This window comes from Kitasatospora sp. NPDC032150 (assembly GCF_055579945.1).
On record NZ_JBVIMH010000025.1, the window covers coordinates 30,051 to 87,721 of the forward strand.

The 57,671-nt window shown below is 70.9% G+C and carries 44 protein-coding genes and 2 pseudogenes (1 of these 46 only partly in view); 24 read left to right on the top strand and 22 right to left on the bottom strand.

The genetic code is table 11. From position 1 onward, the window contains the following. The 9 genes from ACZ5ON_RS25790 to ACZ5ON_RS25830 all read left to right on the top strand — a co-directional run. Positions 1–362, top strand: a 362-nt coding sequence (locus ACZ5ON_RS25790; protein ID WP_465597238.1) for an acyl carrier protein, incomplete at its 5' end; no start/stop codon positions are given. Beyond that, on the top strand, positions 359–1,132 hold the full coding sequence (locus ACZ5ON_RS25795; RefSeq protein WP_465597241.1) for a thioesterase II family protein: 774 nt from the start codon (positions 359–361) through the stop codon (positions 1,130–1,132). The genes ACZ5ON_RS25790 and ACZ5ON_RS25795, both read left to right, overlap by 4 nt. Before the next feature lie 10 nt (positions 1,133–1,142). Continuing rightward, a complete protein-coding gene (locus ACZ5ON_RS25800; protein ID WP_465597244.1) occupies positions 1,143–2,198 on the top strand; it encodes an aldo/keto reductase in 1,056 nt (351 codons plus the stop codon). 45 nt (positions 2,199–2,243) lie between these two features. Next, on the top strand, positions 2,244–4,586 hold the full coding sequence (locus ACZ5ON_RS25805; protein WP_465597247.1) for an acyltransferase domain-containing protein: 2,343 nt from the start codon (positions 2,244–2,246) through the stop codon (positions 4,584–4,586). A gap of 69 nt (positions 4,587–4,655) precedes the next feature. Continuing rightward, positions 4,656–5,897 carry a crotonyl-CoA carboxylase/reductase gene (gene ccrA / locus ACZ5ON_RS25810; RefSeq protein ID WP_465597250.1) on the top strand — a complete coding sequence of 414 codons (1,242 nt, stop codon included), beginning with the start codon at positions 4,656–4,658 and terminating at the stop codon, positions 5,895–5,897. A gap of 57 nt (positions 5,898–5,954) precedes the next feature. Beyond that, entirely contained in the window at positions 5,955–7,718 is a 1,764-nt protein-coding gene (locus ACZ5ON_RS25815) for a fatty acyl-AMP ligase (RefSeq protein ID WP_465597253.1), read from the top strand. Between the two features lie 133 nt (positions 7,719–7,851). Further along, entirely contained in the window at positions 7,852–8,733 is an 882-nt protein-coding gene (locus ACZ5ON_RS25820; RefSeq protein ID WP_465597256.1) for a LysR family transcriptional regulator, read from the top strand. A gap of 100 nt (positions 8,734–8,833) precedes the next feature. Continuing rightward, complete coding sequence (locus tag ACZ5ON_RS25825) at positions 8,834–10,165, top strand: cytochrome ubiquinol oxidase subunit I (RefSeq protein ID WP_465597259.1); 1,332 nt, start codon at positions 8,834–8,836, stop codon at positions 10,163–10,165. Positions 10,166–10,201: 36 nt separating this feature from the next. Then, on the top strand, positions 10,202–11,206 hold the full coding sequence (locus tag ACZ5ON_RS25830) for a cytochrome d ubiquinol oxidase subunit II (RefSeq protein WP_465597262.1): 1,005 nt from the start codon (positions 10,202–10,204) through the stop codon (positions 11,204–11,206). 179 nt (positions 11,207–11,385) lie between these two features. Here the strand turns inward: ACZ5ON_RS25830 and ACZ5ON_RS25835 are convergent, their stop codons facing one another. Both ACZ5ON_RS25835 and ACZ5ON_RS25840 read right to left on the bottom strand, forming a co-directional pair. Further along, positions 11,386–12,003 carry a maleylpyruvate isomerase family mycothiol-dependent enzyme gene (locus tag ACZ5ON_RS25835; RefSeq protein ID WP_465597265.1) on the bottom strand — a complete coding sequence of 206 codons (618 nt, stop codon included), beginning with the start codon at positions 12,001–12,003 and terminating at the stop codon, positions 11,386–11,388. A gap of 64 nt (positions 12,004–12,067) precedes the next feature. Beyond that, the gene (locus ACZ5ON_RS25840) at positions 12,068–13,486 is read right to left on the bottom strand and encodes an FAD-binding oxidoreductase (protein WP_465597268.1); all 1,419 of its coding nucleotides are present in this window, start codon (positions 13,484–13,486) and stop codon (positions 12,068–12,070) included. Positions 13,487–13,557: 71 nt separating this feature from the next. Here ACZ5ON_RS25840 and ACZ5ON_RS25845 point away from each other — a divergent pair, with 71 nt between their 5' ends. Continuing rightward, positions 13,558–14,490: a LysR family transcriptional regulator gene (locus ACZ5ON_RS25845; RefSeq protein WP_465597271.1), complete on the top strand. Its 933-nt coding sequence runs from the start codon at positions 13,558–13,560 to the stop codon at positions 14,488–14,490. A 62-nt stretch (positions 14,491–14,552) separates the two neighbouring features. On the opposite strand, the pseudogene ACZ5ON_RS25850 reads toward ACZ5ON_RS25845, so the two are convergent. From ACZ5ON_RS25850 to ACZ5ON_RS25880, 7 genes and pseudogenes are all read right to left on the bottom strand, one after another. Beyond that, a pseudogene (locus ACZ5ON_RS25850) lies at positions 14,553–14,876 on the bottom strand (rhodanese-like domain-containing protein); the annotation flags it as partial. Positions 14,877–15,089: 213 nt separating this feature from the next. After that, complete coding sequence (locus ACZ5ON_RS25855; RefSeq protein ID WP_465597274.1) at positions 15,090–15,647, bottom strand: DUF3291 domain-containing protein; 558 nt, start codon at positions 15,645–15,647, stop codon at positions 15,090–15,092. Between the two features lie 584 nt (positions 15,648–16,231). Then, positions 16,232–17,143: an SDR family oxidoreductase gene (locus ACZ5ON_RS25860; RefSeq protein ID WP_465597277.1), complete on the bottom strand. Its 912-nt coding sequence runs from the start codon at positions 17,141–17,143 to the stop codon at positions 16,232–16,234. Next, a complete protein-coding gene (locus tag ACZ5ON_RS25865; RefSeq protein ID WP_465597415.1) occupies positions 17,140–17,724 on the bottom strand; it encodes a TetR/AcrR family transcriptional regulator in 585 nt (194 codons plus the stop codon). Before ACZ5ON_RS25865 ends, ACZ5ON_RS25860 begins: the two co-directional genes overlap by 4 nt. Positions 17,725–18,220: 496 nt before the next feature. Next, positions 18,221–21,559 (bottom strand): AfsR/SARP family transcriptional regulator, encoded by a 3,339-nt coding sequence (locus ACZ5ON_RS25870; RefSeq protein WP_465597280.1) that lies wholly within the window; start codon positions 21,557–21,559, stop codon positions 18,221–18,223. Between the two features lie 265 nt (positions 21,560–21,824). Then, positions 21,825–24,575 carry an ATP-binding protein gene (locus ACZ5ON_RS25875; RefSeq protein WP_465597283.1) on the bottom strand — a complete coding sequence of 917 codons (2,751 nt, stop codon included), beginning with the start codon at positions 24,573–24,575 and terminating at the stop codon, positions 21,825–21,827. Between the two features lie 353 nt (positions 24,576–24,928). Then, entirely contained in the window at positions 24,929–25,351 is a 423-nt protein-coding gene (locus ACZ5ON_RS25880; protein ID WP_465597286.1) for an endonuclease/exonuclease/phosphatase family protein, read from the bottom strand. Positions 25,352–25,447: 96 nt separating this feature from the next. Between ACZ5ON_RS25880 and ACZ5ON_RS25885 the strand changes: the two genes are divergently transcribed. The 3 genes from ACZ5ON_RS25885 (at position 25,448) to ACZ5ON_RS25895 (ending at position 29,059) form a co-directional block, all read left to right on the top strand. Continuing rightward, positions 25,448–25,909: an SRPBCC family protein gene (locus ACZ5ON_RS25885; RefSeq protein WP_465597289.1), complete on the top strand. Its 462-nt coding sequence runs from the start codon at positions 25,448–25,450 to the stop codon at positions 25,907–25,909. 280 nt (positions 25,910–26,189) lie between these two features. Then, the gene (locus ACZ5ON_RS25890; protein WP_465597292.1) at positions 26,190–27,413 is read left to right on the top strand and encodes a cytochrome P450; all 1,224 of its coding nucleotides are present in this window, start codon (positions 26,190–26,192) and stop codon (positions 27,411–27,413) included. Positions 27,414–28,036: 623 nt separating this feature from the next. Next, positions 28,037–29,059 (top strand): lytic polysaccharide monooxygenase auxiliary activity family 9 protein, encoded by a 1,023-nt coding sequence (locus tag ACZ5ON_RS25895; protein ID WP_465597295.1) that lies wholly within the window; start codon positions 28,037–28,039, stop codon positions 29,057–29,059. A 110-nt stretch (positions 29,060–29,169) separates the two neighbouring features. Here ACZ5ON_RS25895 and ACZ5ON_RS25900 read toward each other — a convergent pair whose 3' ends face one another. Beyond that, positions 29,170–30,573, bottom strand: coding sequence for a sensor histidine kinase (locus ACZ5ON_RS25900; RefSeq protein ID WP_465597298.1), 1,404 nt, complete (start codon positions 30,571–30,573; stop codon positions 29,170–29,172). Continuing rightward, positions 30,570–31,271 carry a response regulator transcription factor gene (locus ACZ5ON_RS25905; protein ID WP_465597302.1) on the bottom strand — a complete coding sequence of 234 codons (702 nt, stop codon included), beginning with the start codon at positions 31,269–31,271 and terminating at the stop codon, positions 30,570–30,572. Before ACZ5ON_RS25905 ends, ACZ5ON_RS25900 begins: the two co-directional genes overlap by 4 nt. Position 31,272: 1 nt before the next feature. Between ACZ5ON_RS25905 and ACZ5ON_RS25910 the strand changes: the two genes are divergently transcribed. The 3 genes from ACZ5ON_RS25910 (at position 31,273) to ACZ5ON_RS25920 (ending at position 34,775) form a co-directional block, all read left to right on the top strand. After that, positions 31,273–31,905 (top strand): hypothetical protein, encoded by a 633-nt coding sequence (locus ACZ5ON_RS25910; RefSeq protein WP_465597305.1) that lies wholly within the window; start codon positions 31,273–31,275, stop codon positions 31,903–31,905. Between the two features lie 302 nt (positions 31,906–32,207). Beyond that, positions 32,208–33,110, top strand: coding sequence for a hypothetical protein (locus ACZ5ON_RS25915; RefSeq protein ID WP_465597308.1), 903 nt, complete (start codon positions 32,208–32,210; stop codon positions 33,108–33,110). Between the two features lie 249 nt (positions 33,111–33,359). Further along, positions 33,360–34,775 (top strand): ferredoxin reductase family protein, encoded by a 1,416-nt coding sequence (locus ACZ5ON_RS25920; protein WP_465597311.1) that lies wholly within the window; start codon positions 33,360–33,362, stop codon positions 34,773–34,775. 497 nt (positions 34,776–35,272) lie between these two features. On the opposite strand, the gene ACZ5ON_RS25925 is transcribed toward ACZ5ON_RS25920, so the two are convergent. After that, positions 35,273–35,476 (bottom strand): DUF397 domain-containing protein, encoded by a 204-nt coding sequence (locus ACZ5ON_RS25925; RefSeq protein WP_465597314.1) that lies wholly within the window; start codon positions 35,474–35,476, stop codon positions 35,273–35,275. Next, positions 35,469–36,257 carry a DUF5753 domain-containing protein gene (locus ACZ5ON_RS25930; RefSeq protein WP_465597317.1) on the bottom strand — a complete coding sequence of 263 codons (789 nt, stop codon included), beginning with the start codon at positions 36,255–36,257 and terminating at the stop codon, positions 35,469–35,471. The genes ACZ5ON_RS25925 and ACZ5ON_RS25930 overlap by 8 nt, the downstream gene beginning before the upstream one ends. On the opposite strand from ACZ5ON_RS25930, the gene ACZ5ON_RS25935 reads away from it, so the two are divergent. Further along, positions 36,159–37,226 (top strand): serine hydrolase domain-containing protein, encoded by a 1,068-nt coding sequence (locus tag ACZ5ON_RS25935; protein WP_465597320.1) that lies wholly within the window; start codon positions 36,159–36,161, stop codon positions 37,224–37,226. The genes ACZ5ON_RS25930 and ACZ5ON_RS25935 overlap by 99 nt on opposite strands. Positions 37,227–37,584: 358 nt before the next feature. Further along, positions 37,585–38,187 (top strand): TlpA family protein disulfide reductase, encoded by a 603-nt coding sequence (locus tag ACZ5ON_RS25940; protein ID WP_465597323.1) that lies wholly within the window; start codon positions 37,585–37,587, stop codon positions 38,185–38,187. A gap of 141 nt (positions 38,188–38,328) precedes the next feature. On the opposite strand, the gene ACZ5ON_RS25945 is transcribed toward ACZ5ON_RS25940, so the two are convergent. Next, on the bottom strand, positions 38,329–39,402 hold the full coding sequence (locus ACZ5ON_RS25945) for a hypothetical protein (protein ID WP_465597326.1): 1,074 nt from the start codon (positions 39,400–39,402) through the stop codon (positions 38,329–38,331). 211 nt (positions 39,403–39,613) lie between these two features. Further along, a pseudogene (locus ACZ5ON_RS25950) lies at positions 39,614–40,126 on the bottom strand (endo alpha-1,4 polygalactosaminidase); the annotation flags it as partial. A 166-nt stretch (positions 40,127–40,292) separates the two neighbouring features. Between ACZ5ON_RS25950 and ACZ5ON_RS25955 the strand changes: the two are divergent. The 5 genes from ACZ5ON_RS25955 (at position 40,293) to ACZ5ON_RS25975 (ending at position 46,715) form a co-directional block, all read left to right on the top strand. Next, on the top strand, positions 40,293–41,396 hold the full coding sequence (locus ACZ5ON_RS25955) for a transposase domain-containing protein (RefSeq protein WP_465597329.1): 1,104 nt from the start codon (positions 40,293–40,295) through the stop codon (positions 41,394–41,396). A 158-nt stretch (positions 41,397–41,554) separates the two neighbouring features. Continuing rightward, the gene (locus ACZ5ON_RS25960; protein ID WP_465597332.1) at positions 41,555–41,716 is read left to right on the top strand and encodes a hypothetical protein; all 162 of its coding nucleotides are present in this window, start codon (positions 41,555–41,557) and stop codon (positions 41,714–41,716) included. A gap of 226 nt (positions 41,717–41,942) precedes the next feature. Further along, positions 41,943–43,103 (top strand): cupin domain-containing protein, encoded by a 1,161-nt coding sequence (locus ACZ5ON_RS25965; RefSeq protein ID WP_465597335.1) that lies wholly within the window; start codon positions 41,943–41,945, stop codon positions 43,101–43,103. Positions 43,104–43,216: 113 nt separating this feature from the next. Next, positions 43,217–44,992, top strand: a complete 1,776-nt coding sequence (locus ACZ5ON_RS25970) for an ABC transporter ATP-binding protein (protein ID WP_465597338.1) — start codon at positions 43,217–43,219, stop codon at positions 44,990–44,992. A 277-nt stretch (positions 44,993–45,269) separates the two neighbouring features. Beyond that, on the top strand, positions 45,270–46,715 hold the full coding sequence (locus ACZ5ON_RS25975; protein ID WP_465597341.1) for a glyceraldehyde-3-phosphate dehydrogenase: 1,446 nt from the start codon (positions 45,270–45,272) through the stop codon (positions 46,713–46,715). Positions 46,716–46,790: 75 nt separating this feature from the next. Here the strand turns inward: ACZ5ON_RS25975 and ACZ5ON_RS25980 are convergent, their stop codons facing one another. From ACZ5ON_RS25980 to ACZ5ON_RS25995, 4 genes are read right to left on the bottom strand one after another with little or no spacing between them, the layout of a single operon-like run. Further along, positions 46,791–47,579, bottom strand: a complete 789-nt coding sequence (locus ACZ5ON_RS25980; RefSeq protein WP_465597344.1) for a DUF2785 domain-containing protein — start codon at positions 47,577–47,579, stop codon at positions 46,791–46,793. A gap of 50 nt (positions 47,580–47,629) precedes the next feature. Next, positions 47,630–48,250, bottom strand: a complete 621-nt coding sequence (locus ACZ5ON_RS25985) for a hypothetical protein (protein ID WP_465597347.1) — start codon at positions 48,248–48,250, stop codon at positions 47,630–47,632. A 34-nt stretch (positions 48,251–48,284) separates the two neighbouring features. Beyond that, complete coding sequence (locus tag ACZ5ON_RS25990) at positions 48,285–52,457, bottom strand: RHS repeat-associated core domain-containing protein (RefSeq protein WP_465597350.1); 4,173 nt, start codon at positions 52,455–52,457, stop codon at positions 48,285–48,287. Further along, on the bottom strand, positions 52,454–53,179 hold the full coding sequence (locus ACZ5ON_RS25995; RefSeq protein WP_465597353.1) for a WXG100 family type VII secretion target: 726 nt from the start codon (positions 53,177–53,179) through the stop codon (positions 52,454–52,456). Before ACZ5ON_RS25995 ends, ACZ5ON_RS25990 begins: the two co-directional genes overlap by 4 nt. Positions 53,180–53,588: 409 nt before the next feature. Between ACZ5ON_RS25995 and ACZ5ON_RS26000 the strand changes: the two genes are divergently transcribed. Beyond that, entirely contained in the window at positions 53,589–54,191 is a 603-nt protein-coding gene (locus ACZ5ON_RS26000) for a DUF4291 domain-containing protein (protein WP_465597356.1), read from the top strand. Positions 54,192–54,200: 9 nt separating this feature from the next. Here the strand turns inward: ACZ5ON_RS26000 and ACZ5ON_RS26005 are convergent, their stop codons facing one another. From ACZ5ON_RS26005 to ACZ5ON_RS26015, 3 genes are all read right to left on the bottom strand, one after another. Then, on the bottom strand, positions 54,201–54,680 hold the full coding sequence (locus ACZ5ON_RS26005; protein ID WP_465597359.1) for a hypothetical protein: 480 nt from the start codon (positions 54,678–54,680) through the stop codon (positions 54,201–54,203). Between the two features lie 135 nt (positions 54,681–54,815). Next, complete coding sequence (locus tag ACZ5ON_RS26010; RefSeq protein ID WP_465597362.1) at positions 54,816–55,688, bottom strand: carbon-nitrogen hydrolase family protein; 873 nt, start codon at positions 55,686–55,688, stop codon at positions 54,816–54,818. A gap of 253 nt (positions 55,689–55,941) precedes the next feature. Then, positions 55,942–57,671, bottom strand: partial view of a TIR domain-containing protein gene (locus tag ACZ5ON_RS26015; protein ID WP_465597365.1) — the 3' portion only. 1,153 nt of this gene lie beyond the right edge of the window; the window shows 1,730 of its 2,883 coding nt (coding positions 1,154–2,883); its start codon lies off the right edge, out of view; its stop codon occupies positions 55,942–55,944.

A 57,671-nucleotide genomic window follows, 5' to 3' on the forward strand; every position in this document is an offset into this window, starting at 1 on the left:
GCCGCGAGGCGTACCCGGTCGACATCAAGGCCCGCTCGCTCTTCCTGACCCCCACCGCCGCGGGCATCGCCGACCTCATCGAGCGTCAGCTGGCCGAGGGGACCCCGCTCGCCTTCGTCCTGCGCCTGTTCGGGCAGGCCCTCGGTCTGGATGACATCGAGCCCGATGAGAGCTTCTTCGACCTGGGCGGCGACTCGCTGATCGGCGCCAAGCTGCTCGCCGAGATCCGCGAGGCGTACCCGGTCGACATCAAGGCCCGCTCGCTCTTCCTGACCCCCACCGCCGCGGGCATCGCCGACCTCATCGAGCGTCAGCTGGCCGCCGGGGGCGACCAGCACAGCACAGACAAGGAGTCCCGATGACGGGCGGCGCGGACGTGACGTCCCCAGTGCTGACGGCAGCCGAGAGCCGCTGGCTGTCCAGCCGGAGGTCCAGGCAGGAGACCTTCATGGACCTCTACTGCTTCGCGCACGCGGGCGGCTCGGCCGGCGAGTTCATGCGCTGGTCCGACGGCCTGCCCGGGGTCAAGCTCTGGGCGGTGCGGATGCCGGGCCGGGCGCCGCGCGAGAGCGAGCCGCCGTACACCCGGATGACCGAATTGGTGGCCGACCTGGTCGAGCAGATCGACTTCAGCCGACGGGACTTCGCCTTCTTCGGCCACAGTCTCGGCGGCCTGGTGGCCTTCGAGGTCACCCGGGCGCTGCGCAAGGCCGGACGCAAGCTGCCGAGCCGGCTCCTGATCTCCTCGATGCAGCCGCCGCCGATCACCACGAAGAAGGGCGCGAGCCGGCTGTCCTCCGAGGGGTTGTTGGCCGAGATCGAGGGCCGCTGGGGCGCGCTGCCGCAGGAGATCCACGACGACCCGGAGCTCAAGGAGATCGTCCTCGGCTACCTGCGCTCCGACGCCGAGATCGCGGACACCTACGAGTACGCGGCCGAAGAGCCGCTGCCCGTTCCGATCACCGCGTTCGTCGGCTCCGAGGAGAACCGTGCGCAGCTGGACTGGCAGACGCACACCACGGCTGGACTCGACGCGCACGTCCTCGAGGGCGGCCACTTCTACTTCCGCGACGGGGAACAGCAGCGAGAACTGATCCGGCTCATCGGCCGGGCGACGAGCGCGGACGCGTAAGGGGACCGACATGCGTTACACAACCTTCGGCCGCAGGACCGGCCTGCGGGTGTCCGAGGTCGCGCTCGGCACCGCCAACTTCGGCACCCTCTGGGGCGGCGGTGCCACCAAGAGCGAGGCCCGCAAGGTGTTCGACAGGTTCGCCGACGCCGGCGGCACCCTGATCGACACCGCCGACAACTACCAGATCGGCGAGTCCGAGAAGCTGCTCGGCGAGTTCCTGGCGGCCGACCGCGACCACTACGTGGTGACGAGCAAGTTCTCCCTCGGCGCGGGCCGGGCCCGGATCTCCAGCACCGGCAACAGCCGCAAGAACATCCGCGTTTCGGTCGAGGCGAGCCTCAAGCGGCTGCGCACCGACCACCTGGACCTGTACTGGGCCCACCTGCCGGACGAGGTCACGCCGGTGGAGGAGGTTCTGACGGCGCTGGACGACCTGGTCCGCGACGGCAAGATCCTCCATGCCGGGCTGTCCAACTTCCCCGCGTGGCGGGTCAGTCGCGCTGCCACCATCGCCGAACTGCGCGGCTGGGCGCCACTGGTGGGTGTCCAGTTCGAGTACAGCCTGGCCGAGCGCGGCGCCGACCGCGAACTGCTGCCGATGGCCGAGGCCCTGGGCCTGGGCACCGCGCTGTGGTCCCCGCTCGGCGGTGGCCTGCTCACCGGCAAGTACCGGCACAGCCGTGAGGGTCGACTCAGTGACTGGGACGGCCTGGCCATCCGCCAGGAGGACAGCGAGCAGCGCACCGCCGTCCTCGACGCGGTCCTCGCCGTCGCCGAGGAGACCGGCCGCTCCGCGGTCCAGGTCGCCATCGGCTGGCTGCGCGCCAAGGCCGCCCGCTCGACGACGGCGATGGTGCCGGTGATCGGGCCCCGCACGGCCGACCAGCTGGACGAGTACCTCGCGGCCCTCGACCTGGCCCTCGACGACGCCCAGGTGGCCCGGCTGGACGAGGTCAGCGCGATCCGCCCCGGGCAGCCGTACGAGCTCGTCGCCGGCCACCGGGACACGGTGCTCGGCGTCGAGGACGGCCGCTTCATCCGCCCGGCGACCCCGGTTGCCTGAGGCCCCCAGAGAGGTCCCGAACGTGAAGAGGAGGGGCGGACCAGCATGACCGAATACGACCCTGCCGATGGTGGGGCGGAGATCGCCATCGTCGGCGTGGCGGCCCGCTTCGGGCCGGCGGCCGATGTCGAGGCCTTCCGGGAGCAGCCGCGCACGGCGGCCGGCCCGGACCTGGCCCTCGACGACCCGTACGCGTTCGACAACACGTTCTTCGGCATCTCCCCGCGCGAGGCCGTGATCATGGACCCGCAACAGCGGATCCTGTTGGAGTGCGCGTACCACGCACTGGAGGACGCGGGCGTCCAGGTCGCGGCCGACGATCTCGTGGTCGGCATCTACGCGGGCGGCGCCAGCACGTTGCACGCGGCGCGGCTGCGGGCCCGGGCCGACCGGTTGGTGCACGTGGACGACCGGGAGATCCGGGCGGCCACCGGTGCCGACTTCCTGGCCTCCCGGGCCGCCTACAAGCTGGGCCTGACCGGCCCGGCGGTGTCCGTCCAGGCGGCGGGCGCCACCGCCCTGGTGGCCGTGCACACGGCAGTCCAGGGCCTGCTCGGCGGCGAGTGCGACCTCGCGCTGGCGGGCGCGGTCACCGTGCAGGTCGCCCAGGACGGCGGCGCCGCCGGCGGCTGCGGGATCGTCGTGCTCAAGCCGCTGCGGGCGGCACTGGAGGACGGCGACCGGATCTACGGCGTCGTACGGGCCACGGCGGTCGGCACCGCCGGGCGGGGTGAGCAGCCGGAGGCCGCCCGGGCCCGGATCGCCCGGGACGCCCGCGCGGTCGGCGGGGTGAGTGCGGAGTCGGTCCTGATCCGTGACCTGCCGGCGGCTGGTGCGGACCTCACCGACACAGCTCCCGTGACGGCCGCGCTGATCGAGAGCGTGCTGGCGGTCCAGGACGGCGGGCTGCCGGGGGAGGCCGACGCCTGGCCGGCGGAGGACGGGTGCCGGCGGGTCGGGCTGAGCGCCGCCGGTCCGTTCGGCGGCCACGCCCACGCCATCGTCGAGCAGGCCCCGGCCGGCCGCGCCGGCGCGGACCGGCGGTCGGCCCCGGCCGGCGAGGGCTGGCAGCTGCTGCCCTTCTCGGCGAAGTCCGCGGCCGGGCTGGACGACCTGTCCGCCCGCCTCGGCCGCCACCTGGGGGGCGTCGGCGACGCCGAACTCCCGGACGCCGCTTGGACCTTGCAGACCGGCCGGACGGCCCACCCGCACCGCCGTTACGTGGTGGCCCGCACCGCTGCCGAGGCGGTCGAGGAGCTGGAGACCGCGAAGGCCCCGGGCCGGGCCGCCCGGAAGACGCGGCGCGAGGCGCCGCCGGTGGTCTTCACCTTCCCCGGCAACGGTGGCCAGCACCTGGGAATGACCCGCGAGCTCTACCGTGCCGACGCCCGGTTCCGTGCCGACATCGACGCCTGCTCCGAGCACGTCCTCGCCGAACAGGGCCTGGACCCGCGCCGGCTGGTCGACCCCGCACCGGACGACGAGGAGCGGGTGCGCAAGGAGCTGGCGCTCGGCATCATCGCCCAGACCGGCGTGTTCGTGGTCGAGTACGCCCTCGCCCGCGCCTTCGCGCGCTGGGGCGTGCGCCCCAGCGCCGTGGTCGGGCACAGCCTCGGCGCCTACGCGGCCGCCTGTGTGGCCGGGGTGTTCTCCTTCCCCGACGCGATCAAGCTGGTCGGCAAGCGCACCGACCTGCTCGCCGGTCTGAAGCCCGGCGCCATGGCGGCGGTCCGACTGCCCGAGGCCGACCTGCTCCCGCTGCTCCCGGAGGGCGTGGGCATCGGCGCGATCAGCGGACCGGACCAGGTGTCGGTCTCCGGCCCGAAGGACCTGGTCGAGCAGTTCGTCGAGGAGGCCGCGGCGGCCGGCCACGAGGTCCGGCTGCTGAAGATCCCCGGCGCCGGGCACTCCTCGCTGGTCGACCCGGTGCTGGACGAGTTCGAGGCGTTCGTGGCTGGCATCGAGCTCAACGAGCCGTCCGTCCCGGTCATTTCGGACACCACCGGCACCTGGGTCGAGCCCGCGCGGATCGCCACCCCCGGCTACTGGCGCGACCACATGCGCCGGACCGTCCGCTACCACGAGGTGCTCGACACGCTGGCCGCGATCCCGCACAGCGTCCTGGTCGAGTGCGGCCCCGGTACGAGCCTGTCCTCACTGGCCCGCCGCCACCCGCAGCTGCGCGAGGAGCACGAGATCCTGCAGGCGCTGCCGCATCCGACCGACCCGACCTCGGACGTGAAGATCCTGCTGGCCGCGCTGGGCGGCCTGTGGGCGGCCGGGGCCGACGTGGCCTGGCCGGAACTCCACGCGCCGCAGACCCCCCGGAAGACCGCCGTGCCCGGCTACCCGTTCCGGCGCACCGCCTTCCCGGTACCCGCGAACTGACGCACCCCTCCCCGGGCACGCCCGCACGCGCGCCCGGGGCCGGACCACCAACCGCAGGAGGCAACAACCATGGTGAAGTCCCTTTACGAGCTCGGCGAGATGCCCCCGCTCGGCGAGGTGCCCGAGAAGATGTACGCCAACCTGATCCGCCCGGACCGCTACGGCGAGCCGATCAAGTCCTTCGCCGTCGAGGTGATCGACACGCCCAAGCCGGGGCCCGGCCAGGTGCTGGTCTGGGTGATGGCGGCCGGCATCAACTACAACAACGTCTGGGCCGGGCTGGGCTTCCCGCTCGACGTCATCCGCGCCCGGCAGAAGGCGGGCGAGCCGGAGGACTTCCACATCGGCGGGTCCGAGGGATCCGGCGTGGTCTTCGCGGTCGGCGAGAACGTGGCCGGAGTCAAGGTCGGCGACCACGTGGTGCTCTCGGGCGGGCAGTGGGACGAGCACGCCGAGGACATCCGCCTGGGCACCGACCCGACTATGGCCGCCAGCACCAAGGCCTGGGGCTTCGAGTCCAACTACGGCTCCTTCGCCCAGTTCGCGCTGGTACAGGACTTCCAGTGCCACCCGAAGCCGAAGAACCTGACCTGGGAGTCGGCGGCCTCGTTCATCCTGACCGGCGCCACCGCCTACCGCCAGCTCTTCGGCTGGGCGGGCAACACGGTCCAGCCCGGTGACCCCGTGCTGGTCTGGGGCGGCGCGGGCGGCCTCGGCTCGATCGCCATCCAGCTGGTGCGCAACGCCGGCGGCCTGCCGGTCGCGGTGGTCTCCAGCGACGAGCGCGGCGAGTACTGCCGCAAGCTCGGTGCGGTCGGCTACATCGACCGCACCAAGTTCACCCACTGGGGCCGGATGCCCGACCTGATGGACCCCGCCTACGGTGAGTGGATGGGCCAGGTCCGCGCCTTCGGCAAGGCCTTCTGGCGGGAGCTCGGCGAGCGGCGCGCGCCGAGGATCGTGTTCGAGCACAGCGGCCAGGACACCATCCCCACCTCGATGTACCTGTGCGACACCGGCGGCATGGTGGTCATCTGCGGTGGCACCTCCGGCTACGCGGCCGACGTCGACCTGCGCTTCCTGTGGATGCGCCAGAAGCGCCTCCAGGGCTCCCACGGCTTCAACCCGTCGCAGGTGCGCGCCATGATCCAGCTGGTCTCGGCCGGGCTGGTCGACCCCTGCCTGTCCGACCCGTTCACCTTCGACAGGATCGGTGACGCGCACCAGCTGATGCACGAGAACCGTCAGCCCCCCGGCAACATGGCCGCCCTCGTCAACGCGTCCCGCGCGGGCCTGACCGACCTCGACTGACTGCCGCCTCCGGTCTGCCGGCGGACGCAAGGTCCCACCCACGACGAACGGACGGCCATGAGTACTGGAACCAGAACCGGACGGCGCCCGTCGCCGCTCACCGATATCCTCGCCCGCAGGGCCGGGGAGACCCCGGACCAGGTCGCCTACGTCCACCTCGTCAATGGCGAGGGACCGGGCGAGCAGACCACCTACCGGGAACTGCACGACGCCGTGCGGGGCCGGGCCGCTGCCCTCGCGCGGCTGGCCGGCAGCACGCCCAGCGCGGTGCTGATGTACCCCACCTGCCTGGAGTTCATCCGGGGTTGGCTGGCCTGCGCCACGGCCGGACTCCGGGGAGCACCGGTCCAGGTGCCGACCCGTGAGTACGGCGTGCAGCGGCTGCGCGGGATCGCCGACGACGCGGGCACCACGCTGGTGCTCACCACCCGTGCCGTGCGTGAGCAGGTGCTCGCGGACTTCGGGGGCCTGCCCGAGCTCGCCGGGCTCGAACTGATCGCCACCGACGAGTTGCCCGCCGTCGGAGAGCCGGCCCGGCTGCCCGGGGTGAGCCTGTCCGACGTGGCCCTGCTGCAGTACACCTCCGGCTCCACCGGCTCGCCCAAGGGCGTGATGGTCACCCACGGCAACTTCTGGGCCAACGCCGAGGAGACCGACGCCCTGTGGCCGGTCGGCGACGACGGCGTCATGGTCTCCTGGCTGCCGTTCTTCCACGACATGGGCCTGATGCTCGGTGTGGTGCTGCCGCTGTGGTCCGGCCACCCGGCCTACCTGATGGGCCCGGAGGCGTTCATCCGCCGCCCGGCCCGGTGGGTGGAGGCACTCTCGCGCTTCCGCGGCACGCACACCGCGGCGCCGAACTTCGCCTACGACCTGGTCGTGCGCAGTGGTCGACCCCGGCACCCGGTCGACCTCTCGCGCTGGCGGGTGGCGATCAACGGTGCCGAGCCGGTGCGCGCGGCGACGGTGGAACGTTTCACCGAGGCGTTCGCCGAGTACGGACTGCCCCCCACGGCCATGGCTCCCGCCTACGGCCTGGCCGAGAACACGCTCAAGGTGGCCGGCTGCCGGCCCGAGATCCGGGCGGCCGCGCTGCGGCTCGACGCCGAGGCGCTGCGCACCGGCCGGGTGGTGCCGGCGCCCGCCGCGGACGAGCAGGGCGAGGACCGGCCCACCGCCTCCGTGGTGAGCTGCGGGACCGTGGTCGGCGACACCCGGGTGCGGATCGTGGACCCGGCCACCGGGCTGGCCGTCGGCTCCGACCGGGTGGGCGAGATCTGGGTGGACGGCCCGTGCGTGACGGCCGGCTACACCGGCCGCGCGGAGGAGACCGAGCGGGTCTTCCGCGCCCGGATCACGGGTGAGGAGGGCGCCGTGACCTACCTGCGCACCGGGGACATGGGCTTCGTCCGCGGCGACGAGCTGTACGTCACCGGCCGCCTGAAGGACCTGATCATCATCAAGGGCCGCAACCACTACCCGCAGGACATCGAACGGACGGTGGAATCCAGCCATCCGCTGCTGCGGCCGGCGTCCTCCGCCGCGTTCCCGGTGGAGGACGGCGAGCGTGAGGCCGTGGTCGTCGTGGTCGAGGCCGACACCGCCGTGCTGAAGCGGATGGCCGAGGGCGAGATGGTGGCCGCGGTGCGCGAGGCGGTGCGGCGAAACCACCGGATCGACCTCGACGAGGTGGTGTTGATCCGTCGCGGCAACCTGCCGAAGACCACCAGCGGCAAGGTGCGCCGCCGGTACTGCCGGGATCTCTACCTGGCAGGCCGGCTGCAGAGGCTCGGCGGGAGGCTCGAACCGGTCGCGTCCTGACCGTGGTTCGCGCCGCGCGTCGCCCGTCCTCCCGCGGACGGGCGACGCGCGAGTTTCGACCATCGAACTCAGGTCAAACTCAAGTCCCATAAAAACCAGTGATGCTGACGAACCGGATGCCTAGACTCGCGGCATGGAGTTGCGTCAGTTGGAGTACTTCGTTGCCGTTGCCGAAGAAGGCAGCTTCACCAAGGCCGCCGCCCGGGTCTACGTGACCCAGCCGTGCGTGAGCGCGCAGGTGCGGAGGCTGGAACGGGAGCTGGGCCAGAACCTGCTGGACCGGAGCGGCCGTTCGGTGCAGCTGACCGAGTACGGGCTGGCCGCGCTGCCGCACGCACGCGTCGTGCTGGCCGCCGCCGACAGCCTGCGCAATGCCGTGGACGACCTCACCGGTGTGGTCCACGGCCAGGTCACGGTCGGCTCGGTCGCCTCCTCGCTGTCACTCAGCCTGCCCGAGGTGATCGCCGACTTCAGCGAGAAGTACCCGGCTGTCGAGATATCCCTGTCCGAGGGCAGTACCGAGCAACTGGTGGAGGCCACCCGTGCCGGCCGGGTCGATGTCGCCATCATCGGCCTGTCCGCCGACCCTCCGCCCGGGCTGGACGTGCAGGTCATCGCCGACGAGCCGCTGGTCGGCGCGGTCAGCCACGACCATCCGCTGGCCCAGCGGAGCACTGTCACCGTCGACGAGCTGCAGGACTACGCGCTGATGTGCCTGCCCGCCGGCAGCGGCCTGCGGGCGGCCTCCGACGCGGCCTGGGCGGCCGCGGGCATCAGCCCCCGGATCGCCTTCGAGGCGAGCGACCCGAGGGTGCTGGCCCAACTCGCCTCGCGCGGTCTCGGGGTGGCGATCCTGCCCGAGCCGTTCGTCAGCGCCAACGCGGATCAGTTGCACCCGGTGCGGATCCCCAGCCCGCACCTGCGCGCCCGGCTCGCGATCGCCTGGCGGCCCGGCGGCGGTCTCGGCCCCGCGGCCCGCGCCCTGGTCTCCTACACGCGTACCGTATTGATATGACGAGATCTCAAAAACCAATAACCGTAGCGACGTTAACGCGTGACGCGGCCAGGCTCGCCCACCGTTCGCAGGCGGGAACCCGTTCATCGGAGAATGACACGTGACGGAAGTTGATCTGGCGCGACTGCAGTTCGCGACCACAGCGACCTTGCACTTCCTGTTCGTCGCCCTCACCCTCGGGCTGGTCACGGTGGTCGCGTGCATGCAGACCAGGGGGCTGCGCACCACCGACCCGGAGCTGCGCGCGACCCGGATGCGCCGGGTGCGCTTCTGGGGCGGCCTCTACGTCATCAACTACGCGCTCGGCATCATCAGCGGCCTGGCCCAGGAATTCCAGTTCGGTCTCAACTGGTCCGGGTTGTCCCGCGTCATGGGCAACATCGTCGGGGCGCCGATGGCGGTGGAGACCATCGTCGCGTTCTTCCTCGAGTCGACCTTCCTGGGCCTGTGGGCGTTCGGCTTCAACCGGCTGCCGGCCCGCGTGCACGCCGTGTTGATCTGGCTGGTCGCCCTGACCGCGTACGCCTCGGCATTCTGGATCATGGTGGTGAACGGCTTCCTGCAGAAGCCGGTCGGCTATGAGATGCGCAACGGTGCGGCCGAGGTGACGGACTGGTTCGCGGTCCTCACCAACGAGGCCACCTGGATCGCCCTGGCGCACATCGCCGGTGCGGTGTCCGTGCTGGCGGGGCTGTTCCTCGCCGCCGTCAGCGCCTACCACATCCGCCGGGGCCGGGAAGTGGAGTTCTTCCGCCCGACCCTGGTGCAGGGCTCGCTGCTGGCCACGATCGGCGCCTTCGTGGCGATCGCGGTCGGCTTCGCGTCCTACGGGCCGCTGAAGGACTACCAGCCCGCCAAGTTCGGGATCCTCACCGGCGAGCACGACGAGGTGGAGAAGGCCAAGGCCGCGGCCGAGGCCCTGCACGGGGTCGGCGACTGGGCGCCCCCGTCCTGGATCACCGGTCCGTCCAACCTGATGATGGTGATCGGCGTCCTGGTGCTGCTGCTCGGCTGGATCCCGGCCACTGCGGCACGGGGCGGCAGCAAGCCACTGTCCGCCAGGACCTTCCGGCTCCGGCTGGCCGTGATCCTGCTGCCGCTCGCCCCGCTGGGCCTGATCTGCGGCTGGCTCACCCGTGAGGTCGGCCGCCAGCCCTGGATGGTCACCGGCGAACTCACCGTCAAGCAGGCGATCGGCGACGTGTCGTGGGGAGGGATGCTCGCCTCGTACCTCGCCTTCACCGTCGTCCTGACCGTCCTGGCGGTCGTCGACATCTCGCTACTGCGCCACTACGCCCTGCTCGGCCCGGACGGCGGGTTGCTCGCCGCCGACGACCTCTTCCCGGTGGACGAACGGCGGCCGGACGGCGGCGCGCCCGTGGCCGTCGGAGCGGGCGGACCAGGGGGGACGAGTGTTCCGCACACCTACTGATCCTGCCCAATACGCCCGGTTGACGGAGACTTGCTGATGGACATCTTCTGGTACGCGCTGGTCGGCCTGCTCCTGGTGGGCTATCTGACCCTGGAGGGCGCGGACTTCGGCGTCGGCATGCTGATCCCGTTCGCCCGTGACGAGGCCGACCGCGCGCGGATGCGCCGCTCCGTCGTGCCGCTGTTCCTGGCGAACGAGGTGTGGCTGGTCGCCTTCGTCGGTCTGCTGTTCGGCGCCCTGCCCCTGCTGGAAGGGGAGTTGCTGGCCGGTCTGCGGATCCCGGTGACCCTGCTGCTGCTCGCCTGGTTGCTGCGCGACGCCGCGCTCTGGTTCCGCTCCGCGCACCCGGGCGCCGGCTGGCGTCGGGCCTGGGACGCCGTGCTGCCCGTCGCCAGCCTGGTGCTGGCGGCCGGCTGGGGCGTGGTGTTCTCGGTGTTGATCCGCGGGCTGTCCATCGGTGGCGGCGGGCAGCCCACCGCGACCCTCGGCGACCTGCTGCACCCGTTCACGCTGGGCAGCGCGGCCGTCGTGGTGCTGGCGAGCCTGCGGCAGGGCATCTTCTTCACGGCTCTGTCAGCCGGGGGCGACAACCCGCTCGGCGAGCGGGCGGACCGGCTGGCCAAGCAGCTCAGCCTGGCGCTGGCCGGACTGATCCTGCTCACCGCGGTCATCGGCCTGGTGACCTGCGACGCGAAGGTGGCGGTGGCGATCAACGGGCTCTTCCCGGCGATCGCGGTGCTCGGCTCCGGACGGGACTACGCCAACGGGAAGACCGTCCGGGCGCTGGCGCGCGGTGCGGCCCCGCTCATCGCGCTGCCGGTCAGTGTCGGCATCGCCAACGGAACCACGGTCCTGGCGACCCGCTCGGGGGTGGGGGAGTTGAGCCTCGGCGACGCCGTCGCGGCCTCCTCCACACTCACCCTGCTGGCGGTGACGGTGCTGCCGGCGCTGGTCGCGGTGGCCTTCGCCCAGGCCTGGTTCTGGCGGGTCTTCGCGCCGGGTCGGTCGATGGGACGGGCACCGGAGCCGGTGGCGGGCTGAACGCCTTGACGTCCTGATCGGGTGACACCCCGGATGCCTGGTGTCGGACGCGGAGAAGCCGTTCCGCCCGTACTACGGGGGTAAGTACGGGCGGAACGGCCCGACTGCCGGCCTACTGGGGTTGGCGGACAGTCAGTCTGTGGCGGCGGCCGCGGACGGCGCGGGCAGGCCGGATGGGGTCAGGCCGCGACGAAGCGGGCGGCCAGCTCGCCGCCCAGGCGACCGGCGGGCACCTTGCGGCCGTACACGACCAGCAGGAGGTCCTGCGCGCAGCCGGACACCGGGGCGCCGGCCCCGAAGGACCAGTCGAGATCGTCGGCGGTCAGCCGGACCCCGTCGAGCTCGGCACCGAAGAACTTGAGCGTCCTGGTGCCCACGCCGGCCAGGACGGCCTCGACTCGCTCCAGCGGCACCTTGCGCTCCAAGCCCAGCGGTACCGTGATGTCCAGGCCGTGGATCACGTCGTGGCCCAGGGCCGCGGTGATCCCGCCTACCGGGGGAGTCCACGGGTGGTCCGCGTTGTCCCGCAGAGTGGCGGCCATCTGGTGCTCCGTCATGGCTGCCGCATCCCGGCGGGCGACCCGGTCGCCCATCCGGTTCAGGTTGCCTCCGGCCTTCACCAGCTCGAGCGCCACCTGCGGGAACGAGTAGCGGAACCCCACTGACATGTGGGCCGCGACCTCGCGGACCCGCCACCCCTCGCACAGCGTCGGCGCGTCCCACTGCTCGGGTGAGAGGCCGTCCAGGACGTCGGCCAACTCCCGGCGCTCGGCCGCGATCGCGCTTCGGATGTCCATGCTGCTCTCCTGTCGTGCGGCGGCCGGCCGGAGTACCGACGGTTCTCCGGCCGACCGCCCGGTGTCACTCGGCGCCGGGGCCGCCGTCCGCCTCGGCGGACTTCGACTCGGGGCGGATGTTGCGGTTGAACCGGAACATGTTCCGGGGATCGTGCGCGGCCTTCAGCGCGGCCAGCCGCTCGTAGGTGGTCGCCTGGTAGCCGAAGCGGGTCTGCGCCTCGTCCGCGTGCTCGCCGTCGCCGTAGAGGAAGGCCAGGCTGTGACCGAGCGTCCATGGCGCGAGAGCCTCGCGCAGCAGCGCGTGCCGCTCGCGGATCGCGTCCGGGCCGACTCCGCCGAAGCCCGGCGAGGAGAGCACCCGGACGACGTACTCCGCCTCGCGGTGGTCCACCGCGATCCCGCCCGGCCCGGCGGTGCGCAGCGCGCCGCCCAGGTGGCGGATGTCCACCAGGCACGGCACCGGGGACGTCGGGCCGGCCACGTCCAGCACCGCGCGCACCGCCTCCGCCGGGAACTCCCCGAGCAGCGCGTTGGTCGCGGCGTACGGGTGCGGGTCGGCCGGGTCCTGGTGGATCGCCGCGCACTGGGTGTACGGGAGGGTCTGCAGGCTGTCGATCATCCGGTCGCCGACCGCGCGCAGCGGTGCGACCAGGCGCTCGCCCTCCTCGGCCGGTCCGTTGTGGACGATCCGGACGGACGCCACGTACCGGCCGCGCATCGGGGCGGGGACCGGCGGGATGTCGGGGAAGCCGATCAAGGTGACCGAGGAGGTCAACTCGTCAGGAACCGTGGCGCTCCACTGCCGCCAGGTCTCCACCGCCTGCTCGACCAGCGGTGTGTCGAAGACCAACTGGCCGCCGAAGACGGTGCGGACCGGGACCAGGTCGGTCTCCAGGGCGGTGACGACACCGAAGTTGCCGCCGCTGCCCAGGACCGCGCCGAACAGCTCGTCGCCCGCCTCGAGCCGGCGCAGCTCGCCGTCGGCGGTGACGATTTCGATTGCCCGCACGTGGTCAGCCGCGTAGCCGAACTGCCGGGCCATCAGCCCGATTCCGCCACCGAGGGTGTAGCCGACGACGCCGACGGTCGACGAGGAGCCGTTGAGCGGGGCCAGCCCGTGCTCGCCGGCGGCCGCGATCAGCTCGGCGGCCCGAACTCCGGCGCCGATCCGGGCCGTTCCTCTGTCGGGGTCGATCACCAGCTCGGTCAGCCGGCGGGTGCTGATCAGCACCGCGTCCTGGCCGGCCACCGACAGGCCGTGCCCGGTCGACTGGACCGCGACCGGCAGGTCCTCACGCGCCGCGTAGGACACGGCCGCGCGGACGTCGTCGGCGTCGGCCGCACCGACCACCAGCAACGGCTGGTGGCTGTAGGCCGCTTGGAAGCCGGAGACCTCGTCTTCGTACCCGGCATCGCCCGGACGAAAGACCGGGCCGTGAAATGTGGGTAATTCTTGCGAATTCCGGTGGTTGGCGTTCCCCATGGCTTCAGCATGCCAGCACGGTTTGCCATAGGTCCAATACTTCGCAGGTCTCGTAACTAGAATCGGCAGTTATGGAATTCCGTCAGCTGCAGTACTTCGTTGCCGTGGTGGAGGAAGCCAACTTCACCCGGGCCGCCGCCCGGCTCCGGCTCGCCCAACCGGGAATCAGCAATCAGATCCGACAACTGGAGCGGGAACTCGGGCAACAGCTGCTGGATCGTTCCGGCCGCTCGGTGACCGTCACCGAGGCCGGGCGGGCCGTCCTGCCGTACGCGCGCGCCGCGATCGCCGCGTTCGACGGCGTCCGGCAGGCGGTGGACGAGTTCACCGGGCTGCTGCGTGGTCGCGTCCGAATCGGTCTGGTTCCCGGCACCGCCACCCACGAGCTCGACGTCGCCTCGGTGCTCGCCGACTTCCACGACGAGCACCCGCAGATCGAGATCACCCTCAGCGAGGACACCTCCGAGCGGATGCACGCCGCGCTGTACAGTGGCGAACTCGACTTCGCGCTGGTGGGGTTGACGGACACCGAATCATCGCCGGGCCTGTCGCACCAGATCGTCATCGACACCCCGCTGGTCGCCGTCCTCGCTCCGGAGGACCCGCTGGTCGGGTGCACCGAGGGCACCGAGATCCCGATGGCCGCCCTGCGCGATCGCCCGCTGATCACCCTGCCGCGCGGCACCGGTCTGCGCGGTGTCCTCGACCGGGCCTGCGCCGCCGCGGGCTTCCAGCCGCGCATCGCCTTCGAGGCGGCCACCCCGTACCTGCTCGCTCAACTGGCCGTCCGCGGACTGGGCGTGGCCGTGCTGCCGGCCCTCCCGGAGGGCACGGCGGCTGCGCTGGGCCTGCGCTCGCTGGAACTGGTCGCCCCGCAGCCGCGCGGCCGGATCGCGCTGACCTGGCGCAGCGACGGCCCCGCCGGCACTGCAGCAAGATCCTTGCTCCAACGGCTCCGGGCGGAACTCCCGTCCCCCGGACCGGTGAACCGCACGTCTTTTTGACGCCGTGACACCGCGGCCACCATGGCCTCGCGCTTTCACGAAGCCGGCTGCCCGGTAGCTGATCAGAACTTGCCGGGCTCGGCGCCGGTCACGACCGGCAGACCGGAGGGCAGGCCCCACTCGCTCCAGGAACCGTCGTACACCGCGAGATCGCGGTAGCCGGCCAGCTCGGCACCGAGGGCGAGCACACAAGCGGTGACACCGGAGCCGCAGCTGAACAGCAGCCGCTCGCGGTCGCCGGCCGCCTCGGCGAAGGCGGAGCGGAGCTCCTCGGCGGGCAGCATCCGGCCGTCGGCCTGCAGTTCGGTGAACGGCAGGTTGGCGGCGCCGGGCATGTGGCCGCCGCGCAGGCCGGGCCGGGGCTCGGACTCGGTGCCCGCAGGCCGGTCCCATCGGGCCGACCGCGCGACACGGACCAGGGTGGTTCGGCCGGGGCATCGGGTAGCACAGTGCCATCCGTTGGATCTCACGGCACAACTCATCCAGCTGTTCCCGACTCACGGGCGGGGGCAGCAGTTCCAGTCTCAGGTCCACGACTCGGATCATGTCCGCCAGCGCCGACACGCCTGACAGCAAATCCAGTCGTTCAGGCTTCCTTGTCAGCGAACCTGGTCGCTCTTCGGCCCGATGTTTTTGATCCTGGTCGGAGCTCCGTCCGGGGCGAACGAGTGGTGGAAGGTGAAGGCGTGCGGCACGGAGCCCTGGTCGTGGAGGTGCTCCAGCCTGGAAGCCCCGTCCCGCCAGGTGGGTATCACGCCGTCGGAGACCCACCAGAACACGTAATTTGGGTGCCCTGTCCTCTCGAACCAGTCGTAACGCCTGTTCAGCGCCTCACGGTGCAGACCGGTGTAGATGGCGTCGAAGGCGGGGCGCAGGTCGGTCCAGAGTGAGAGGGTCGTGGCCAGGGAGGTGGTTTCCGGCGTACGGCCCTTGCCGTACCAGGTCGGTACGGCGAACTCTCCCCATGCACCCCAGTCCGCCTCGAAGAGCGTGCCCCGGTCAGCGTCTGCCGCTTCAGCATGCGCGAGGTATCCGGGGTGCTGGCTGATCTTCCGGTAGACGGCCTCACCAATGTCGTAGAACTCGCGCGTGAGAGGTGCGGGATCGGCGAGAGGTGACTTCAGGACGCCGAATGTGTACAGAGCAAGATGGGGCATGCGTCTCTCCCTGGTTGGGGCTGCCTGGCGTGGATCCGGTTCGGTGGCTTACGCATGGGGGCGAGGGTTCGTGGAGCGTGACCGACTCATCCCGTCGCGGGTGGCCCAGCTTGAAGGAACTCCTGTGGGACCGTGGGCGATCGCCGAAGACCAGGTAAAGATAGCTGCCTCTGCGAGCCATGTCGAAGTTGCAATTTCCTTGTCCAAGTGGCCTCTTGCACAGTCCTTGCGGGAGCTTGGGGCGGCGGCGCCGCCTGTCTCCGTGGAAGCCCGCATCGGCCCGGCGAATGCCGAGAAGCAGCATCGACAACCCCACTCAAGCCGGTGTGCCGGGGCGACGTCAGCGACGTTGTCGCGTGGTTCACCCGCATGGCCCTCGCCTGCCCCGGTGCGAGGGTGGGATGGCAGCGGCAGGTCGCCCCCTGCCGGCCCTGCCTGACCGCCTTGGCTGTCGGTCCGGAAGCATCGTTCAGAACCGCTGCGGTGTCAGCCCGTCTCGGCCGCAGTGCCCGAGACCTGCGCTACGGCGGAGACCGACGAGGGGACTTCGGTACAGGATCACGCCGGTGCGTTGCGCTGTGGTGTCACAGAGGGTCTCCCAGCGGCCCATGGTCCTCCTCCAAGGAGTTGGCCCAGTGGGCGGCGAAGTCCGGTTGTGTGCCGTCGGCATCGGTGAACCCGTACTCCTTGTAAAGGTCCCAGGTGGCCAGGGCTCGCCCACTCTTGGCCATGATGTCGGGGTCGGCGGCCAGCGCGGCAACCGCACGCCCCAGGTAGGCGGGGGTTTCGGAGTGGGCGAAGTTCGGGTCCTTGGCCGCGCCGTCCAGCCAGTTGGCCTCGGTCACTCCGAAGTGTTCCAGCATGGCCTCCGAGCGCAGGAAGCCCGGTGTGATCGCGACGGCCGCGATGTCGTGCGCCTTCAGCTCGGCGGCCTGTGCGACGGCGAGGCGGATCACCGCGGACTTCGCGAGGTCGTAGAAGAACGAGCCACGGTAGCGGGCGGTGTTTCCGTCGGTGACCTCCACGACCAGACCGTTCCTGCGGGCGACCATCAGCGGCAGTGCGAACCGGCTGGTGATCACGTGGGTCTCCACCGCTCGCCGTAGCAGCCGAAGTCCGGTGTCGAGGTCCTGCTCCCACAACGGGTGCGCCCAGTCCGTCAGTTGGTCCCCGCCCCATACGGAGTTGACCAGGATGTCGAGCCGCCCGTCCTGTTCGGCCGCGATCCGGTCAATCAGGGCACGGACTTCCTCCGGGCGGCTGTGGTCGGTGCGGACAGGGATGCCGAGGCCGCCGGCGGCGGTGATCTTCTCGGCGGTCTCCTCGATGGTTTCCGGGCGGTCCAGGTCGGAGCGTGCGGCCATGGTGCTGCGACCGGTGACGTACACCGTCGCGCCGGCTGCCCCGAGCTCGCCGGCGATACCCCGCCCGCCGCCTCGGGTACCGCCGGCGACCAGGGCCACCTTCCCCGCCAACGGCCGTGTGGCGTTCATCATGATTCCTCCAGGTCGTGGCTGCGGAGGGGCGGGATGTGCGGGGCCAGTACGTTGTCGAGCTCTTGCCGGAGCCGCCGCGCGAGGGTGCCTTGGCGGTCGAGCGCCCATGTGAGGCCCGCACCGGCGGTGATCGCCTGGACGGACCCCGCCAACGCTGCGACGTCCGTCCCGTCCTGGAGCTCGCCTGCGGAGACAGCCTCCGCCAGCAGTGACCGGATCACTCGACCCTGGGCCTGGTGAACGGCCAAGGCATGCTCGTAAAGCTGCGGATCCGCGAGGTCCGTACACAGGAACGCCAGATGGTTCGCGAAGCTCTCAGGCGTGGCCATCGGAGCCATGGACTCCACCACCAGCGCCGCCATCGCCCCGAGCACCGATTCGTGCTCCTCCCGCACCCGCCCGTGCAGCACGTCCGCGTCCTTCGCGGACTGCTCGGCGAGTGCCACAAGCAGGCCGTGCTTGGATCCGAACCGCTGCACGAGGGTGCCGGGCACCAGCCCGACCTCGCGAGCCACGGCAGCCAGAGTCAGCCCTGCAGGACCCACCCGGCCGATCACCTCGGCCGTCGCACGCAAGATCACTACATCCTCGACCCCTCGGGGACGTCCGGCCACCGCCACTCCTCATTAATAAATGCTTGTTCATTTATTAAACCCCGCGATCGCCCGCCTGACAAACCGGCATGGGTCGCGACCGTGCTCGCAATGCTGTCCGTGCCTGCCGAGCTCCAGCGTGAGCCGATCGCGCTCGCCGCGAGCGGCGGACGCGCCGCTGCCCGTGCCCGGGGCCGCCTCGGAGGGCGCTGGCCCAGACTCGAACCAGACCAGGCGGCGGTTCGCAGCAGCTCTACCGCGGCCGACGGAAGATCACCGACCTGTTCGGTGTACCTCGCTCACGGCGTACGGGCACTTCGATCGGGCGAAGACCGTGCCGCGCCGACCGAAGAAGGCCGTTGCCGCGAAGTGCGACTGGCGACATGGCTTCGCGCCCCACATACCCGTCGCCCTTGATATCTGATCGGACGGCACACCCGGCAACGGCTCCAGTCAACCCCCGAAGGACTTCCAAGCTCGACCACTAAGACTCAGGACACTGGTTCATCGACGGGCCCTTGGGTTGTTGAGCTTGGCTGCCGAGCCGGTGGAGGATGGCGAGTGCCTCCTCCGGCTCTCCGATGCCGGCTAGGGCGTGAGCTTCCTGGAGGGGGGAGCCGACGGTCCTGGCGAGTTCGAGGGCCTTCGCGTGTTGGGCGCGGGCTTCCTCGGGGTTGCCGGTTTCGGTGAGGAGGTGGCCGAGGACATTGCGGGCCTGCGCCTCGCTACCGAGGTCGGGTATCTCACGGCAGAGTTCTGCGCACAGCCGCAGGCTCTCCGCCGCGTCGTCATACCGGCCCAGTGCACGCTGGGCGTCGCCCAGTTGTGCGAGTGCGCGGGCTTCGCCGGGGCGGAAGCCCAGTTCGCGGTAGGCGGATATGGCCTCGCTGAGGGTAGCGACGGCCGCGGCGTGGCGGCCGGTGGCATGTTCGATACCGCCCAGGTAGGCGAGGGCGTTGGTCGTCCCGCGCCGATTGCCGATCGAGTGCTGTAGCTCGCGCGCAGCGCGGATGGTGGCGGCAGCCTCCGAGTACCGACCGGTGGCCTGTTGGACCAGGCCCAGGCCAGTCAGTGCGTTGGCCTCACCCAGCCGGGAGCCGAGAGTACGGTTGAGCTCCAGCGCCTCACGGTGAATTGCCTCCGCTGATTCGTAGTTGCCCAGCAGGCGCTCGACGTTGCCGAGCACACTGAGCACGTTTCCGCGGCCGAAGTTGTTGTCCAGGCTCCCGTAGAGCTCCATCGCTTCACGGCAGTGGGCGACGGCGTCCACGTACGGGCCGGTCACTTCCCTGATGATGCCCAGACTGAAGAGGGCGTTCGCTTGGCCGAGCCGGTTGCCGAGGGCACGGCACAGCTCCAGGGCCGACTGGAGGTGCTCGACGGCCTCGGGGTGCTGCCCGGAGAGCTGGAGGCCATGGCCGAGGCTGATCAGGGTGTGCGACTCGCCGAGGCGGTCGCCCAGCTCTCGGTAGAACACCAGCGCGTCGTGGAGCAGCTCGGCCGCCTCGGTGTAGCGTCCGGCGAGGAACCGGGTGTGAGCGAGGCTGCTCAGCGCGTTCGCCTCGCCCCGGCGCTCTCCCAGCTCGCGGTACAGCTCCACGGCCTGGAGCAGGTCCCGCGACGATGGCTCCGCCTGCCCAGCGAGCACCCACATCACGCCCCGGTTGGTGAGTGAGTCGGCCTGGCCGAGCCGGTCGCCGGTGCGCAGCGCGGTGTCCAGGGCGATCTGGTGCAGGCCATGGGCCTGCTGCCAGTGGCCTTGGCTGCGGAGGAACTCGTGCATGGCGGCGGGTAGCCGGACCGCGTGCTGCGGTCGCCCGTGAGCTGCGGCGAACTCCACGGCGGCGTGCAGGTTGGCGCGTTCGGCCCGCAGCCACGTGATCGCGAGCGCCGGGGTGGACAGGTCGGGCCCGTTGACCAGCGGCTGAGTTGCTGCGGGGGTGTAGCGGGCGAGCTGGCGGTTGGCCGTGTTGGCGGCTGCCAGGTAATGGTCCAGCAGCCGCTCGGCAGCAGTCTCACGGGTTTTCGGCTCGTCGGCGTCGGCCAGCGTACGGGCGTGCTCGCGGATCAGGTCGTGCATCCGGTAGCGGCCGCGCACGGGTTCGTCGATCAGGTGGCGGTCCTCCAGCATCTCAAGCCGCCGCCGGGCAGTGTGAAGATCGGTGCCGTCCAGCGCGGCGGCGGCGTGTGCGTCGAGGTCGTCACCAGGGTTCAGGCCCAGCCGCCGGAACAGCCGCTGCAGATCGGGCGGGAGATTCCGGTAGGAGAGGTCGAAGGCGGCGGCAACCGAGGTCGTTTCAGCGCTGAGTGCATCCAGGCGGCCGGTGGCCGCGGTCAGGTCCGGGATCAGATCTGCGACCTCCCACGACGGATGGTGCCGCAGGCGACCCGCCGTGAGCTGGATGGCCAGTGGCAGGTACCCGCACAGGCGTACGATCTCGGCGACCGCTGGATCATCCGGCTGCAGACCCGCTCGACCGGCCTTGGCCGTGAAGAGTCGAGCCGCCTCCTGCGGAGGCAGAACGTTCAGCGTGATGGGTACGGCGTCCTCAAGACCCACCAGCCTGCGACGGCTCGTGATCATCACCAGGGTTCCGGGTGCGCCAGGGAGCAGCGGCTTGACCTGTTCGCTGCTGCAGGCGTCGTCGAACAACACCAGCATCCTCTTACTGGCGACCTGACTGCGCCACAGCCCGGCCCGCGCCGACGGGTCGGAGGGGATCTGCTGCGGTGCCACCCCGATGGCCAGCAGCAGGGTGGCCAGGGCGTCGGTCGGCTCGATGGCGAGCGTGCCCGGGGTATGAGCGTGCAGGGGCATGAAGATCTGGCCGTCGGGGAAGTCGGCGGCCAGACGGTGGGCGCAATGGATGGCGAAGGCGCTCTTGCCGACACCCGGCATGCCGTCAACGGCGTGGATCCCCACCACCTCACCCGCTGCGGCGCCGCTACGACATGTTGCCAGTACGAGGTCGAGTTCTTCGCGGCGTCCGGTGAATGACCGGATGTCCCGAGGCAGGGAGGCGCTCACCACAGGGGCTGTTCGGGATGACGCCTTCCGCGTGGGCCGTGATGATGGCGCTGCCCCGCTGCCGGGGGCCAGGATCTCCTGGTGGGCGTCCTGAGTGGCCCGGCTCGGATCGATGCCGAGTTCGTCGGCGAGAGCGCGGCGCAGGGCGCGGTAGACCTCCAGGGCTTGAGCGGTGCGGTCGGTGCGGTGGAGTGCGACCATCAGCTGTCGGTGGAATGCCTCCCGGTAGGGATGTTCCGCGGCCAGGGCCGCGAGATCGGTGCTGATTCCCTGATGCTCGCCAAGGTTCAGCTGGGCGTCGAAGTGCCATTCCAGCGTCTGCAGTCGGGTTTCAGTCCACTGTTCACGCAGGGCCCGCGCTTCGTGGAGGTCGGCCAGTTCGGCCAGCGGTTCTCCTCGCCACAGGTCAAGTGCCGCGGCTGTCTCGTGGCGGACGGCGTCCCAGTCTTCGCTCAGGATCGCGGTCCGGGCCTGGCCGACATGGCGTTCGAAGAGCTGGCAGTCCAGCTCGCCGTCGGCGACTTTCAGCAGGTAGCCCAGCGGCGTCATCGAGATCCGTTCGCCTGTGCCGTCGGCCAGCACGCGCCGAAGCCGTGCCACCAGGTTGTGCACAGCGGCGGCCCCCGAGGCCGGTGGGTTGTCGTTCCACAACGCGTCTTGCAACCGGTCCGTCGGGATGGGCTGGTTCGCCTGCAGGAGCAGCACCGCCAGCAACGAGCGGAGCTTCACGCCGCTCACGGTGATCTCTGCGGAGTCGTCACGGACGCTCAGCTGACCGAGCACACTGAACTGCACTGCGAACCCCCTGCTTGATCTCTGCGGCATGTTAGCTCTGTGACAGGTGCGCCGAAGATGATCCTTCCACCGGGCTGACACCAGCCCAGCACATGGCTTCGGCCGTGGGGTGGCAGCGCCACAGCACGTGCGGCCATCGCACTGCGGATACGGGGGTACCGCAGTGCGATGCGCCGCCGACTGGCCGAGGGCAGCGGCGAGGAGGACCTGACTGGTGTGATCGACCTTCTGGTGCACCGACCGGCCACCGCGGTGGAGTGCGGGCTCAGCCGGGGCGGTGCCGTGCACGCTGCTTCGACCGCGGGTGCGTGGCGGTCGGCGGAGCGAGGGGCGCCGTGAGCGCTCGGGGTGGGTCGGTGCGGAGATCGGTGGTCTCCCAGGCGGTGAGGCGGTCGGCGGCGGCCGGGGCTTCGGGGGCGCCGATGCGTCGGTAGATGGCGACGGCCTGCCGGAGGTCGGTGAGTGCGGTGTCGCGGTCGCCGAGGTGCGCGGAGCAGTGGGCGGTGCCTTCCAGGGCCCTGGCCTCGTCGAGGGGGCTGTGGATCTGGCGGGCGAGCCGCATGGCCTCCTGGTAGAGCGGCAGGGCTTCGCGCGGACCGGTGGTGTCCGCGACCAACGCGCCCAGGTTGGTGAGCAGTTCGGCCTGGCCGGGGCGGCTGCCGATGCTCTGGTAGATCGCCAGGGCCAGCTGGTAGAGATCGGCGGCGGCCGGGAAGTCCCCGGTCGCGTGCCGTACGCGGCCCAGGCCCTGGAGTGCGTCGGCTTCGCCCTGGCGGCTGCCGATGCTGCGGTAGATGGTCAGGGCTTGCTCGTGCAGTTCGGCGGCGGCCGGGAAGTCCCCGGTCGCGTGCCGCGCGCGGCCGAGGTTCCAGAGGATGATGGCCTCGCCCTGGCGGCTGCCGATGCTGCGGTAGATCGTCAGGGCTCGTTGGTGCAGCTTCGCGGCGGCCGGGTAGTCACCGGTCTCGTGCAGCACGTAGCCCAGGTCATGGAGGGCGCCTGCCTCGCCCCGACGGTCACCGCACGACCGGTACAGCGCCAGGACCCGCTCCATCAGCGAGATGGCTGCCGGGGAGTCGCCCGTCGAATGGCGCGCGCGGCCCAGATCGCACAGCGTTCGTGCTTCGGCGAGGCGGTCGCCGAGGTCCTGGAAGATCGCCAGGGCCAGCTCGTGCAGTTCGGCCGCCGCGTCGTAGTCCCCGGTCAGGACTCGGATGCGGCCGAGCTCGTGCAGGCCGGCCGCCTCGCCGCGGCGGTCGCCGATCTCCTGGTAGATGGCCAGCGCCCGCTCGTACAGTTCGGCCGAGGCGTGGTAGTCCCCGGTCGCGTGGTAGGTGCGGCCCAGGTCGCAGAGGGCCGCCGCCTCGCCGCCCTGGTCTCCCAGGGCGTGTGCGGCGGCCGCCGCGGACTGGTGCAGCCCGGCGGCCTGCGTCCAGGGGCCGTCCAGGAGCAGGACGGTGGCCAGGGCGGCGGTGAGCGCGACGGCGTGTGAGTGCCGGGCGTTGGCGGTGGCATGGGTGACGGCGGCGGTCAGATTGTCGCGGTCGGCGCGCATCCAGGTCAGGGCGGCGTCCCGGTCGGCCAGTTGCGGTGCGGTGACGGGCGCTGTGGGGAGTGCGGGCGATCCGGGTCTGGTGCGGCGGGCGAGATGGTGGTCGGCTCTTCGGGCGGTGTGCTGGTAGTAGTCCAGCAGCCGTTCCAGGGCCGCCTCGGATTCCTTCCTCCCGAGCCGGTCGCGCCGGGTGCGCGCGTAGAGGCCGACGAGGTCGTGGAAGCGGTAGCGACCCGGCGTGTGCTGGATGAGCAGGTTGTGGTCCAGCAGCGACTCCAGGAGGCGTTCGGCGGTGCGGTGGTCGGTGCCGGCCAGGTTGGCGGCGGCGAAGGGGTCGAAGTCCGGTCCGGGGATCTGGCCCAGGTGGAGGAAGAGCTGCTGTTCGGCGTCGGACAGGGCGGCGTAGGAGGAGTCGAAGACGGCCGTCAGATTGCGGTCCTCGTCCTGGAGGTGGTCCAGGCGGCGGTGTTCGTCCCGTAGTTGCTCGACCAGGTCCCCCACGCGCAGCGCGCGGTGGTGGCGCAGCCGGGCGCCGGTGATGCGGATGGCCAGGGGGAGGCGGGCGCAGAGGTCGACCAGGTCGGCGGTCGCCGGGTGGTCGGCGGGGATGCGGCCGGGGCCGGCGGCCTCGTGCAGCAGGGCGATGGCCTCGGGGCCGGGCAGGACGTCGAGCGCGAGGAGGTGTGCGTCGTCGAGGCCGGCCAGGTGCGTGCGGCTGGTGATCAGGACCAGGCAGCCGGGCATGCCGGGCAGCAGGGGACGGACCTGGGCGGCGTTGGCGGCGTTGTCCAGGAGGACCAGGGTGCGCGTCCCGGCGAGTCGGTCACGGTAGAACGCGGCGCGCTCGCCCGGGTCCCGGGGGATCTCCCGCGGAGGCACGCCGAGGGAGCGCAGCAGCAGGCCCAGGGCGTCCTCGGCGGTGAGCGGTGCGGTGCCGGGGGTGTGGCCGTGCAGGTCGATGAACAGCTGGCCGTCGGGGAAGTGGGCGCGAACCCGGTGGGCGGTGTGGACGGCCAACGCGGACTTTCCGACGCCTCCCATCCCGTCGATCGCGGAGACCACCACCATTTCCGCGTTGCTGCCGGCGGGTGCTCCTTCGGCCACCCGGAGCAGCTGCTCCAGCTCGCGCGTGCGACCGGTGAACAGCCGGGTGTCGTACGGCAGTTGGCAGGGTGCGGCGCGGTGCTGCGGTCGGCCTGCCGGTCTGCGGGTGTCGGCGGCCGGGGCGGCGGGGGCATCCGGCCCGCGGGCCGCCGCGATCAGCTGCTCCTGGTCGGCCGGTTCCAGGCCGAGACCCGCGGCGAGTCTGGACACGGAGGACAGCCGCGGGCTCCGCCGGCCGGCCTCCAGCACGCTGATCGCGTGCACGGACATGCCGGACCGCTCCGCAAGCTCCTCCTGTGTGAGACCGGCCCGCAACCGGTAGCGCCGGAGCGCTTCCCCGAACTGCCCAGGCATGTGCATCCCCCGCCGACAGTCGTCAGACACGGCCGGCGGCCCATGGTTACCGCGCCGTCGGTCAACCCACGACCGTAGAGCATCGCGGTGACGAAAGACCAGACGAATGCCAAGTCACCGCCGTGGGACCGGCGAGGGCGGTACTCGACGATGGTCCTCGTCCAGGAACGGCGTCCTTTCCGAGGATTGCTGCGGGGGACCTTCCGACGGGCCCCCGCAGCCCGCTCGGATGCAGGCACGGGGCTGGATCAGCGGCCACCCGCGGAGGTGCGGATGCCCTCCGCCGGCGGCCGGGGCCGTTCTCGGCTAAACCTGTTGGTTCACAGTGGAATTCGTCCTTGCGGATCGTCGCACGGGTGTCACGGGCGGAACCGCACGACCTGCGGGTCGTGGTCGCTCGCCTGGTCGGCGTACTCGGAGTTCACGTGCACGACCTGGTAGTCGTACTTGCGGACGGCGGGGGAGACCAGGATGTGGTCGAGCACCTGGGAGATGCCGTCGTAGACGTAGGTGTACTGCTGGTCCGCCGGCAGGGTGGTGATCAGGTCGGTGAGGATCCGCTCGCCGCTGCCGTCGGCGGTGCCGGTTGTCAACGCACGTAGAGCCGCGCTGAACTGGTAGTCGTTCAGGTCGCCGACCGCGACCACGTCGGCGTTCTTGTCCATCGCCTCGGCCTGAGACGCCCACCGGTTCGCGCGGTTCCGAGCCGACCCACCCCGACGGCACCTGAAGAGCGGTGTCCGCTCGCGCGGCAGCCGAGTCCACCGCAGCGTGACGCGCATCACCGCCGACGTCGTCACATTCCCGGGCGGTGTGCCGTCTACCTGCCGGGCGCGGCCGTCGTTCCGCGTCACCACCGGCCAGGAGGAGGAGCGAAGATGGAGACCTTGACCGTTCGACGCGTCATCGCGGCGCCGATCGCGGACGTGTTCGACTGGTGCGCCACGACCACCAACTACACCCGCTCCCCGCTCATCCTCAGGGCGCGACTGGCCCGACCGGGTGCGGGCGCGCCGTACGGAGTGGGCGCGGTCCGGCTGCACACCTGGGCGATCGGCTGGTTCCGCGAGCGGGTCACCAGCTACAACCCGCCGTACGACTTCGACTACACCGTCGAACGCAGCTTCCCGCCGTCCCGGCATGAGCTCGGCCGCATGACCTTCACCGAGGTCGCCGGGGGCACCGAAGTCATCTGGACGACCATCTTCCAGGTCTGCCTCCCCTTCGGCCCGGCCGTCACCCGCGTACTCGCCAAACCCGTCATCGCCCACACCTTCGGCAAGATCCTCGACGCCGCCGACGCCGCACTCACGGCCGGCCCGGCCGCCGATCACAAGTGATCGATTGAGCGGGGAGCGTGTGCGACCCGGCCACGCTGCGGCTGCGCGCCACGCTCCCGGGCCCGGCTGCCCGTCCGGGTGGAGCTATCTGCCCTCGTCCCCGGTGAGGCGCTGGACGCGATCGGCGCAGGACGCCCGGTGCGTGCCGGGCTGTTTCATGAGCGGTCACCCGTGAAACGCCGGGCGGTGTCTGCGGCATGGTCGGTGTCAGAGCCGTGTCAGCCCTGTGTCAGGCCCGTCGGCGAACGTGGCCGTAACAACCGCCGCGAAAGGAAATCCGATGAGTCAGACGGCTCCCGTCCCGCACGGCCTCCCCATGGAGCGCGATGCGGGCCCCTTCGACCCGCCCCGCCGGATCACCCGACTGCGCGAAGCCCGCCCCGTCAGTCCCATGGTCTTCCCCGACGGCCACGAGGGCTGGCTCGTCACCGGCTACGACGCGGTCCGCCAGCTCATGGCCGACACCCGGTTCAGCTCCCGCCAGGACATCGGCGTCATCCACGTGCCGTTCGAGGTGCCCGGCATGGCCGACATCACCGAACCGTCCCCGCAGGTACCGGGACTGTTCATCAGCATGGACCCGCCGGACCACACCCGGTTGCGGCGCAAGCTCACCGGCGCCTTCACCGTCAAGCGGATGAAGCAGCTCGAAGAGCACATCATCGGCATCGCCGAGCGGCAACTGGACGAACTGGCGCGCCTCACCCCGCCGGTCGACCTGGTCAAGGAGTTCGCGCTGCCGGTGCCCTCGCTGGTGATCTGCGAACTGCTCGGCGTGCCCTACGCGGACCGGGAGAACTTCCAGGCCAACACCGCCAAGTTCATGGTCAAGGACCAGCCGGTCGACGAGAAGATGGCCGCGTACGGCGCGATGATGACGTACCTCGCCGAACTGGTCACGAGCAAGCGCGCCGCCCCCGGTGATGACATCCTGTCCGACCTGGCCCGCGATGACGACCTCGGCATCGAGGAGCTGACCGGCATGGCCTTCCTGCTGCTGCTCGCGGGCCACGAAACCACTGCCAACATGCTGGCACTGGGCACCTTCGCGCTCCTGGAGCACCCCGAGCAGCTGGCCGAACTGCGCTCCAACCCGGATCTGCTGCCCGGTGCCGTCGAGGAACTCATGCGCTACCTGTCCGTCGTCGACGTCCTCTACCGCTACGCCACGGAGGACATCGAACTCGGCGGTGAGACGATCCGCGAGGGATCGACCGTCGTCGTCTCGATGCTGGCCGCCAACCGCGACCCCCGGCGCTTCGACAACCCCGACACCCTGGACATCCACCGCGAGGCCCGCGGTCACCTGTCCCTCGGCCACGGCATCCACCAGTGCCTCGGTCAGCAACTGGCCCGCATCGAGATGCGCGCCGGTTTCGACGGACTGCTGCGTCGCTTCCCGACCCTCAAGCTCGCCATCCCGGCCGACGAGGTGAAGCTCAGGACCGACATGAACATCTACGGCGTCCACGAGCTGCCGGTCACCTGGACGGAAACGGCCTGATGACCGAGCCGCAGCGCCCCGCACACCTTCCGGACCCCGTTCACCGGGCCTCGCGCGACGACCGCGAGCAGGTCGTGCCGGGCCAGGTCCCGATGAGCGGGCTGAGCCGGAGCGGTCCCGGCGGTTGAGGTTCCGTGGCGGAGGGGGAAGAGCCGGGCGCGACATCCTCGTCCAGGATGTCGCGCCCGCGCGGCCCGCTCCCGGACGAGGGCGGACGACGAAGGGCCGACCGTGCCGGACGGCCTCGGGGGACCTCTCGTCGAGCGTGGCGACCGGTGGTGTGGCGGAGGACCGCGAAGGCGCTCTCAGCGGCGCTCCGTAACCAGGGATGAAGCCACTTTTAAGAACTGCCAAAGAGCCCGACTTTCCAGCTCGGAGGGCATTTTCGACCCCCGCCGATGGCTAGCATGAAGAGCGTCGGAGTGGGGGATCCCGTCGCACAACGCGCAGGAAGCCCTCGGAGGCATCGAGCCCGTTGTCCGGGCCGCACTGGAAACCCGCGCTGGACGCCACCGCCGGACATCCGTTCCGGCGCCGGCGCCGCATCGCGCGACGACTGGTTCCGGGTTCGTGAGTTCGGGTCGCAAAGGAGAACTGTCATCAATTCACGACGCAACAAAGCCGTGATCGCCGTCTGCGGCACCCTGCCCCTGCTGTTCGTGGGCGCGGCCGCCGGCCCGGCCTACGCCCACGGGTCCATGCAGACTCCGGTCAGCCGGGTCTACGCCTGCTACCAGGAGGGCCCCGAGCATCCCAGCACCGCTGCGTGCCAGGCGGCCGTCGCGGCGTCCGGAACCCAGGGATTCTACGACTGGATGGGTGTCAGGATCGGGGACGCCGCCGGACGCCATCACGAGCTCATCCCGGACGGCAGGCTCTGCAGTGCGGGCAACGACGAGTACAAGGGTCTCGATCTGCCCCGCTCGGACTGGCCGGCGACCTCGCTCCCGGCAGGCGGGGGCAGCTACACGTTCAAGTACCGGGGGACGGCGCCGCACCGCGGCACCTTCCAGCTCTTCGTCACCAAGGACGGGTACGACCCGGCCAAGCCGTTGAAGTGGTCGGACCTGGAGGCGTCGCCCTTCTACACCGCAACCGACCCGGCCCTGGTGAACGGGTCGTACGAGATGACGGCCCGTCTGCCGAAGAAGGCCGGCCGTCACCTGATCTACGCGATCTGGCAGCGCTCGGACAGCCCGGAGGCCTTCTACTCCTGCTCCGACGTCGTCTTCGGCGGGGCCGGCCCGGCCACGGGCTCCGGCGGCTCGAACGGTCCGGGCGCATCCGGCGGTTCCACCGGTCCGGGCGCGTCCGGCGGCCCCACCGGCTCGGGAGGCTCGGGCACGCCGGGCGCCGTACCGAGCGGTGCCGCGACGCACGCGGCAACCGGTTCCGGGGCGAGCCATGGCGGCATGGACATGATCGGTACGGCGGTGTCGGCGACGGCCTCCGCCTCGCATAGCGGCTCGGGGCCGGCCGGCAGTGATGGCGGGAGCGATGCGGCCGACTCCTCACCGGACCAGCACCTGGCCTTCACCGGCGCATCGGATGTTCTGCCGCTGGCCGGCGGCGGGGTCGCGGTGCTGGGCGTGGGAGCGGCTGCTCTGGTGCTGACCCGGCGTCGCCGCAGCCACCGCCGGACCTGACCCCCGGTCCCGCCAGGCGGTCGGCCTCCTGCAGCGTCTTCGCGGTGCCCGTCCGCTGATTCCCCGTCGTCAGGGAGCGGCGGGCCGGCCCGACCGGCCGGTCGCACGGCTCAGCGGCGCGCCAACCGGCGCCACCACCGCGCCGGCGTCCGTTCGGGACGGCGTGCGACACGGCGGTGCGCGGCACGACTGTCGCCGGGCCGGCCCCCGGACTCCGGCCCGGGGGCCGGCCCGGACGGGAGCCAGACCCGCACCCCGGCTCCGCCGAGCACCGACCGCTCGATCCGCACACCGCCGCCGGCTCCCTCGGCCGTCCGGCGCAGGATGTCGAGCCCCAGCCCGGTGGAGCCCTGCTTACCGCTGCCGTGGCCGCGCAGCAGGGCGGCCCGGGGGGCTTCCATGCCAGGCCCGGCGTCGTCGACCAGGATGGTCGCGCGACCGTCGACCGAGCGCAGCGTCACCGAGAACGCGGTTCCCTCCTCGGTGTGCCGGAAGACGTTCCCGAGCGCGGCGTCGACGGCGGCGGCCAGTTCCGTTCGTGCCACCGGAACCCGCACGGGGGCGTCGGCACCGGAGAACTCCCAGCGGCGCCCCTGGTCCTCGGCCAGCGCCGACCAGAAGGCCATGCGCTCCGAGAGCACCTCGGCCGCGTCGCACTCGGCTGTCTCCTCACGCCTGCCGCCCGCCCGTGCGGTCCTGATGACCAGGTCCACCTCCTGCTCGAGCCATGCCACGGCGCCGCGGGTCTGGTCCGCGACCGGACCGGCTGCGAGCGCGGCCGCGTTGAGCCGGAGCGCCGTCAGCGGTGTGCGCAGCCGGTGCGAGAGATCTGCGGCGAACTCCCTTTCGGCAACGAGCATCTGACCCATCCGATCGGCCATCGCGTTGAACGCGAGGCCCACCTCGCGGAGTTCGTACGGTCCCTGGGCGTCCACCCGCACGCCGAGATCCCCGCCGCCGAGCGTGCGGGCGACCCCGGCCAAGTGGCGCGTCGCACTCACCAGTCGGGCCGCGAGCCGGTCGGCCACCAGGGAGGAGATGGCGACCAGTACGACGGCGACACCGCCCAGCACGAGCCAGACCGTACCCAGCCCGCGCCTGAGATCGCCGTCGAGCAGGTAGACCTCGACCACGGCGATGCCGCCGTTGTCGAGCACGACGGGCTGGAGCACGGAGTACCCGCCCGAGACCTGCGCGGTGTAGGCACGCCCCTGCCGGGCCGCCGCGCCGAGCTGCTCGCCGCTCGCGTGTGCCGGGCCGATCACCGCACCGGAAGGCAGGTGCACCGCGATCCGCCCGGCGGCACCCACCGGCGTGCTCGCCAACGCCCGTGCCAGCAGTGCGCGGTCCGTGGTGACCACGAGGACGGGTTCGATCGCGGTGGCCTGGCGTTCGGCCTCGGTGAACGCCCGGTCGCGGGCGTACTCACGGACCGTCAGGGCCAGCGGGATCAGGAACGCGAGCGCGACCATGGTGGCGACGGCGATCGCGAACCGGGCCAGTGCCCCTCTCACGACCGGGAGCCGGACGGCTCACCCATCGGGGCCTCGAGCCTCACCCCGACGCCGCGCACGGTGTGGAGATAGCGCGGCGCCGCGGCGCGTTCGCCGAGCTTCCGGCGCAGCCACGACAGATGCACGTCGATGGTCTGGTCCTCCCCGTAGGGCTGCTGCCAGACCTGGGCCAGCAGTTCACGGCGGGTCACCACCTCGCCGGGCCGTCCCGCAAGACAGGCGAGCAGGTCGAACTCCCGGCGCGCGAGATCCAGCGGCACCCCGTCGAGGGTCGCCTCCCGCCGGCGCAGGTCGACCCGCAGCCCACCCACGACCAGCACCTCGGATCGGCCGCCGGAACCCGACCGGCGCAGCAGGGCGGCGAGCCGGGCGTTGAGGTACTCCCCGGAGAAGGGTTTGGTCACGTAGTCGTCGGCGCCCTCGTGGAGCAGCCGGACGATCTCCGCCTCCTCGTCACGTGCGGTGGCGATCATGACCGGGACGTCGGACACTCCCCGCATCATCTTCAGGGCCTCGGCACCGTCGAGGTCGGGCAGGCCGAGGTCGAGTATGACGACGTCCGGTGGGTGCCGGGCGACTTCCCGAAGGGCCTCCAAAGCCGTACCGACGCTGCGAACGGTGTGTGAGGCATTCGTCAGGTCGCGAATAACGGCCCATTTGACGAAGGGATCGTCCTCGACCAGGAGCACACTTGCCATAATGCCCCCCACCGTACGCCACCGGTTCCGCGATTCGCCACTGTTGGGCTGCCACCGGACCTTCGGGCAATATTGGGCCGTGCGCTTTCGGACCCTCGCGGCGGCATGGCTCACCGCCACCATCGCAGCAGCAGCAGTGTCCTGGTTCGGTGTCAGCACGGCACTGCAGGTGGCCCTCTTCGGTGCTCCGCGGGTCGTGCTGATTCCGGACCAGGCCGACATCTCCACGACCTCTCCCACGCCAGCGGCTTCGCCGACCCGATCTCCGCAGGCACAGGGCAGTCCGTCCGGCGCGGTTTCCGTCACGGCGTCAGCGCCGGTGTCCCCGGCCGCGCCGGCCACCAGGACGCCGGCCCCTGCGGCGTCCCCCGGCGCGACGGCCACGACGGTCCCGGCCGCGACGGGCGACGGGTCGGGAGCCCGCGGCTACACGGTTCACGGCGGCCAGGTCACACTGGCCATCGGCTCCGACTCGGCCTCCCTCGTCTCGGCCACGCCCGCCTCCGGATACGCGGTGAAGGTGTGGCGGGCGCCGGGCTGGCTGCGGGTGGACTTCACCGGAAGCGGCGGCACCTCCTCGGTCTTCGCCACATGGAACGGGCACCCGCCGATGGTGCAGACCTACGAGTCCTGACCGCGCGCCGCATACCCGGCGGACGGATATCCGATGCGTCCGGCTGCGCTCGCGGCGGGAACGATAACCCTTCCTTACACCTTTCTTAATCCTCCGTGTTTTCCTTCGGAATGGAAGCTGGCTAGGGTCGAGGGCAGCCGGTCGGGGAAAGACCGGCTCTCCCCGAACGCCGCCTCCGGTGCCGCTGACCGACGGCCGTGGTTTTCCGATGCGGGGCGATGCGTACGAGCTCCTTCTTCGACAGGCCGGAATCATGCCGGCCGATTTCTCGTGTGCCGAACGGAACCAGGACAGGAGAAGCCTTGCACATCGAAAACAGCACCGGGATCACCGTGCAGTCCGGACACCTGCTGGAACGGGTGATCCCGCGTCTCGTCATCTCCTCCGCGCGCGAGGTCCGGCTGCGCCATCGCGCGTCCGCGCCGGGGGAGGTGGTGACCGGCGGGTATGCCGAGCCTGCGGAAGAGGGATGGGCGCAGCACGGCTCCGACCACCCGCGTCCACGGCCGGGTCTGCCCGAACGCGCCGGCCAGGCGGGGTCGTCCGCGTCCGCGCACCCCGTACGGGAACCGACGGCAGACCCTCAGGCCGCCCCGTACCAGACCCGGTGGATCGGGGGCGCCATCGGCGAACTCTGCCGGGCCCTCGACAGCGCCCGAGCGGACGCCGTCCGGCTTCAGGGGCTGCTCGCGGCGGCCGAGACGGACCTCGACGCGGCACGCCGGGAGGCGGCGGACACCTCCCGGCAGAACGACGAGCTGCGCGACCGGCTCCGGTCGGCGGACGCCGAGCGGCGCCAGGCACTGGACGCCGCCGAGCAGGCGGAGGCGATGCGGGTCGCGGCGGAACGTGGGCGGGCGGAGGCCGAGACCCGGGCAGCGCTGGTGTCCGCGCACGCGGGCCAGGCCGAGCAGCGGGTCAAGGAAGCGCTCGCGCAGGCCCAGCAGACGGAGATCGCTCGGGACGCGGCCCGGGCCGACGCCGCCAGGTGCCAGCAGGAGGCGCTTGGAATGGGACGCGCCGTCGACGAACTCCGCGGCTTCGTGGCACGCATCACTGCGGAACGCGATGCCGCCCGCACGGAGGCGGAACGTGCGCGACGCCAGATCGACGAGTGGACCGCCCATGTCCTGGACGCGCTGCTCGTGGAACGGGACGCGGCTCGTGCGGAGGCGGAACGGGTGACCCGCCAGATCGGCGGGTAGCCGGCACCCTCCGGCGGACTCCGCCGGGCACCCCGCGCCGCACCCCGCACGCGACAGGTGAACCAGTGCGACCGGACCGTGCTCCGGACTCTCACCGAGGCGCCAATTCGCCATCGGGCAGCTCGGCTTCACCCAAACACCTTCGAGCGCGCGGCTGCCGCGCCTCCCGCGCACCTCGGGACCCGCCGCCGGAACGACGGCTCCTCCACCCAAATGACCATCCCTCCCTCCAGCACAGGGTGCACCAGCATGAGCGTTCTCGGTGACGTCACGTCACCTGCGTCGACCCGGCGAACCCGGTCGGCCGCGCACCTACGCGCGGCCCGGCACCGGGCTCCGTCCACGGTCGCCGACAGCCGACCCCGCCTGCGTCCCGGGACACTGCTCCGCGGTCTCCTCGCGGGCGGGTGCGCGACCACACTGCTATGGCTGGTCCAGGTCGTGCCGTCCGCCCGGCTCGACGCGCTACTGGCGACCGCCGCCCATCTCACCGGGCTCCTCGCCGGATACGGCATGCTGGTGATGCTGCTACTGATGGCGCGGATACCGGCGATCGAGCACGGTGTGGGTGCCGACGTACTGGCCCGGTGGCACGCGCGCGGAGGGCGTTACGTCCTCACCCTCACCGGGGCGCACGCCCTGCTCGCGCTGATGGGTTTCGCGGCCTACTCCGGCCGCGACGTCGTGAGTGCCGTCAGGGCGGTGCTCGGCTATCCCGCGCTCGCCGAGGCCGCCGCGGGAACGCTCCTGCTGGGCGTCGTCGGCGTGGTCTCCGCAACGGCCGTACGGCACCGCGTCCGGCACGAGACCTGGCGGGCCGTCCACCTGCTGACCTACCTGGTGGCCGGCCTGGCCTTCGCCCACGAGGTGGCCGGTCCCGACCTCGCCGGCGTGCCGGTACTCGCCTGGCTGTGGTCACTGCTGTACGCCCAGATCGCCGTGCTCGTGGTCTGGTACCGATGCGTGGTCCCGATCCGGCAAGTGCTGCGCCACCGCCTGCGCGTGGTGGAAGTACGGACCGAGGGCCCGGGCGTGGTGTCGGTGGTGATCGCCGGTGAACGACTGGAGGAACTCCAGGCCCAGGCGGGCCAGTTCTTCCGGTGGCGCTTCCTCACCCGCAGGCTGTGGTCCACCGCCCTGCCGTTCTCGCTCTCCGCCGTGCCGCGGGGCGGCACCATGCGCATCACCGTCAAGGCGCTGGGCGACCACACGCGTCGGGTACGGCGCCTGCGTCCGGGTGTGCGGGTCATGGCCACCGGGCCGTTCGGATCGATGACCGCGCACCGGCGCACCCGTCGAAAGGTCCTGCTCCTGGCCGGCGGCGTCGGCATCACCCCCATGCGGGCGCTCTTCGAGACGCTGCCGGGGGGACCGGGGGACATCGTGCTCTTCTACCGCGCCAACAGTCCCGAGCACCTGGTGCTGCGTCACGAGCTGGAGTCGATCGCGAGCGTCCGGCAGGCCGGACTGCACTACCTGCTGGGATCGTCGCAGGGAGAGCGCAATCCACTGGCTCCCGCGCTGCTGCTCAGGCTGCTGCCGGACCTGGCCGAGCGGGACGTGTACCTGTGCGGTCCGCCGGGAATGACGACCGCCGCCATCAAGGCGCTGGAGGAAGCCGGCGTCCCGCGAAGAAGGATCCACTGCGAGACTTTCGCGTTCTGATCCCCGTCCCACCCGCAACGAACGGCCGGGCCGCCAGGATCGACGCGGCCCGCACCCTGCGACATCCGAAGGAATCACATCTCACCGTGACCGTGATCCCGCTCCGCCCCTCTCCCGTTCCCGTGACCCGGTGGCATCGCCTGGGCGCCGCGGTCGGCCTGGCCTGTGCAGGACTGCTGGTGGGTTCGCTGCTGTCCGCCACGGTGCGGCCGACGGCTCCACCGCCGCCGGACCGGGCCGCAGGGCATTCGCACAGCTCTGCCCCGACCGCTCGCTCCTGAGCCGGCCCGGCTTTCCGCGGGGCGCCGTGCACGCCTGGTACCCCGCGGAGGGTGCCTGTTCGAAAGGGCGGCGGCGCGGTGGAGAGAAGCGGCTCAACACGTCCTCGGAGTCGGCTGCGCACCCTTGATGGCCCTCTCCGCCTGCTCACCCGAGGAGTGGGCCACCGCAGCGAATCCTTGAAGTGGCCCCGCTCAGCTGAGCGGGGCCACTTCAGGTCAGCCGGCGAAGTCGGCGTGGTGGTCGAACTCGCCGTCCTTGACGCCCTGGAGGAACTTGGCGAACTTCAGGGGGGTGGTGCGGACGATGACCTCACCGTCGTCGGACTCGCGGAGTTCCACCAACCCGTTGACCGTGCGTACCTCGACGCAGTTGTTATTCGCAGCGCTGTAGCTGGACTTCTGCCACTCGAAGCTAGTCATGCCCGTCCTTCATTTCTTTCATGATGCAGTGGATGAAGTCTCGTGACTCGTCTTCTGGTAGAGCGACGGCTGCGATGCGCTCAAGGATCGCGCGGTAGCTTGCCAGATGAGCTGGGGAGTCGAAGAGAAGCGAGCCATGAGACGAGTCAGCTTGAACCGTGTCCAGCTCTGGCACTGGCCCCGCGGCATAGGTGAGATTCTCGCTGGGACCGGGGAAGTCGACGGTGTCGAACGGCACGACTCGTACGGAGATTCCTGGGTGTTCGGAGTCCTCGACGAGGCAGCCGAGTTGTTCGCTGAGCACTCCCGGCCCGCCGTACTGAATGCGTAGCGCTGCCTCGTGGATGAACGCCAAGTATGGCGTTTCACCAGACCGGACGACCTGCTGTCTCCGTAGGCGGAACGTCGTCCTGAGGCCAACCTCATGCTGGGGAAGGGGGGTCTTGTCGGGGGTGTTCCCTGATGAGTCGCGCCGTGGGCGTGCGGCACCGTCGTGGGCATGACTTCCACGCCCTGTTCTTCCAGTACCGAGACGACCACGACCGAGGCCCGGCGCAGGCGGGTACCGGTGGCGACGCTCACCTGCGCGGTTCTCGCCGCGGTGGCGCTGGGCACGGCCGTCCCGGCGATGGCGGCTCCTGCCGCGCGGCCCGCGGCGGCTGCCGAACGCGCCGGTGGCCAGTTGCCGGGTCTGGACCCGCAGATCCTGCAGCGGGCGCTCTCGAGTGCTCCTGACCGGGTCACGGGGGTACTGGCGCGGGTGAGCGGTCCGGACGGCCATTGGGCCGGCACGTCCGGTACCGGTGACATTGCGACCGGGGCCCCGGTTCCGGTCGACGGTCGGTTCCGGCTCGGCAGCGTCACCAAGACCTTCATCGCCACCGTGGTGCTCCAGCTTGCCGCCGAAAACCGCGTCGACCTCGATCAGCCCGTTCAGCGGTACCTGCCGAACGTACTGCCCGACGGCTACCCGCCGATCCCGGTCCGCACCCTGCTCAACTTCACCAGCAGCCTTCCCGAACTGACACCGGACGACTTGCCCACCACCCCGGACGGCATCGTCGAGCACCGCTTCGACGACCACCCGCTGGCGGAACTGGTCGCAAAAGCGGTCCGCCACGACCGCCCCTTCCAGGACCCCGGCAAAATGCAGGTCTACGGAGCCACCGGCTACTACGTCGCCGCCATGCTCGTCGAGAACCTCACCGGACACACCTACCAGCAGGAGATCACCAACCGGATCCTGCTGCCGCTGCACCTGCGCGACACCACCGCTCCGGAAACCGACACCACCATCCCCGGCCCCCACGCCCACGGCTACATCGCAGTGCCCCGGCCGGACGGCGGAACGCGGCTGGTCGATATCACCGAACAGAACCCGGGCGCCGGCGGTATGATCTCCACCACGGCCGACCTCGACCGCTTCCTGACCGCCCTCTTCCGAGGACGGCTCCTGCCGCCGACCGAGCAGGCGGAACTGTTCACCGTCCCCGACGTCCCCTACCTCGGCGGCACCGACAACGACCCGGGTCACGGCCGCGCCTACTACGGCGCCGGACTGATGCGCGCGACCCTGCCCGACGGAGTGACCGTGTGGGGCAAGACCGGAAGCACCTTCGGCTACACCGACGGTATGTTCACCACCCGCGACCTGCGTCGGCGCCTGGTGTACTCCTTCAACCCCACCAACGGCGGAGGAAACGACCTCGCCTTGGTCAACCGGATCCTCTCCGCGACCTTCGCCCCATGAGAAGAGACACGGCACACGACCGGCGAGGCGACGACGCTTGATCTCGCGCCGACATTGAGACCGACTGCCGTGCCGCCGAGCCGAGTTGGGGGATCGGCTCGGCCGTGCGGCGCGGCGCGGTCAGACGGGTATGCCTCGGGCCGGATCCCAGTGTTCAGGCGCCACTACGGGTTCGGACAGGGCTTCGGGGCAGGGCGGCGGGGGCGGCGGGGCCGCGGTGCACTCATCTGGCCCGGGCATCCTGAGCGTTGCGATGACGCCGAGGGCCACGATGGCGAGCGCCAGTGCGAGGAGGACCGCGAGGGCCGCGCCGACCGGGAAGTCGGCGGTACCTGCACCTCCATGCGAAGCTCGTACCATGTCTGGCACGAAGCGCTCTCGTACCCATCTTGCTGCGGCGACCATCGTCGCCGCGTTCGTTCTCGCTGGCTGCTCGTCCGGGTCGTCTGCCAGGAGTGGCAACCAGACCGGCTTCGTCTCCTCCAAGGGCAGCAGAATCTCGACCGCTGCTCCCGGCCATCGCCAGGATGCACCGGATGTCTCGGGCACCACCTTGGATGGTCACTCAACAAAGCTGTCCGACTACCGAGGCAAGGTGGTCGTGCTGAACATCTGGGGCTCCTGGTGCGACCCCTGCCGCGGCGAGGCGAAGGGGCTGGAGGCGGTGTGGGAGAAGTACCAGAGTCAGAGCGTCCAGTTCCTCGGTATCAACACCAGGGACGTCGACCGGGCCAACGCCGTCGCGTTCGAGACGAACAAGGGCGTCACATTCCCCAGCATCTACGATCCGGATGGCACCCAGATCCTCAAGTTCCCCAAGGGAAGCCTCAATCCGCAGTTCATCCCGACCACCATCGTGATAGACCGCGACGGCAAACTGGCCACCCGAGCGTTCGGCGCGCAGAGCGCCGACGTCATTGAGTCCATGCTCCAGCCAGTCCTCGCGGAGCAGAACCACTGAGCGCTTCCAGGGCGAAGCATTGCGCAGGGACGTACCCCAAGGGCGCGGCCGTCGGGTCCGGCCGGGCTCCGATGGCCGCGTCCGCCCGTCCTGAGCGGCCGTGCAGCGTTCCGCCGGGCCCGCCACCGTCGGGGTGACCGATCAAGTTGCGCGTCCGGAGCGGGATCCGGCCGACGTGCCGGCCTCCACCTCGAAGAATTGAGGCTGGTCCACGCCCGCGCGCTTCGCCGGCGGGCCGGACAGGGCGTGGCGCGACGTCGCACCTCGCGCGAGTACCACCCCGATGGCGGCGGCGGCCGCACTCACCAACAGGGCGAGAGCGGTCACGGTGAGGGCGTCCGGGTGGATCAGCGGTTGGCCGCGCAGCGCCTGCCAGGTCACCAGTGCCACCAGCCCCCCGTAGCCCCCGGCGGCCACCAGTACCAGCTCCACCCGCGTACGGTCGTCGCGGAGGCGAGGGAACCGGGCGGCCATCGCGGCCAGGGCGAACGCGACCAGCGGAAGCACCTGGAGGGCGTGGATTCCGAGGAAGTGCGGGATCCGAAGGTCACCGCCGGTGGTGCTCCAACCCAGGCCCGGCAGCCCCGGGCCGCCATCGGGCACACCCACGCTGTGCCCACCGGTGAACCCGGTGGGATGGCCGCTGGCCTCGGCGGCCCGCTGCGCCGGAGTGGGCACCACCATCAGGAAGCCCAGGGCGAGACCGGTCAACGTGAGGACGAGCGACGAGCGGATCGCCCATGTGGTGGCGGGATCGGCCTGACGCTCCCGCATGACCAGAATGGCGCCGACGAGCGCGGCGGTCCACATGACCACGATGGTGCCACCCATGGTGGTGCTCAATGCGGCGTTGAACGGCGTGCTGTTGTTGAAGTGGCTCTGCGTTCCACGGACCACCTGGGTCACGATGATGGCCATCTCCACCGCCAGCGTGCCGGCGACCACGGTACCCAGCCACCAGCCCACCCGCCGGGCCCTGCGCTGCCGGGAGTGGAGCCAGGCCAGACTCGTCAGGTAGGCACCGATCGACAGGCTGAACTTCAGGGGCTTCATCCAGATCGGCGCGCCGACGAGTACTCGGTGGTCGAAGAGAAGTCCGCCCACGGACACCAGGGACAGTAGCGCCATCACCACGGCGAGGCCCGTCAGCGGCCCGTGCCAACGCAGCGCCCGCCGGATCGGGGAAGTGTTCGAGGATGAGGTAGGTGGGTCCATGGGCCGCATAGGAGTTGTCCTTCAGCTCGCGCATCTTCTGACAGCGACGATGCTGCTGGTCAGCTCGGTACGGGCACGATGGGAGCAGCACCCCGATCGCGGGTGGGGTTATCCCCCGGTCGGCTGACGCCCGGGGGCATCTTTACCGACCGGACCTGATCGGACTGGGCCCAGGAAGGCGAACTTCGGACCGCTGCGGCAGAGAACCGGCTCAACACGTCCTGCGGACGTAGCCGTTGTGGTCCTGGGCGGTCACGCCCTTGTCCCGGCGGACGATGCTGAGCCGGCTGCCGAAGGCGGAGCACGCGCTGTGCAGGCCCTGGTCGGTGTACTCGATCACCAGGACGTGGTCGGCGAACGCGGAAGCGTACATGCCGCATTCGTCGTACTCGGCGCACTCCTCGGCGATGGCGAAGTCCAGGTGGGTCCGGGACCTGTCGCCCGCGAGGTCCGCGCCGTTCTTCTGGCCGACGGCCAGGCCGCGCGCGTGGGCGTGCGCGGCCGGAAGGGTGATGAACGCCTCGGCGTCGGCGGCGGTGAGCGTGCCGTCCGAGCGGGTGTAGCTGTCGTAGTTGTCGAGCTCGAGGGCGTTGAAGCCCTTCCCGGCGCATTCGTCGATCCACCGGTCGACCGTGGCCGCCACACGGGCGCGCCGGTCGGCCGTGCTGATGTCCAGCAGGGCCTCGTTCCAGTCGGAGTCGACGACCACCTGACCGTGCGTGTCGCCGTTCTCCCTGGTCAGGTTGGTTCCGAACGCACCGTCACGGACCGTGTACGGCAGGAAACTTCCGAGATCGCCTCCGTTGAGTGATGCTTCCTTAAGCAGCGTCATGCTGCAGGATCCAGAACAATGAACGCACAACGGGGGCTGTGGCGTGAACGTGGCCGACATGGCGGTCATCGGACTGATTGTCAGTATTTTTCCACCGGAGCTCGTCGACTCCGCCGTCGAGGGCGCAGGGAGCAAGGAGGTCAGACGTCGCGCTCTCCCGGCCCGGCTGGTGACGTACTTCGTCATCGCCATGGCCGTCTGGCCGCAGCTGGGCTACGTGGGGGTGCTGGAGAAGCTGGCGGCGGCACTGCGGTGGACCCGCGCGGCCGTGCCGCCGTTCATCAAGATCCCGAGTGACGGGTCGATAGCGAAGGCCAGGGTGCGGTTGGGGGACGAGGCCCTGCACCGGCTCTTCGAGCTCTCGCCGGAGCAGGCCGGTGCACCGTGCGGAGCCGACGGTCCCGTGCGGGCGGGGCACCGGATCTGTTCGCTCACCGGGGCGCTGCTGGCCCTGCCCGACACTCCGGACAACCGGCACGCGTTCGACGTCCCGCCGGATCAGGAAGTTCCCCAGGGGCGGCTGCTGATGCTCGGTGACAACACCAGCCGTGCGGTGCTGAGCGTCGCCTTCGAAGGCGTCGGCACCGAGCAGAGCGGCATGGTGCGGAGCCTGCTGGGCCGGATCCCGGGCCCGCTGCTGGTCCTCGTCGATCCGGACCTTCCGGCGGCGGAGCTGCTGGACGACATCCGCTCCGCCGGCGCCGACGCGGCCTGGCTGCTGCCGGCCTCCGAGGCCTGGACGCCGCTGTCCACCCTGCCGGACGGCAGCTGCCTGGCCGTCATGGGCAATGGTGTCGAGACCGGCCAATCGCCGCTGAGGGTGGTCGAGTTCAGTACTGCGGCCGAGGACGGAACAAGCGTGATCCACCGGATCGCCACCACCGCGGTCGATCCGGACGTGCTGCCCGCCCAGGAGCTGGGCCGGGCCCACCTGGAGCGGTTCCGTACCGAGACGGTCTTCCAACTGCTCGCCCGATCCCGTCCGGACGTCCGGTCGCCGTTCCGGTCGCGCTCGCCGGAGCTGGTGCGCCAGGAGCTGTGGGGCATGCTCTGCTGCTACCAGGCGCTGCGGCTGCTCGTCGTCGCCCCGATCGCCGGCGGCGCGGCCGCGCACGGCGAGGAGACATTTCCGGCGAAAAGCAGCTGGTTGGCGAGCGCTTAAGGAAGCGTTTGAAATGCGTTGCCCGCCGGTGAGCGACGTGCTTGAATCCAATCCGATCGCAAAGGGCGATCCCTCGCCGGGGTTCGGGACTTGGGTTCCGAACCAGTGGTGCGCCAAATGCGTGCCATTTCGAGGAATTTTGACGAAGGGAGAAAACGATGGCGAAGAGCCTTGACGCTGCCGACATCGTTGTCGTCCGTCCGGCGCCCCACGCCGTGCGCCCGATGCACGACCGGAGCCGTGGCCCGCTGGATGACAACAACAGCAACGACAGCGGTGGTTGGGACAGCTTCACCACCCACGTCGACGACAAGGACTGATTCGTCGGTCCACTGCCGCGGCTGGTGAGCTGACTGCGGCAACGCGGCCGGCGGGTCCGCGGATCCATGGATCCGCGGACCCGCCGTGTCAGCCGGCCGCATTCCGGTCGGTCCAGTGCAAAGCATTCCGTAGGGAGACTCGGAAGTCATGACGATTCTTACGGATCGAGAAGACGCTGCGCCCGTCGCGCGGCCGCTCCTTGATCTCGCGCGCCTTATCAACCCGGTGGCCCCGGAGGAATTCAAGCAGGAATTCTGGGAGAAGAAGCCGCTGCTGGTCGAACGGAATGACCAGGAGTTCTATTCCAGCATTCTGACCCTGGACGACGTGGACCAGCTGCTGCTCCTCTCCGGTCCCGCTCTCGACTGCATCCGCGTGGTGGTCGAGGGCAAGGAGACGCCGGTCGAGGAACTCGGTTCCGCGCGGGGGCGGAACGGGAAGACCACCGCGCTCGAGGCGCTGTACGAGCGCTACCGCACCGGCTCGACCCTGGTACTCAACGCACTCGAGCGCCGGTGGGCGCCGATAGCCCGGCTGTCCTCCGCGCTGAGCGCCGAGCTCAGCGCACGGGTCCAGGCGAACGTCTACCTCACGCCGGGCGGCAGCGCCCGGGGCTTCAATCCGCACTACGACACCCATGATGTGATCATCCTTCAGATCCATGGGACCAAGCAGTGGCGGCTGTACAAGTCCGATTACGAGCTGCCCACGCAGGACCGGCCCTACGACCACCACTCCGACGCCACTCCCGAGGTGGAGCGGACGATCGATCTGCGGCCGGGAAGCCTGCTCTACCTGCCGCGCGGCACGGTGCACGCCGCCACCTCCACGGACACGGCCTCGCTGCACATAACCCTGGGAATCCACCCGGTGCTGTGGCCCGCTCTCCTGCACGAGGCCATTGCCAAGATCGTCGCCGAGGACGTCCGGTTCCGCACCGGCATGCCGATCGGCTTCGCCTCGGACGGCTCGCTGCAGCGCCAGGCCGAGGAGACCCTCGCCGAGCTCCTCCAGGAGGTCGCCGCCAGGACCGACGTCCGGCAGGCCGTCCGGGATGCCGTGAAGACGGCGGTCTCGATCAGTGCGCCGCCGCTGCGCCACCACCTGACCGACCTGGAGGCGGTGGACGGCATCGACCTCCGGACGCCGGTGCGCAGGCGCCCCGACCTGAAGTGGCAGCTCACCACGGACGACGAGTCCGTCCGGCTGGACTTCCACAACAAGACCGTGCAGCTGCCGGTGCACGTCGCCGAGGAGGTCGCCCACCTGGTGGACAGCAGCGCCGAGCCGCTCACGGCCGAGTCCATCCCCGGTGACCTGGACGCCCAGGGCCGTCTGGTGCTGGTGCGGACCCTCCTGCGCGAGGGCTTCCTCACCGTCAGCTGACCCGCCGGACAGGCCCCGGGCCCCTCGCCGAAGACACCCACCTCGTGCTGCGCAGCCGGCGCCGACCGGCTGCGCAGCACTGCGTGATTTCCAGCCACCGAAGGTAGAACACCATGGCCACGCCCGAGGCAGACCGCCACCGCCCGCCGTTGCGCAGAATCGCCGGCCTGTTCTCCCCCCACCGGGGACAACTCCTGGCGGTGCTGTCGCTGGTGGTCGTCTCCGCGCTGCTGGCGCTGGTGCCGCCGTTCCTGCTGCGGGCGATCCTGGACGTGGCCCTGCCGCAGGGGAGGACGGGACTCCTGACGGCGCTGTCCGCCGCGATGTTCGCCCTGGTGGTGCTGGCGACGGCGCTCAGCGTTCTGCAGACCTACCTCTCCGTCCGTCTGGGCCAGCGGATCATGGAGGACCTCCGCAACGCGGTCTACACGCATCTGCAACGGATGTCGCTCGCCTTCTTCACCACGACCCGGACCGGAGAGGTGCAGTCCCGGATCGCCAACGACATCGGGGCGATGCAGGCGACCGTCACCGGAACGGCGACCTCGGTCGTCTCCAGCGTGACGACCCTGGCGGCCAGCCTGGTCGCCATGACGACGCTCGACTGGAAGCTGACGCTGCTCTCGCTGGCCATGCTCCCGCTGTTCATCTGGATCAGCCGCAAGGTCGGCGCCGAGCGCCGGGAGCTGACCACGAAGCGGCAGGAGCTCCTGGCAGTCGTGACCGCACTGATCGAGGAGTCCCTGTCCGTCAGCGGATTCCTGCTGGCCCGGACCATGGGCCGGACCGGGACGCTCAACCGCGAGTTCGCCGGCCACTCCAGTGCCATCACCGATCTGTCGGTGCGCTCCTCGATGGCCGGAAGGTGGCGGCAGTCGACGATCTCGATCATCATGGCGGCCATGCCGATCGCCATCTACTGGTCGGCCGGCGTGTTCGGCGAGCACGGCCGCCCGACGATCTCGGTCGGCACCCTGATCGCCTTCACCACGCTGCAGCAGGGCCTGTTCAGCCCGGTGGTGTCGCTGCTGCAGACCGGGATCGCCGTCCAGGGCTCGCTGGCCCTCTTCGACCGGGTCTTCGAGTACCTGGACCTTCCCGTCGACGTCCCCGAGCCCGAGCAGCCGAAGCCGCTCGACCGGCCGGCGGGCCACGTGCGGTTCGAGGACGTCGGCTTCGCCTACGGCCCTTCGGCGCAGGTGCTGTCGGACATCAGCCTCGATCTCCCGCCGGGCAGCCACCTGGCCGTGGTCGGGGCCACGGGAGCGGGGAAGACGACCCTCGGCTACCTCGTGCCGCGCCTCTACGACGTGACGCGGGGCCGTATCACGATCGACGGGACCGACATCCGCGACCTCGACTTCGCCACCCTGTCCGACACCGTGGGCGTGGTCTCGCAGGACACCCACCTCTTCCACACCACGATCACCGACAACCTGCGCTTCGCGAAGCCCGGCGCGACCGAGGCGGAGATCGTCGCCGCCGCCAAGGCCGCACAGATCCACACCCTCATCGAGGGGCTGCCGGACGGCTACGACACCATCGTGGGCGAGCGCGGATACCGGTTCTCGGGCGGCGAGAAACAGCGCCTGGCCATCGCGCGGACCATGCTCCGCAATCCCAGGGTGCTCGTCCTGGACGAAGCGACCAGCGCCCTGGACACCCAGACCGAACTGGCCGTCCAGCAGGCACTGGAGACGCTCTCCCGGGGGCGCACCACGATCACCATCGCCCACCGGCTGTCGACGATCCGCAACGCGGACCAGATCGTCGTCCTCGATCGCGGCCGCATCGTGGAGCACGGCACGCACGCAGACCTCCTGGCCAACGGGGGCCACTACACCAGTCTGGTCAACGCCGCCTCCCGGACCGCCACCGCGGACACCTGACCCCTGCGGAGCGGGCGCGGCGAAGACGGGCGTCGGGGCACGCAGGAACGAGTGACGGCACACCGGTCCGCACGGCACAACCCTGCCGGAACGCAGCCGACTTGGCGGGTACGCCCATGGCACTCCTCGATCGCGGCGGGCCCGGCCCCGGGCGCCGTGCGCCCGGGCGAGCCGGGGCCGGTACGGCGGGGAGCCGGGCGTGCGGGCAGGGCCGCTAGCGCGATCGAAATGGCCGAAAGCTAGCATGTGACTACCGCCTAGCTCGAAAGATGGACTTGTGACTGTCAACGACGACGTGTTCACGGACTGGAAGAACCGCGAGGAGATCGCGGAGTCGATGATTCCGATCATCGGAAGGCTGCACCGGGAGCGGGACGTCACCGTCCTGCTGCACAGCCGCTCCTTGGTCAACAAGTCGGTGGTCAGCATTCTGAAGACCCACCGATTCGCTCGCCAGATCGCCGGTGAGGAGCTCTCGGTCACCGAGACGCTGCCGTTCCTGACCGCTCTCACCACGCTCGATCTCGGCCCTTCCCAGATCGACATCGGCATGCTCGCCGCGATGTACCGGACCGACGACCGCGGCCTTCCCGTGGCGGAGTTCACCGCCGAGGCCGTCGCCGGCGCCACGGGCGCCAACAAGCAGGAGCGCCGCGAGGGCCGCGACGTCGTCCTGTACGGCTTCGGTCGCATCGGCCGGCTCCTGGCCCGCCTGCTGATCGAGAAGGCCGGGTCCGGCACCGGTCTGCGCCTGCGCGCCATCGTCGTGCGCAAGGGCAAGGGCGAGGACATCGTGAAGCGCGCCTCGCTGCTGCGGCGCGACTCGATCCACGGCCAGTTCCAGGGCACCATCACCGTCGACGAGGCGAACGACAAGATCATCGCCAACGGCACCGAGATCAAGGTCATCTACTCCGACGACCCGACCACGGTGGACTACACGGCGTACGGCATCAACGACGCCATCCTGATCGACAACACCGGCCGGTGGCGCGACCGCGAGGGCCTGTCCAAGCACCTCCGCCCCGGCATCGCCAAGGTGGTGCTGACCGCGCCGGGCAAGGGCGACGTCCCCAACATCGTCCACGGCGTCAACCACGACACGATCAAGCCGGACGAGCAGATCCTGTCCTGCGCGTCCTGCACCACCAACGCGATCGTCCCGCCGCTGAAGGCGATGGCGGACGAGTACGGCGTGCTGCGCGGCCACGTGGAGACCGTCCACTCGTTCACCAACGACCAGAACCTGCTGGACAACTACCACAGCTCCGACCGGCGCGGCCGCTCGGCACCGCTCAACATGGTCATCACCGAGACCGGTGCCGCCTCCGCCGTCGCCAAGGCGCTGCCCGACCTCGACGCGAAGATCACCGGCAGCTCGATCCGCGTCCCGGTGCCGGACGTCTCGATCGCGATCCTCAACCTGCAGCTCGCCCGCGAGACCACGCGCGAGGAGGTCCTCGACTACCTCCGCAACGTGTCGCTGACCTCGCCGCTCAAGCGCCAGATCGACTTCATCACGGCCCCCGACGCGGTCTCCAGCGACTTCATCGGCTCGCGCCACGCCTCGATCGTCGACGCCGGCGCCACCAAGGTCGAGGGCGACAACGCGATCCTCTACCTGTGGTACGACAACGAGTTCGGCTACTCGTGCCAGGTCATCCGGGTCGTCCAGCACGTCTCCGGGGTGGAGTACCCGACCTACCCGGCCCCGGCGGTCTGACCCCGGCGGGCCGTCCCGTCCGCCTTCCCGGCGGGCGGGACGGCCCGTACCTTTCGGGACGCCTCCACCGTTGGGTCACGCGGTGTAGGGGGCGACGATCGCGAGGGTGTCGGTGAGGGCGCCGAGGACGGCCTCGCGGTGGGTGACCGTGCGAGGCGGGCCGTCCGGGGTGGGCGCGCGCAGGCCGCGGTCGGCCAGGACGTAGAGCATGCGCAGGGTGCGCATGGTGTTGGAGGCCCAGGCCGGAACGGGGCCCGGCTCTCCGGTCCGGAACGCCGCGGCGACGGGGTCCGTCCATCGCGCGGACTGGGCGGCGGTGAGGTCCGGGTGGCTCAGGATCCGGGCGAGGGCGAGGGCCAGCCGGTCGTCCTCCTGGGCGTCGAAGAGATGGTCCGTGGCGGCCAGCAGTCGCGCAACCGCCAACTCGGCCAGTGGTACGGGGTCTTGGCCGGGATGCCGGGAGAGTGCGGCCAGCAGGTCGGCGCCGTGGGCGACGGCGTGCAGCCAGCCGAGGACCGGGTCGTGGCCGCGTAGGTCCGTCTCGGCCGGGTACCAGTCGGCGAAGGCGTTCCACCACTCCTGCTTCCAGTCACCCGCCTCGACGATCCGGGCCAGGACCAGCGGAGCGAAGGCGCGGGCCGCCACGTCAGGGTCGCTGAACCGCGCGGCCATGCGGTCACCCAGGTACTGCCGCTCCGCCGGGTCGAGGGCGGGAATCCAGCGCGCGGCCCTGGAATAGGCCCGCTCGTCGCGCAGCACGGGGTCAGGGGAGCGGAGGTCCGCGATGAGCGCGTCGAGAGCCGCGACCCGGGACGGTCCGAAGAGCGTGCTGATGTCGCCGTCACGGCTCTGCGATGCGTCCATGGGCGGAGAGGCTACCGGGGGGCCGCTACCGACAGCCACCCACTTCCTGCTCAGCCGCGCTGTGCCCGCCACTCGGCCGTGTCCACCAGCACGGGGCCGGTGACCTCGACTGCTCCGGAGGTGTAGGCCGCCCAGCGCAGGTCGTCGCAGGCGAAGAAGTCCTCGCCGTGGGCGTTGACCCAGATGCTCAGGGTGCGCTCGTCGGTGCGGGTGATGTCCCACCACTCCCAGGTGCGGAAGGTGCTGTCCCAGTCGAACCGTTCCAGCCAACTGCTCAGGCGCCAGCCGGTGCCGTGGCCGGCGGCGGTGAACCGGGCGGCGCCGGCCCGGGCGAAGTCGGGGGCCGACTGCTCGGTGCCCGAGTGGGTGCAGACCGCAGCGAACCAGTCCGGCACCTGACGTACCGTCAGGTCCAGCTCCAGCGAGTCGGGAGCGTCGAGGTAGTCGAGGTCCATCGCGGCCACCGCCCGCTCCAGCGCGGCGCCGAGCACCGAGCGCAGCCGCTCGGTGTACTCCTCGGCCGGTCCGTCGATCTCCACCAGGAAGCGGCTGAAGGCGGGGCAGGGCGCGTCATCCGGCGCGGGCGGGGTGTCGACCCGATCGCGCTCGGCGATGAACAGCGCGTCCTCCTCGTCCAGGCCGGCCGCCGTGTAGTCCGTGTAGGTGCCCATTGTGCTGCTGTGCCTTCCTTGCTACCGCGGTGGATCAGTGCTTGCCGGCCGCGGCCTTGCGGGCGAGTGCCGCCTGCTTGTTGGCCTCGCGGCGGGCCCGCTCCTCGGCCAGTGCCGTCTCCTTCGCCCGCTGCTCGGCGGCCTCGCCCGACCACTGCCTGTTCTGTTCTTCCCAGTTGACCGGCCTGCCGTCCGGCTTGCCGTTGTGGGTGGCCTGCCAGCCGTTCGGGGCGTACTCCTCGGTTCGCCCGCTACCAGGGATGATATGCCGCTCCAGTTCGCCCAGTTTGTGGCCGGGGATGCCGTAGAGGTCGGGGCCCTGGGTCGGGTCGGAGATCTCGTAGAACTTGCTCTTGTAGGCCTTCCAGTCCTGGTGGGCCTCCGGTGGCAAGCTCATCAGGCCCTTGTGCTTGATCTGGTCGTCCATGTCCTGGTAGAGCGAGTTGGCGCGGACGTGCTCCAGGTAGCTGACCGGGACCTCGAAGGACTGGATGCGGCCGCCCTTGGGCACGTCGGCCTGGTAGTGGTCGGTGTGGCGGCGGTCGCCGCTCATGTTCACGTACAGGCTCTTGCCGTCCGGGTGCTTCTTGTTGGAGGCGCGCAGGATCGACGTGTTGCCGTGCTCGTCCACCTCGACCCGGTAGCTGTTGTCCGGGGTGCCGCGGTAGTCCCACTTCTCCTTGCGGTAGACCCGGACCACCTCGCACTGCTTGGGGGTCAGGCCCAGCGGGTCCAGCCAGGTGTGCGGGTTGACCACGTAGTTCGCCGGGTTGGGCGACGGGGCCAGGCCCAGCGGGTCGGGCGAGGTGTAGCGCGCGGTCTCCGGGTCGTAGTAGCGCCGGACGTTGTAGTGCAGCCGGGTCTCGGGGTCGAAGTACTGGCCGGGGAACCGGAGCGGGGTGTAGGTGGTGCTCTGGCTCGGCCAGGTGGCGCCGCCCCACAGCGTGGTCCGGGCCCGCCAGGCGATCTCGCCGGACTCGTCGACCAGTTCGGTCGGGGTGCCGACCAGGTCGGTGACGACGGCGAAGAACCGGCGCTCGGCCTCCTCCCCGTCCGCCGCTCCGGTACCGATGAACTCGGCCTGGGCGAGCGGGTGGTGGCCGTCGTGCTCCCAGCTGAGGGTGTACGGCCCGGGCAGGTGGGGCGCGTAGGTCGTCTGCTCGCAGAGCGTCCCGCTGTCCCAGGTGAAGACGGTGCGCTCCAGGACGGTGGTGCCGTCCTCGGCCAGCTGGAGCTTGGCGGTGCGGCGGCCGAGCGGGTCGTAGGTGTAGCGCCAGCGCTCGCCGCCGGGTGCGTGGACCTCCACCAGCCGGTCCTCGGCGTCCCAGGAGTACGTCCAGACCTGGAAGCCGCCCGTGCCGTCCGGGACCCGGCGCTCGGTCAGCCGGCCGCCCCGGTCGTAGGCGTACTCCACCGAGCCGGCCCGGGTCAGTTCGGTTCCCCGGTAGCTGCGCGGTCCGGTGCAGTCGGTGGTGCCCGGCGAGACCGGCCAGTGGGCCTCGGCCAGGTTGCCGGACCCGTCGTAGCGGTAGGACTCGCTCCAGGAGCGGGCCTGCACCCCGGTCACCCGGCCGGCCGCGTCCAGGGTGAAGTGGCGCGGCCCGTCGAGCTGTTCGTCGACCGAGACCAGGCCGCCGCCCGGGCGGTAGTGATAGGCGCGGCGCTGGACGGTCCGGCTGCCCTCGGCCTCCGGCACCTCCACCGACCTGACGGACAACCGGTCGTCCGGAAGCCATTCCTGGCGGATCGTCAGTCCGAAGTCCCAGCTCCGCCCGGTGTCCCGGCCCGCCTCGTCCTGGGTGAAGGCCAGCGTGGCGTCGGCGAAGGAGAGCGCCGCCGGGAGCCCGGCCGGGGTGTAGGCCCAGCCGCTCTCGACCCCGGCGGGGGTGCGCCGCGCGGTGCGGCGGCCCTGGTCGTCGAAGCGGGTCAGTAGGCTCCGTCCGTCCACCGTCTCCACCGCCGTGCCGTCCGGGGCGAAGTCGCGGGTCAGCGAACTGGTCGGGCTGTGCGCCGCGCGCAGCCGCCCGGCCCGGTCGAAGACGTAGCGGGTGACGGCGCCGTCGACGTCCTTGGCGACGACCCGGCCCAGCATGTCGCGGGTGAAGCCGCTGCGGTGGCCCAGCGCCGTCGTCCGGGCCGTCAACTGCCCGGCGGCGTCGTGCTCGTAGCGCAGGGTGCGGCCGTCGAAGTCGGTCTCCGAGGACGGGTTGCCGGCCGCGTCGTAGGTGTAGTTCCAGGTCAGGCCGGCCGGGTTGGTGACCCGGGTGAGACGCAGCTCGGTGTCGTAGTCGAAGGTGTAACGCGCGCCACTCGGCTCGATCCGGCCGGCGGGCAGGTCGAAGTGCGTGTAGCTGAAGGTGCTGCGCCCGCCGAGCGGGTCGGTGTGGGCGAGCAGGTTGCCCTCGCCGTCCCACTCCCACTGCTCCGCCGCGCCGTCCGGGCCGGTCCGGGACAGCAGCTGCCCCTCCACCGTCCAGGTGGCGCGGGTGGTTCCGGCGGCGTCGGTGACGGCGACCGGCCGGCCGAAGGCGTCCCGGGCCGTCTCCTCGGTGCCGCCGTCCGGGCCCGTGACCCGTACCGCCAGCCCGGCCGCGTCGTACTCGATCAGCCGGGTGCCGCCGTCCGGGCCGGTCACGGCGGTCAGCAGACCGCGCTCGTCGTACCGGTAGCCGGTGGTCGCACCGGCGGGATCGGTGACGGAGGCCGGATTGCCGCGCTCGTCGTAGCCGAAGGACCAGGTGCCGCCCTCGGGGCCGACCCGCTCCACCAGCCGGTCCTGCTCATCGTAGGCGAGCGTGGTGGCCGAGCCGTCCGGGCGGGTGACCGAGGTCAGGTTGCCGTCGGTGTCGTAGGCGAAGGAGACGGTGCGGCCCAGCGCGTCGGTACGGGAGAGCGGACGGTCGTAGCGGTCCCAGGCGCGCAGCACGGCGCGGCCGAGCGGGTCGGTCTCGACGATCGTCTGGCCGAGCTCGTTGAGCCGGTACTCGGTGCGGTGGCCCAGCGAGTCGGTGACCGTGGTGATCCGCTGCTCGGTGTCGTAGGAGAAGGTCGCGTCGAGGAAGCCGCCCTCGCCCCTGGTCTGGACGCAGCGCCCGGCCCGGTCGTACAGGTAGCGGTAGCGGCGCTGGTTGCGGTCGGTCCAGGTGGTGATCCTCCCCTGCTCGTCGTAGGTGTAACGCATCGCCAGGCCGGAGGAGTTGACGACCTCCACGAGGTCGCCGTAGGCGTCGTAGCCGAACCGGACGAGGGTGAGCCCCTCGGAGGCGTCCGGATCGGCGGCCTCGCCCTGGAGCGCGCTCCGGTAGCCGGGCGTGGCACCGAGCAGGCGCAGCGCCGTCACCCGGGGCCCGGCGGTGTCCACCGCGATCCGGTAACCGCCCGAGTGGACGATCTCCCGCGGTGCGCCGGAGGGGGAGCGCAGGATCTCGATGCCGTTGCCGTTGCGGTCCGTCAGCGCGGCCAGCGGCAGGGTACGGATTCCGGCGCCGGCGGCGGGGTCGTCGAGCGGCTCGAAGCGGAGCACCGTCCCCGATCCGGGGTCGGTGACCAGCAGGGCGGCGCTCTCGGCCGACTCCCGGCGCAGCGCCCGGCGCGGCCCCTCCAGCGGGAGCACCGGTGCGTCCGGGCCGGGCAGCGGGTAGTGCAGGATCGTGCCGTCCTCGGCCGCGAAGAGCGCGCCCTCGGCGTCCAGCTCGATCCGCTGGTCCAGGGTGGAGGCCCAGGAGCGGCCGAACCAGCGGCCCGTCCGGTACGAGGAGAGGTGGGTACGGGAGAGCAGCAGCGGCAGTGCGGCGTCCAGCGCGACGTCCTGCTCGGCCATCAGCATCTCGCCGCTGGCGATGTCGACCGGGTCGCTGCGCATCTGCCGGGTGGCGGGCGGCTTGGCGGTGTCCCGGGGCTCCCCGGCCCCGTCCCGCAGGTTCGGCGAGCCGGGGCGATGGCCGGACCCGGACCCGGACCCGGACCCGGACCCGCCGCCGGAGGAGGGCCGGGGCTCGTGGGGCGTGCCCTTCCCGCCCCTGTCATGGATCTTCTTCAGCTCTTCCGCGTGCTTGGCATCCGTCTCGCGGGTGTTCTTGGCGACCTTCTTCAGGTTGTCACCCGCCGACCGGTAGAGGTCCTTGACCGCCTTGCCGGCGTCCTCGGCCAGCGTCTTGCCGAGCTTCTCCGCCCCGTGCTCCAGGGCCTTGGTCACCTGGTTGGTCATTCGAAGCTCACCCCCGCTATCCGCGACTGGAAGGTCTGGGCGTGCCCCGCCACCGTCTCCGCGTGGTCGTGCATCATCCGCGCGTGGTCCTCCAGCGCCGCCGGGTCGATCCGGAAGCCCGAACCGGCCGCACCGCCGCCGGAGACCCCCAGGGCCGACTCGGCGGCCTGGAACACCAGCCCGCTCACCGCCCCCGCCACCACCTCGACCAGCGGATCGATGGCGGCCTCGATCACCTGGCCGATGATGTACTGCTCCAACTGCTGCTCCAGGTAGTTGACCAGCTTCCGGGCGGCCGCCTCGATCGCGACCACCGCCGCCTCGGCCAGCCCGAAGGTCGCCACCGCAGCCGCCTGGTCCGCCACGAACGCCGCGGCCATCAGCACCAGTTCGGCGATCGTCTCGACCTTCATCGCCACGATCACCTCGGCCGCCGCGTCCAACGCGGTGGCCACCACATGGCAGGCCTGCACCAACTCGTTCATATGCGAGTCGGACAGCTGCGCCCACTTGGCCAGCAACGCCTCGTACGACGCCCCCTGGTACGCCTCGCCCAGCCGCTGGATCGTCGCCGTCGAATCCCGGTGCGCCGAGTCGATGCTGTCCGCGAACTCACGTACGTGGGAGGCGAACTCACGGACCTTGTCCTCGTTCACCGTCGGCCAGTTGATACCGATGAACGACAGGAACGAGACCACCTCGTCAGGCAGCTCGATTGCCACCGCGCCCCCCTCCACTGCTCGCGGACATGTGTTGGTTGAAGAGTAATTCACTTGACGTCCCGACAGTGCCGACGGTTCCCTTGGTCACGGTCCGGGCGGCGCAGAACGATCGGGGCGTGACGGTCGGAAGGCGCAGGCCAGCCGGACCGTGACCCGCCTCGCGGAGCCGGCCGCACCCGCCGGGCCCCGGGCTCCGTCCGGACGTGAACGAAGATCCGATGTGTGCGGATGGCCGCCGGTCGGAATCCTGTCGTCCGGGCTGCGGAAGCGCTTTCGGGAAAGTGTCGTCGTTCCCTCGGTCACCGAGAACTCCCAACCCCTGTCGCCGGCCGGGAAGTCCGGCGGGGCGCTCTCCCGGCGGCAGCGAGAATGGGCCTTTGACCACCGAACCGACCATCCTGGAGTACCGATGACCGAACCACCGCTCCGGCAGATCCGCGCCGCTCACGACGAGCAGGGCCTCACCGTCTACCAGGCGTACCCAGCCCCGATCGCCGAGGCCGCGCTCTCGGCGGGCACCTTCGTGCCGCCGTTCAAGCGCGAGCGGATGACCTGGATCAAGCCGTCCTTCCGCTGGATGATGTACCGCTCCGGCTGGGGCACCAAGGCCGGACAGGAACGGGTGCTGGCCGTCCGGATCAGCCGGGAGGGCTTCGAATGGGCCCTGGACCACTCCTGCCTGAGCCACTACGACCGCGACGCGCACTCCTCGACCGCCGCCTGGAAGGAGGAGTTGGCCGCGAGTCCCGTACGCATCCAGTGGGATCCAGAGCGCTCGACCGAGCTCTCCGCGTTGCCCCACCGGGCCATCCAGATCGGTCTGTCCGGCGAGGCCGTCGGCCGCTACGTCGACGACTGGATCCTCGGCATCACCGACGTGACCGCCCTGGCCCATGAGACCCATGCCCTGGTCCGCGCGGGCCGGACGGCCGAGGCCGACGCCAGGCTCGCCGTCGAAGCCCCCTACCCGCTGCCCGCCCGCCTGGCCGCCCGGATCGCCGCCACCGGCTGATCCCGGGGGCTAACTCGGATCACCGTCGGAGGTCGTGGCCGACAGCCGCTCCCGCCCGTCCGGGTAGGCCAGGTCGACCCGGACCGCCTCGCTCAGCGGGAAGCCGACCGGTACCAGCGGTACGGCCCCGGCCAACTCCGCCGGGAGCTCGGTGAGATGGACCGGCCGGCTCGGGACGCCGTAGCGGGTGTAGCGGTCGTCGAACTCCTCGTCCCAGGTGAACAGGTAGGGCGCGTGGCCCAGTCGGACGACGCAGTGGGTGACGGGGCAGTCCTCGAAGTCGACGTGGCAGACGGTGTCGAACCACTCGGGGTGGCGGGCCCGCGCGGCGGCCGTGGCCCGGTCGAGGGCCGGTGCGTGGCGGCGGGCGGCCGTGGGGACGGGACCGAAGGCGGAGTAGAACAGGCCCACCCGGCCCGCCGGGTCGACGGCCCACCAGTGGAACTGCAGCCCCCAGCGCGGGTGCCCGAACGGGTTCGCCGCCGTCATGCGGTCACCGGTGCGAACCGGGTGGCCGCCCCGCCGGTGGTGAGGCGTTCCAACTCGCCCGTCCTCCTCGTCATCGTCGGTGCCCGAGCGCACGGCTTCCCCGCCGGGCGCGCCTGAGCGCCGCCCGGCCCGGGCTCAGGCCAGGCGGACCCGGTTGCGCCGGGGCGGGGTGGCGGTGCCGGTACCGACGAGTTCGGTGAGGTCGCGGAGCATGGGCTCCGACTCCCGGGCGGCCAGCAGCACTTCGGGTTCGAGGTCGGCGATCACCAGCTCGGGGAGGTCCTGGCCGGCCTCGGCGAGCAGGCGGCCGGTCGGGCCCCAGACGGCGCTGCCGCCACAGGTGTTCCAGCCGCCGGTCACGCCGATGTGGTTGGCCAGCACGGCGTAGCAGGTGTTGTCCATGGCACGGGCCGGGAACCAGGTGCGCGACTCGTGGTAGCCGTTCCCGACGCTGAACAGCGCACCGACCAGGTACGCGTGGCAGCCGTCGAGGGCCGCGGCCCGGGCGTGCTCGGGGAAGCCCGAGTCGTAGCAGATCCCGAGGCCGAGCCGCCAGCCGTCCAGTTCGAGGGTGCAGCCCGTCGTTCCGGTGCGGTAGAAGCTGCGCTCCGACTTGAACAGCACCTGCTTGTCGTACCGGGTGGCGAAGGCCCCGTCCCGCCCGAACACCAGCGCCGAGACGAACAGCTCGTCCTGCTCCAGCACCGCCGCGCCCACGACGGCCGCGGTTCCGGCTTCCCGGCAGGCCGCCGCGATCGGAGCGAGGCGGGAGTCCTCGGGCTGCACCGCGTAGCGCAGCGGGTCGGACTTGATGAGATCCGGTTCGTAGCCGTTGAGGAACTTCTCCGGGAAGACGACCAGCGCGGCGCCTTCGGCTCCCGCCTGCCGGATCATGCCGGCCACCGTGGCCACGTTGGCGTCGATGTCACCGGCGACCGCCCGGGCCTGTGCGGCCGCTATCCGGATCGGGCGGACGGGGGCCGGGTGCGAGTCTCCACTGGCAGTCATGTCCTCGCACCCTACTGGATGTTCACGGCGCGGCCCGCGACCGAAGGACGCCCGGCGACCCGCGCGGCCGTCCGCGCCGACCCCAGCGGGATACAGCTCCCGCAAGGTCTGGCGCCGGGGTGGCGGTCTGTTCGCCGGCGATGGTGTGAAAGCCTCGGCGGCCCGGGAGTTGATACCGCCCGGACCGACGTACGCGACGTCTCCGACGACGAGTAGCCGCACCGAAGACAGGTGACAACGGGTGGCGAGGCCGTCAGCGGGCGTTGCTGTGGCAAGGCGGATCTGTCTTCACATCCTTGAGGTACCGATCGTATTCGGCCCGGGGAAGAGGATCAGGGGCCAGGCCGCAGAGGATCTGCCGCCACGCTGCCACGTTGATGGTGTGGAGGACGAGACTTCCGTCGTTGCCGAATGCGAGGGTGCCGCCTTCGGGGCCGGCGAAGACGTCCGCGGCGTACGGGTTCGCGCTGTTGCCCTGGCCTTGCAGAGTCCAGGTCCCGCGTGCCTCGCCCGACGTCGAGTCCCAGAACTGGAGGCCGGCCTGGGGGCCGGTTCCGTAGGACTGTACGAGGAGGGCGTCGTCGTCGCTGAAGGCCACGGCCATGTTCCCCGAGGAGGACACGGCGGTGCTGTGCGCGGTCCGCCCGCTGGGGATGTCGACGACCGCGATCCGCTTGTCCGCGTTGACGACGGCCGCCTTCTGCCCGTGGCGGCTGATCGCCACACTCTGGCCGAACGTGTCGGCAGTGGGCACCTCGGCCTTCCGCACCTGTTCCAGGCCCTTGCCCTCCGTCCATCGCCAGACGCTGAGCTCGTCGTAGATCAGGACGGCCACGCTCGTGCGGTCCGCGCTGACGGCCGTGATGCCTTCGGATCCGTTCTGGAGCGGGATGGACTGGCGCACCTGCCATGAGTCGGGGTCGATCACCTGGAGCGCGTTCTCCGTGAGCACGAGCACCTGGCGGTCACCTGGAAGGTAAGCCAGGGGGGTGAAGCGCCGTGGCGCGACGGGAACGGTGGTGGTGCTGAGCTGTCTCCCGGTGTGCAGGTCCCACTGGTAGGCGGTGTTCTCGTGCACAGCGAGGAGACGCGAACCGTCACCGCTGGCGATCAGATTGTCCCGGGTGGCGGAGAGCTGCACCGGCACCCGCCCCAGTCCCTGGACACCCTTCTCCGTGATGGCCCATGTGTCTGTGCCGTTCGGCCCGGCGCGTAGGGCGATCCGCTTGTCGGCCGTCAGGTCGGCGAGGCCGACGTGGGCCTCGTTCGGGAGGGCTGTGCCCGACTGGTAACTCCTGGTGGAGAACAGGGACACGGCGCCGTCGCTGGAGCCGGCGGCTACCCAGGTTCCGTCACCTGATACCGACAGGGCGTGTACCGGGAAGGTGAAGGCGCCGAGGACACGCTGGCGACGCAGCGCTTCGTCGTACACCACCACCTGCTGCCCCTCGGAGGCGTACAGGGCGGCCCCGTCGTTGCTCGGCTTCGCGGCCCCGTCCGTACCGGCGTTGTCGTCGGTGGTCAGCGGCTGCCCCTTCACCAGGTCCCACACCTCGTCCTTGGTCCCGGGCGGGCCGCCGTAGAGGCGCGCCCGGGTGCCATCGGCCGACATCGTCACACGCCTCTTGTCGCCTACCGGGAAGCCGGTGAGCTTCCGCGGAGCAGTCCAGGTCTCCGAGTCGGGGACCAGGGTGCGGATCGTGCCTGCCTCGGAATCGAGCGCCTGGAGCCTGTTCTCGGTGTCGAAGACCAGGGAGATCGCATTCACCGCCGCTGCCGCAGGTTCTTTGCTGATCAGACGCCCGCTGGCCGTGTCCCAGACGGCCAGCTGGGACTCTGATGGTGCGCCGTCGGGCGCTGGGCTGAAGAACGCCGCGGCCAGACGCTTTCCGTCGCCGGAGAAGGCGAACGCACGCAGGCCCCTATAGCTGCCGGCCAGGTCAGCGCCCTTGCTGGCGCTGATCGTGCGCATCAGCTTCTGCC

Excerpts from the sequence above, each read along its gene's own strand:
- ACZ5ON_RS25885 (WP_465597289.1), top strand. The coding sequence starts at position 25,448 with ATGGAGACCTTGACCGTTCGACGCGTCATCGCGGCGCCGATCGCGGAC.
- ACZ5ON_RS25875 (WP_465597283.1), bottom strand. The coding sequence starts at position 24,575 with ATGCACATGCCTGGGCAGTTCGGGGAAGCGCTCCGGCGCTACCGGTTG.
- ACZ5ON_RS25905 (WP_465597302.1), bottom strand. The coding sequence starts at position 31,271 with ATGGCAAGTGTGCTCCTGGTCGAGGACGATCCCTTCGTCAAATGGGCC.
- ACZ5ON_RS25980 (WP_465597344.1), bottom strand. The coding sequence starts at position 47,579 with ATGGACGCATCGCAGAGCCGTGACGGCGACATCAGCACGCTCTTCGGA.
- ACZ5ON_RS25845 (WP_465597271.1), top strand. The coding sequence starts at position 13,558 with ATGGAATTCCGTCAGCTGCAGTACTTCGTTGCCGTGGTGGAGGAAGCC.
- ACZ5ON_RS25840 (WP_465597268.1), bottom strand. The coding sequence starts at position 13,486 with ATGGGGAACGCCAACCACCGGAATTCGCAAGAATTACCCACATTTCAC.
- ACZ5ON_RS25830 (WP_465597262.1), top strand. The coding sequence starts at position 10,202 with ATGGACATCTTCTGGTACGCGCTGGTCGGCCTGCTCCTGGTGGGCTAT.
- ACZ5ON_RS25940 (WP_465597323.1), top strand. The coding sequence starts at position 37,585 with ATGTCTGGCACGAAGCGCTCTCGTACCCATCTTGCTGCGGCGACCATC.
- ACZ5ON_RS25890 (WP_465597292.1), top strand. The coding sequence starts at position 26,190 with ATGAGTCAGACGGCTCCCGTCCCGCACGGCCTCCCCATGGAGCGCGAT.
- ACZ5ON_RS25990 (WP_465597350.1), bottom strand. The coding sequence starts at position 52,457 with ATGACCAACCAGGTGACCAAGGCCCTGGAGCACGGGGCGGAGAAGCTC.
- ccrA (WP_465597250.1), top strand. The coding sequence starts at position 4,656 with ATGGTGAAGTCCCTTTACGAGCTCGGCGAGATGCCCCCGCTCGGCGAG.
- ACZ5ON_RS25805 (WP_465597247.1), top strand. The coding sequence starts at position 2,244 with ATGACCGAATACGACCCTGCCGATGGTGGGGCGGAGATCGCCATCGTC.
- ACZ5ON_RS25925 (WP_465597314.1), bottom strand. The coding sequence starts at position 35,476 with ATGACTAGCTTCGAGTGGCAGAAGTCCAGCTACAGCGCTGCGAATAAC.
- ACZ5ON_RS25815 (WP_465597253.1), top strand. The coding sequence starts at position 5,955 with ATGAGTACTGGAACCAGAACCGGACGGCGCCCGTCGCCGCTCACCGAT.
- ACZ5ON_RS26010 (WP_465597362.1), bottom strand. The coding sequence starts at position 55,688 with ATGACTGCCAGTGGAGACTCGCACCCGGCCCCCGTCCGCCCGATCCGG.
- ACZ5ON_RS25955 (WP_465597329.1), top strand. The coding sequence starts at position 40,293 with ATGGCGGTCATCGGACTGATTGTCAGTATTTTTCCACCGGAGCTCGTC.
- ACZ5ON_RS25920 (WP_465597311.1), top strand. The coding sequence starts at position 33,360 with ATGAGCGTTCTCGGTGACGTCACGTCACCTGCGTCGACCCGGCGAACC.
- ACZ5ON_RS25860 (WP_465597277.1), bottom strand. The coding sequence starts at position 17,143 with ATGATGAACGCCACACGGCCGTTGGCGGGGAAGGTGGCCCTGGTCGCC.
- ACZ5ON_RS25820 (WP_465597256.1), top strand. The coding sequence starts at position 7,852 with ATGGAGTTGCGTCAGTTGGAGTACTTCGTTGCCGTTGCCGAAGAAGGC.
- ACZ5ON_RS25835 (WP_465597265.1), bottom strand. The coding sequence starts at position 12,003 with ATGGACATCCGAAGCGCGATCGCGGCCGAGCGCCGGGAGTTGGCCGAC.
- ACZ5ON_RS25880 (WP_465597286.1), bottom strand. The coding sequence starts at position 25,351 with ATGCGCGTCACGCTGCGGTGGACTCGGCTGCCGCGCGAGCGGACACCG.
- ACZ5ON_RS25970 (WP_465597338.1), top strand. The coding sequence starts at position 43,217 with ATGGCCACGCCCGAGGCAGACCGCCACCGCCCGCCGTTGCGCAGAATC.
- ACZ5ON_RS25795 (WP_465597241.1), top strand. The coding sequence starts at position 359 with ATGACGGGCGGCGCGGACGTGACGTCCCCAGTGCTGACGGCAGCCGAG.
- ACZ5ON_RS25855 (WP_465597274.1), bottom strand. The coding sequence starts at position 15,647 with ATGCCCCATCTTGCTCTGTACACATTCGGCGTCCTGAAGTCACCTCTC.
- ACZ5ON_RS25985 (WP_465597347.1), bottom strand. The coding sequence starts at position 48,250 with ATGGGCACCTACACGGACTACACGGCGGCCGGCCTGGACGAGGAGGAC.
- ACZ5ON_RS25960 (WP_465597332.1), top strand. The coding sequence starts at position 41,555 with ATGGCGAAGAGCCTTGACGCTGCCGACATCGTTGTCGTCCGTCCGGCG.
- ACZ5ON_RS25930 (WP_465597317.1), bottom strand. The coding sequence starts at position 36,257 with ATGGCCGTCCGGACCGCTCACCCGCGCCAGTACCCCCGTGACCCGGTC.
- ACZ5ON_RS26000 (WP_465597356.1), top strand. The coding sequence starts at position 53,589 with ATGACCGAACCACCGCTCCGGCAGATCCGCGCCGCTCACGACGAGCAG.
- ACZ5ON_RS25910 (WP_465597305.1), top strand. The coding sequence starts at position 31,273 with ATGCCCCCCACCGTACGCCACCGGTTCCGCGATTCGCCACTGTTGGGC.
- ACZ5ON_RS25800 (WP_465597244.1), top strand. The coding sequence starts at position 1,143 with ATGCGTTACACAACCTTCGGCCGCAGGACCGGCCTGCGGGTGTCCGAG.
- ACZ5ON_RS26005 (WP_465597359.1), bottom strand. The coding sequence starts at position 54,680 with ATGACGGCGGCGAACCCGTTCGGGCACCCGCGCTGGGGGCTGCAGTTC.
- ACZ5ON_RS25945 (WP_465597326.1), bottom strand. The coding sequence starts at position 39,402 with ATGGACCCACCTACCTCATCCTCGAACACTTCCCCGATCCGGCGGGCG.